Here is a 48,720-nt window from a genome sequence, read left to right on the forward strand (position 1 = left end):
CGGTGGGTGGGGCGGGGGGTGTTTTCCCCGCCCTCCCCCCCCCCCCTGGCCCCCGGGGGGGGGCCCCCCATAACCCCCCCCCCCCCCCCCCTCCGTGTCGGTTCAGGCGCGCTTGCGTTCCGAGGTGGACGACTTGGAGGTGGCCTTCTTCGCCGCGGTTTTGGCCGGGGCCTTCTTCGCAGGCTTCTTCTCGGCGGGTGCGGCCTTCTTCCCGGCGGCGTCGACGCTGCGCTGCAGTGCGGCCACGAGATCGACCACTTCGGCGTCCTCGCCGCTCTTCTCGACCTCGGCGACGGGGATGACCTTCTTGCCGCCGGACTCGATCATCTCGTCGAGCAGTTCACGCAACTGCACCTGGTAGTCGTCGGTGAATTCGGTGGGGTCGAAGTCGTCGGCCATGCTGTCGACGAGCGTTTCGGCCATCGCGAGTTCCTTCGCCTTCGGCTTGTCGACGCCGTCGAGTGAGGAGAACTCGGCGGCGCGTACCTCGTCCGGCCACAGCAGCGTCTGGATCACCAGCACCCCGTCGCGTGAACGCATCGCGGCCAGTCGGGTGCGCTGCCGGAGGGTGAAGTGGACGAGAGCTGTGCGGTCGCTGTTCTCGAGGGCTGTCGCGAGTAGGACATATGCCTTCGGAGAGCTGGAATCCGGTTCGAGGAAGTAACTCTTCTCGAACAGAATGGGGTCGATTTGTTCGGTCGGCACGAACTGCAGAACAGGAATCTCGTGTTTCTCGGCGGCGGGTAACTTCCCGAAATCGTCGTCCGTCAACACCACGCGGACGCCGTCGTCGGAGTCGTAGGCCTTGTCGATATCGGCGTATTGGACGACATTGCCGCATTCGGTGCACACGCGGTTGTATTTGATCCGGCCGCCGTCCTTGGCATGGACCTGGTGAAACTTGATGTCGTGATCCTCGGTTGCCGAATAGACCTTGACCGGCACGTTCACGAGTCCGAACGCTATCGAGCCCTTCCATATCGACCGCATGCGTTCCATGATGGTCTCCTTTTCGCGTTCGCGCGACAGTTCATCGAACTTCCCGGCGAAGCGTCGAACGGAGAATCACACTGCGGATATCGCCGGAGGACGCCCGAAACAGCCGCCCCATTGCCGACAGGGTTCCGCGCGGATTCGAGCGCTCGGACAGATATGCCGCCTGGAGTTGCGGCGGCAGATCGAAGAAATGCTCGAAGAATTCGGGGACGTGTGCTGCATCCAGATTCAGGAGGACGCGGAGGCCGACCGATCGCAGCGACGCGACGGTGCGGGCCTTCCACGGCCACAGACGTGCGTTCGAACCGTCACGAAGATCGCGGGCCAGAACATCTGCGCACAGGAGTGATGCTGCGACGCTGTAGCCCGTTCCCGGGTGCATCAACCCGGCGCGGGCTCCGAAGCGCACCTGATCCGAGCTGTGGGCACGACCGGCCTCGGGTGGTGGCTCGACGGCGAATCGGACTCTCTCGACGTCCGAATGGGACGGCACGGTGACGCCCCGCTGTCGGAGTCGGTCGTGGAGTCTTGTGGCGAGTTCCGAGATCGGGAGTGGGGGGCGACCGACGAGGCAGGTCTCCTCGAGCAGGAACCGGTCCTGCGCGAGCGGGACCCCGTAGAGGAACGACGGCGCGTCCGAGGGTGATGTTCCGTTGTCGCGGCGCCAGTCCATGAACACCGCGTCCTCGCCCGCAAGCGCCTGTGCGGCCGTGTCGGGGTCCACCACGACGCCGTATGCCGTCTGCTGGGCGAGGTCGGGGCTGTCGCCGGTGCCGCGAGAATCGACGACGACGTGCGCCTTCAGCGTCGAGCCGTCGTCCAGTTGGACGGAAGTGGGGGAGAGGTTGACGGCTCTACCTGCGAGAACAGTTCCGCAATCGCTGCCGAGTATTGATTGCAGTGTTGTTGTATTCAAAACACAATACGTGCGATCAATGGTGTGGCGACGTGTCGTCCAGGCTGTCGGGCGAGGAGTTCTCGTCACGACGGCGTCCCGAGGGAGCCAGCCGGGGAGTTCGTCTTCCCATGCCGCGTAAGTCGCGGTCCACGATCTGCGGGGGAGCGGGTCGACCGAGACGACTGTCGAACCGAGAGCCGTGGCCCGGTGGGCGAGGGCGCGTCCGGCCGGCCCGAGGCCCACGATCGCAACATCCCAGATCGCTGGACGAGGAGAAGCTGTCACGCCGCCAGCCTGTCACGGCAGCCGTGTTCTCGGCTGGAACGAGTCTCCATTCCGATATCGGACACGGACGGAACAGCATAATTTCCTGAACTCCCGCGGTCCAGTCCGGACGTCCCGGGGCAGTGGGGGTTCACCATCAACAGTCGCGGTCCCCATGAACTCGGCACGGCGAGCCCAGACCCGCGGGGCGGTGAGGGGAGCGGGGCGCCGCCGTCGGGCCGGCCTGCTGCAGGGGAGCGCGAGAGTTGGGCGAGAGGCAGTTGCACGGGGTGGGGAACCCGAAGGCGCCTGCGACATCTCGAAGGGGTGCCGGCCCGGCTTCCGAGTCCACCAGGTCGCCTGACGATGTAGTGAGTCGGCCCGGGACGGAACTGCATAGTTTCCCGAATCATCACCGTGGTTATTACTCGCTACATCCAACGGACGTCACCACAATTGCCCACCTCACGACCACATCCCTCACGATCCATAAAGCATCTGCGAAGGCCCCGGAGGCTTCGTGCGGGTCGGATACGGCGGCGAACGTTAGCGGGATCACTGGCAGACGTGTTCCGAGTCGCCGGCGGTCGGGTAAAATTGCTGGTTCGTGTGTTCTTTGCGCAGTTTTTCTCATTCAATGCGAGCGTCATTTTCCTAGGAGTCTTGTTGATCACCGCTACCGACCTGGAAGTTCGAGCTGGAGTGCGGACGTTGCTGTCCGCACCCGGGCCGGCTTTGCGGGTACAACCCGGCGACCGCATCGGGCTGGTCGGCCGTAACGGTGCCGGCAAGACGACCACCCTCCGCATCCTCGCGGGGGAGGGGGAGGCATACGCGGGTGCCGTGGTGCGCACCGGCGGTCTGGGGTACCTCCCGCAGGACCCGAAGGAAGGCGACCTCGACGTCCTCGCGAAGGACCGAGTGTTGTCCGCGCGCGGACTCGACTCGCTGCTGCGGGACATGGAGAAGCAGCAGATCCTGATGTCGGAGGTCGTCGACGACGCCGAGCGCGACAAGGCCGTGCGCAAGTACGGCAATCTCGAGGACCGCTTCTCCGCCCTCGGCGGGTACGAGGCGGAGAGCGAAGCGGCACGCATCTGCAACAGCCTCGGCCTTGCCGACCGCATCCTCGGTCAGCAGCTGCACACCCTGTCGGGTGGTCAGCGCCGCCGTGTCGAACTGGCGCGGATCCTGTTCGCCGCGTCGGACGGTAGCGGCGGACGGTCGGACACGACCCTTCTGCTCGACGAGCCCACCAACCACCTCGACGCCGACTCGATCACCTGGCTGCGCGGATTTCTGCAGAGCCACGAGGGTGGCCTGATCGTGATCAGCCACGACGTCGATCTGCTCAACGACGTCGTGAACCGGGTCTGGTTCCTCGACGCCGTGCGCGGCGAGGCCGACGTGTACAACATGAGCTGGAAGAAGTACCTCGACGCCCGTGCGACCGACGAGCAGCGTCGCCGCCGTGAGCGCGCCAATGCGGAGAAGAAGGCCGGTGCGCTGCGCGTTCAGGCCGCGAAGCTCGGTGCGAAGGCCACCAAGGCGGTGGCGGCACAGAACATGGCGAAGCGCGCCGACAAGCTGATGTCGGACCTCGACGCGGAACGTGTGTCCGACAAGGTGGCCCGGATCCGGTTCCCCGAGCCGGCCGCGTGCGGCAAGACTCCGCTGATGGCGGAGAACCTGACCAAGGTTTACGGTTCGCTCGAGATCTTCACCGGAGTGGACCTCGCGATCGACCGTGGGTCACGCGTCGTCGTGCTCGGTCTCAACGGCGCCGGTAAGACGACGCTGCTGCGCATTCTCGGCGGAGTCGAGACGCCGGACGCGGGCGGGCTCGTCCCCGGTCACGGCCTGAAGATCGGCTACTTCGCGCAGGAGCACGACACCCTCGACGACAACGCGTCGGTGTGGGAGAACATTCGCCACGCGGCGCCGGACACGGGGGAGCAGGAGCTGCGTTCGCTGCTCGGTGCGTTCATGTTCACCGGCCCGCAGCTCGAGCAGCCCGCAGGCACCCTGTCCGGTGGTGAGAAGACGCGCCTCGCACTGGCGGGTCTCGTATCGTCCGCGGCGAACGTGCTGCTGCTCGACGAGCCGACGAACAACCTCGACCCCGTCTCCCGCGAGCAGGTGCTGGACGCGCTCCGCAGCTACACCGGGGCCGTCGTGCTGGTGACGCACGACCCGGGCGCGGCCGAGGCACTCGACCCGGAACGGGTCATTCTCCTGCCCGACGGCACGGAGGACCACTGGTCGCAGGACTACCTGGAGCTGATCCAGCTCGCCTGAGCACTGCGCGTAGATATCGCCGTCGCGGGGCTCTACCGTGGAAACCACCGTCGCTCGCCGACTGGAGGAGTTCATGGCTGACATCGGGGTCTTCGCCAAGAGCGCTCGGATCACGGGACCGTCGCGCGCCGATCTACAGGCGGAGCTGAAGGAGCGCTACCAGGCCGGGGCGAGTATTCGCTCCCTTGCCCGGGAAATGGGGAGATCGTACGGATTCGTCCGCAACATCCTCGCAGAGTCCGAGGTGGAGCTCCGCGGACGAGGCGGAGCTCACCGTCGCAAGACCTGACCGGTGTCGGTGGGGGAGTGCGGTGTCAGTCGCGGCGTCGGACGGATTCCTCGACGAGGTCGAGGACGGCCGACAGGTTGTCGCTGGCATGCCCGGAGGCGATGCGCGCGACGAGGCCGTCGAGAACCAGGTCCAGATAGCCGATCAGGACGTCGGTCGGGACGTCGTCGCGGAGGCGGCCCGCGGACTTCTGCCGCGCGAGGCGCGCCATGGTCGCCTCGGTGAGTTCCGCCGACCGTTGTGACCAGCTTCTGCGGAAGTCGGGATCATTCCGCAGCCGTCGAGCGATCTCGAGCCGGGTTCCCAGCCAGTCGAACTGTTCGGGCTGGGCGAGCATGTCCCGCATCACCTGGACGAGGCCCTCGTGGGCGACCACGTCGGCCATTCTGGTCGCGTCCTCGTGGGCGAGCGCCAGGAACAAGCCGTCCTTGTCCTTGAAGTGATGGAAGATCGCCCCGCGTGACAGTCCGGTCACTTCTTCGAGCCGGCGGACGGTGGCACCGTCGTAGCCGTATTCGGCAAAGCAACGGCGGGCGCCGTCCAGGATCTGACTGCGCCGTGCCGCGAGATGGTCTTCACTGACCTTGGGCAAAGTGCCTCCTTCGTCGGCCTGTGAGTGTTTCCGGACCTCGGCAGGTGAAGTCACCGAATGCACGAAGCGCGCACGACCACCTCGATCGGGACAGCGGAGCTCCCCTGAAACTGGTCGTGCGCGCTTCGTGCCTGTCATGGCCGAAAACACTCACAGGTGCGTAGCGCCTGCGGGCAGAGATCACGCACAGGCGCGGTAACGCCTAGCCCTTGATCATGTTGCGGAGCACGTACTGCAGGATGCCGCCGTTGCGGTAGTAGTCGGCCTCGCCGGGCGTGTCGATGCGCACGACCGCGTCGAAGACGACCTTCTCGCCGTTCTCGCGGGTTGCCGTGACCTTGACGGTCTTCGGCGTGACACCCTCGTTGAGCTTCTCGACGCCTTCGATGTCGAAGACCTCGGTGCCGTCCAGCTTCAGCGACGCAGCGGACTCGCCGGCCGGGAACTGCAGCGGCACAACGCCCATGCCGATGAGGTTGGAGCGGTGGATGCGCTCGAACGACTCGGTGATGACGGCCTTGACGCCGAGGAGGCTGGTGCCCTTGGCGGCCCAGTCACGGGACGATCCGGAGCCGTACTCCTTGCCGCCCAGCACGACCAGCGGGATGCCGGCCTCCTGGTAGTTCTGCGACGCGTCGTAGATGAACGCCTGCGGGCCGCCGTCCTGGGTGAAGTCGCGGGTGTAGCCACCGGAGACGTCGTCGAGGAGCTGGTTGCGCAGACGGATGTTCGCGAACGTGCCGCGGATCATCACCTCGTGGTTACCGCGACGCGAGCCGTAGGAGTTGTAGTCCTTGCGGTCGATGCCGTTCGCGTCCAGGTACTGCGACGCGGGCGTTCCGGCCTTGATGTTGCCGGCCGGGGAGATGTGGTCCGTGGTGACCGAGTCGCCGAGCAGCGCGAGGACGCGGGCGCCCTTGATGTCGCTGACCGGGGTCGGCTCCTTCGGCATGCCGTCGAAGTAGGGTGGCTTCCGCACGTAGGTGGAGTTGGCGTCCCACTCGAAGGTCTTACCCTCCGGGGTGGGCAGTCCGCGCCAGCGCTCGTCGCCCTTGAAGACGTCCGCGTAACCCTTGACGTACATCTCCTGGCTGATCGAGGAGTTGATGGTCTCCTGGATCTCCTGCGCGGAGGGCCAGATGTCCTTCAGGAACACGTCGTTGCCGTCGGCGTCCGTGCCGAGGGCGTCGTGTTCGAAGTCGAAGTCCATCGTGCCGGCGAGGGCGTACGCGATGACCAGCGGCGGGGAGGCCAGGTAGTTCATCTTGACGTCGGGGGAGATGCGTCCCTCGAAGTTGCGGTTACCCGACAGCACCGCGGTGGCGGTGAGGTCGTTGTCCTGGATGGCCTGCGAGATCTGCTCGTCCAGCGGGCCGGAGTTGCCGATGCAGGTGGCGCAGCCGTAGCCGACGAGGTAGAAGCCGAGCTTCTCCAGGTACGGCCAGAGACCGGACTTGTTGTAGTAGTCGGTGACGACCTGCGAACCGGGAGCCATGGACGTCTTGACCCACGGCTTGGCGGACAGGCCCTTCTCGACGGCGTTGCGGGCCAGCAGGGCGGCGCCCAGCATGACCGACGGGTTGGACGTGTTGGTGCAGGAGGTGATCGACGCGATCACGACGGCACCGTGGTCGAGGATGAACTCGCCCTTGTCCTCGGACAGAACCTTGACCGGCTTGGTCGGGCGGCCCTCGGCTCCGTTGGCGGCCGACTGCACGTCGACGGCGCCGTCGTCGGCGAACGACAGGGCGGCGGGATCGCTCGCGGGGAACGACTCCTCGACGGCCTCGTCGAGCTGCGAGTGACCCGTGGGGTGGTGCTCCTCCACGTAGTTGTGGATGTCCTTGCGGAACGCGTTCTTCGAGTCCGACAACAGGATTCGGTCCTGCGGGCGCTTCGGGCCCGCGATGGACGGAACCACGTCACCGAGGTCGAGTTCGAGGTACTCGGAGTACTCGGGCTCGTGGTCGGCGTCGTGCCAGAGGCCCTGTTCCTTCGCGTACGCCTCGACGAGGGCGAGCTGCTCCTCGGAGCGGCCGGTCAGGCGGAGGTAGCTGACGGTCTCGGCGTCGATCGGGAAGATCGCGGCGGTGGAACCGAACTCGGGGCTCATGTTGCCGAGCGTCGCGCGGTTGGCCAGCGGAACCTCGGCCACACCCTTGCCGTAGAACTCGACGAACTTGCCGACGACGCCGTGCTTGCGCAGCATGTCGGTGACGGTGAGGACCACGTCGGTGGCGGTGACGCCGGGCTTGATCTCACCGGTCAGCTTGAAACCGACGACGCGCGGGATCAGCATGGAGACGGGCTGGCCGAGCATGGCGGCCTCGGCCTCGATGCCGCCGACGCCCCAGCCCAGCACGCCCAGGCCGTTGACCATCGTGGTGTGCGAGTCGGTGCCGACGCAGGTGTCGGGGTACGCCTGGCCGTTACGGACCATGATCGTCCGGGCCAGGTGCTCGATGTTGACCTGGTGGACGATGCCGGTGCCCGGGGGGACGACCTTGAAGTCGTCGAACGCGCCCTGGCCCCAGCGGAGGAACTGGTAGCGCTCACCGTTGCGGGAGTACTCGATCTCGACGTTGCGCTCGAACGCGTCGGCGCGGCCGGCGACGTCGATGATGACCGAGTGGTCGATGACCATTTCGGCGGGTGCGAGGGGGTTCACCTTATTCGGGTCGCCGCCGAGCGCGGTGACCGCTTCACGCATGGTGGCGAGGTCCACGATGCAGGGGACGCCGGTGAAGTCCTGCATGATCACGCGGGCAGGCGTGAACTGGATCTCGACGTTCGGGTCGGCCGATGGATCCCAGCTCGCGATGGCGCGAACGTGGTCGGCGGTGATGTTCGCGCCGTCCTCGGTGCGAAGCAGGTTCTCGGCGAGAACCTTCAGTGCATAGGGCAATTTTTCGGTGCCGGGCACGGCCGAGAGGCGGAAGATCTCGTAGGAGTTCTCACCGACCTCGAGGGTGCCTTTGGCGCCGAACGAATCAATACTCGTGCTCACGTCAGCTCCACTCGTCTATGAGGGTCGCCGCCGACGGGGCTGTGTCGACGGCTGCAGGCACTGCGGGCACGGCTGATCCGTGTGCGCTGTAGTGCTAGCGATGACGGAATCGGCCCTTACCGCGGTACCTCCGATAGTCTAACAGTACGCTTGTCCTGTGAGAATTCGGGGCGGAATCGAGCGCGTTCCCTCGGCGATTCTCCTCGACCGCGATGCGGGACGCGCGCGGACGGAACGGAACTTCGGGGACTCCTCACGTAGTGTTCACGCGAGGCTTACGTTCCTACAGCAAACCCGGATGAGAGATGCCTGCCCCTATCGCCACCGCACTTCCTGCCAGTGTCATGCTCCCCGCCCATTCGGCCCTCCCATTGTCGACGGACCTTCCGGAAGACATCGACGTCTCCGACGTGGTCGCGGACGTGTCCGACGACGGCGTGTCGGCGCCTGCCGACGAGGCGAGGGAACTCGCCGCCGTGGTCGACCGCGCGGCCGAGCACGGGATCAAGCTGAGCATCGTGGCGCTGGACGAGGATCCCGGCCGCGATTCGCAGCTGCGCGACCTCGCGACCGAGGTCGGGGCGGAAGAGGGTGGCACCGTTCTGGTGCTGAGTCCCAGCTGGGTCGGCACGTACAGCGATTCGATCAGCCGGGTTCTGCTCGAATCGGGTCAGGACCGCACCTACACCGGCGATGCGGTGGTCTCCGCGAATCACTTCGCCGACGAGGTGATCGAGCCGGGCCCCCCGTGGGCCTTGTTCACGGCCGTCATCGTCGCGATCGTCGTGATCGCGTCGGCTGCCACGTTCTTCGCGAAATCGCGCCGGGCGTCCGTATCCCGTGACGACACCGCAGAAAAGGGCGACAGCACGGCAGGGGCCGGCACGTCGAACGAGCGGCAGAAGCCCTGACGCTCTCCCGAATTCCCGGGATAACTCGGCGGCAATTTCCCAATTCACCCCAGCGTGGCCGCTGCCTGCGTCGATGCACGTAAAAGGCGCCGACGATTCACAGTTCGACATTTCCGCTGGTCAAATTACTCATGTGTTATTTGTGACTAAAGTTTCCATAGAGTCCGGAAGTGTCGTACGGTGCATTTGGCGCTCTTGGGGAAGAAGTGTCGCAGGCTGGTGATTGACGTCCAGAGTGACGGCGATCCGGTGTATGTCGGTGTCGCCGAAACGCGGGAAGGTGTGGCTGCCGAAAATTTCTCCCCACGACGAGCACGGCGCGGTGTGCGTGATCGGTGCAGAACCGAGGGAGAGTGTTGTGAAGCGACAAGCACGAGCTGGAGTGGGGCACCGTAGCTTCTCCCGCGGGCACACTCGCACGGCGCGCCTCCTGATCGGACTGGGCATCGTCGGAGCCCTGGTCGGCAGCACGCCCGGCCTGGCCGTAGCGGTGCCACCCCCGCCGCCGAATCCGTCCGACAACGACATCGTGCAGGCCCAGACCCAGGTGTCGGCGGGCCTCGGGCAGGTCAGCGAACTGATCAACCAGGTCGCCACCGCGGATCAGCAGCTCGCTCAGCTCGACAACGAGGTCGCCATCAAGCGCGAGGACGTGAATCGGGCTCTGGTCGATCTGCAGAACGCCCGCAGCGCCGCCGATCTCGCGGCCAGTGTGGTCGGGGCCTCGCAACAGGCGCTGCGCGACGCCGGGGCGCAGATCGAACTCGCGCAGAAGGACTTCGACAAGTACGCCCGGTCGAGCTACACGCAGGGCACCAACGTCTCCTCGATCTCGACGTACCTGGGCGCCCAGGGTCCCGGCGACGTCCTGGATCGCGCGCAGGTTCTGAAACTCCTGGCCACCAGCCAGAATGCGGTGCTCGAAGGTCTGCAGCGGGCACGGACCGCGCAGGCCAACAAGGATTCCTCGGCACGCGAGGCGAAGCAGCAGGCGGACGTGGCCGCCGACCGGGCCGTGTCGAAGAAGTCGCTGGCGGAGCAGGCGATCGCGATCGCCCGGTCGGCGCTGCAGGACCGGGCGGCCGAGAAGGCACAGATCGAGAGCAACCGCGCCGCCGCCCAAGCCCAGCTCGACGCCGCCCGCGGGAACGTCGCGGGGCTGCAGGGGCAACGTGAGGCGTACGCCACGTGGGAGGAGCAGAAACGCGCCGAGGACGCGCAGAAGGCCGCCATCGCCGCCGCCGCCCGGGAGGCCGCGACGCAGGCCGCGGCGCGGGTCGCCGCCAACGAGGCGGCACGACAACGCGCCGCGGAACTCGCCGCGGGGCAGCGCGCGCACACCACGATCGAGGAGGACTCGGAGGACGAGGACTCCGACTCCTCGGCCGACGGCGGAACGACCACGCCCAAGTCCACCCCCAAGTCGAAACCGTCGACCAGCGGTGAGGACCTGACCGGCAGCGAGGCCATCGAGACCGTCATCGACCGGGGACTGTCCCAGATCGGTGTGGAGTACGCGTGGGGCGGCGGCGACGAGAACGGCCCCACCCTCGGCATCCGCGACGGCGGCGTCGCCGACAGTTACGGCGACTTCAACAAGGTCGGTTTCGACTGCTCCGGTCTGATGATCTACGCGTTCGCCGGGATCGGCATCTCCTTGCCGCACTACACCGGGTATCAGTACACCGCGGGCGACCAGGTTCCCTCGGAGGAGATGCAGCGCGGCGACATGATCTTCTGGGGCCCGAACGCCAGCCAGCACGTCGCCCTGTATCTCGGAGACGACCAGATGCTCGAGGCCCCCGAGTCGGGAGACGTCGTCAAGATCTCCCCGGTGCGATGGGATGGCATGACCCCTTACGCTGTCCGTATGGTGTCGTGATCCATGGTGTCGATGAAGTAGTTCGCAGTGCGGATCGTGCTTGGTTGCGGCGGGGGTTGCTTGCACCTGGAATAGTTGAGCAAGTACGTGAACGGGCGGAACGATCTAGGTGAAAGCGGTGGATTCTTGGTGACCTCACGTGATGATGCGGTATCGGAGGGTGCAGCCCGGAAGGAGTCGCCCGCGAAGGACGCTCCCGAAGGTGTGAAGAACGGGGGTGCGGCCAACGGATCGGGTCCCCAGAACGTCACCGCGCCGAATGCCCCCTCACAGAATGCGGGCACGCAGAGCGCGACGACGAAGACGCTCGCGCCCAGTCTCGTCGCCGACGTCCAGACGCTGGAACGCGCGATCTACGAGGTCAAGCGCGTGATCGTCGGGCAGGACCGCCTCGTGGAGCGGATCCTGGTCGGTCTGCTCGCGAAGGGGCACGTGCTGCTCGAGGGTGTGCCGGGTGTCGCGAAGACCCTGGCCGTCGAGACGTTCGCGAAGGTGGTCGGCGGATCCTTCTCGCGTGTCCAGTTCACCCCCGACCTGGTGCCCACCGACCTGATCGGTACGCGCATCTACCGGCAGGGGCGCGAGGAGTTCGACACCGAGCTCGGTCCCGTCGTCGCGAACTTCGTGCTCGCCGACGAGATCAACCGCGCGCCGGCGAAGGTGCAGTCGGCGCTTCTCGAGGTGATGGCCGAGCGGCACGTCTCGATCGGCGGCAAGCGGTACCACATGCCCGACCCGTTCCTGGTGATGGCGACGCAGAACCCGATCGAGAACGAGGGTGTGTACCCGCTGCCGGAGGCGCAGCGCGACCGCTTCCTGTTCAAGATCCTCGTCGACTACCCGACAGTGGAGGAGGAGCGCGAGATCGTCTACCGGATGGGTGTCGATGCGCCGGAACCCCACCAGGTGCTCGATCCCGAGGAGCTCGTCCGCCTGCAGAAAGTCGCGAGCGGTGTCTTCGTGCACCATGCGCTCGTCGACTACGTGGTCCGGGTCATCGCGGCCACGCGCACGCCGGCCGAGTTCGGTCTTCCCGAGGTCGACGGCTGGATCGCGTACGGCGCGTCGCCGCGCGCGACGCTGGGCATCATCTCCTCGGCCCGGGCGCTGGCGTTGCTGCGCGGGCGTGACTACGTGGTGCCGCAGGACGTGCTCGAGGTGATCCCGGACGTGCTGCGGCACCGTCTCGTGCTGTCGTATGACGCTCTCGCCGACGAGGTCAGCCCGGACGACGTCATCTCCCGCGTGCTGCAGACGGTGGGTCTGCCGCAGATCGCCGCACAGCCGACGACGGTCCCGGCCGTGCCCGCCGGTCACCACGGACCGCCCGTCCCGTCCACGTCGGTGCCCGGACCGACGGCGATGAGCCAGCCACGGTGAGTGCGCGTACCGCCGGTGCGCAGAGCTCCGGCCCGCCGCCGTCGTTTCGCTCCGGCGAACTCCGTGATCCCAAACTGTCCGCTGCGCTGCGGACGCTGGAACTGACTGTCCGCCGCCGCCTCGACGGCGTGCTGCACGGCGACCATCTGGGCCTGATCCCGGGACCGGGCTCCGAACCGGGTGATGCGCGCGAGTATCAGCCGGGTGACGACGTGCGTCAGATGGACTGGTCGGTGACCGCCCGGACGACGCACCCGCACGTCCGGCAGTCGGTGGCCGACCGGGAACTCGAGACATGGCTCGTCGTCGATCTGTCGTCGAGCCTCGATTTCGGTACCGCCGGCTGCGAGAAGCGGGACCTCGTGGTGGCTGCTGCCGCCGCCGTCACCCATCTGACCAGCGGCGGCGGGAACCGGATCGGGGCGATCGTCTCGACCGGCGCCCAGACCACCCGGATCCCGGCCCGCGGCGGCCGCATCCACGCGCAGGCGATGCTGCGTCAGATCGCGACCACCCCGCACGCCCCGGACGGGGTGCGGGGCGACCTGCAGGGTGCGGTGGAGTCGTTGCGCCGACCCCAGCGTCGCCGCGGTCTGGCCGTCGTCATCAGTGACTTCCTGGGACCGATCGACTGGGAGCGATCGCTGCGGGCGATCTCGGGACGCCACGACGTACTTGGTGTCGAGGTGCTCGACCCGCGAGATCTGGAATTACCCGACATAGGGGATGTAGTGCTGCACGATCCGGAGTCTGGACGGACCCGCGAGTTCACGACCACACCGCAACTGCGCGCCGACTTCGCGCGGGCCGCGGACGAGCACCGCCTGCAGGTGGAGCAGTCGTTGCGGCGCTGCGGCGCCCCGCTGCTCAGTCTGCGGACCGACCGGGACTGGATCTCGGATGTCGTGCGGTTCGTGTCCGCCCGGAAGCACAGTTACGGCACCGCGACGAACCAGAGGTCCCGCCGGTGAGCCTTTCCCAGTTCACCTCACCGTGGTGGCTGCTCTTCCTCCTGGTCGTCGTGGCATTGGTCGCGGGATACGTGTGGGTGCAGCGTCAGCGGCAGAAGCACACCCTCCGGTTCACCAACTTCGCGCTCCTCGAGAAGGTCGCGCCGTCGCGGCCGGGCCGGGCCCGGCACATTCCGGCGCTGCTGATGGTGCTGGCGCTGGTGTTCTTCAGCGTGGCGCTGGCCGGACCGACGGAGGACAAGCGGGTTCCGCGGAACCGGGCCACCGTGATCCTCGTCATCGACGTCTCGTTGTCGATGAAGGCGACCGACGTGGAACCGACCCGGCTGGCCGCCGCGCAGGACGCCGCGAAGTCGTTCGCCGACGGGCTGACCCCCGGCATCAACCTCGGTCTCGTCGCGTTCGCCGGCACGGCGTCGGTGCTGGTGTCGCCGACCACCAACCGGGAGGCGTCGAAGGTCGCGATCGACAATCTGCAGCTGAGCGAGCGGACCGCCACCGGTGAGGCGATCTTCACGTCGCTGCAGTCGATCGACACGCTGGCCGCGGTGCTCGGCGGCAGCGATCAGGCGCCGCCCGCCCGCATCGTGCTGCTCTCGGACGGCAAGCAGACGGTGCCCGAGAACCCGGACGATCCGCGCGGCGGATTCACCGCGGCCCGGCAGGCGAAGGACAAGGACGTCCCCATCTCGACGATCTCGTTCGGCACGAGCTACGGCAAGGTCGAGATCGAGGACGAACGGATCCCGGTGCCTGTGGACGATCCGTCGCTGCGGGAGATCGCGAATCTCTCCGGGGGCAGCTTCTTCACGGCCTCGAGCCTGGAGGAACTGCGCGACGTGTACGACACCCTCGAGGAGCAGATCGGTTTCGAGACCACCCGCGGCGACGCCAGCCGCCCCTGGCTCGTGCTGGGTGTCCTGTCCGCCACGGCGGGGCTGATCCTCGCGCTGGTCCTGCGTCAACGGCTGCCGTGATCTGCGTTCCGGCGGCGTTCTCGGCATCAGCGCCCTGCTGACCGCGGCCCCGCACTTCCACTTCTGCACATCTGAACAGATAGGTTGATCCCCATGTCTACCCCACAAACTACTGACGCGTCAGTTAGGACGGTGTCCACTCCTCGGTCGGTGCTCGTCACCGGCGGCAACCGCGGGATCGGCCTCGCTGTCGCGCAGCGCCTCGCGGCGGACGGGCACAAGGTCGCGGTCACACACCGCGGTTCGGGTGCGCCCGACGGCCTGTTCGGCGTCCAGTGCGACGTCACCGACTCCGAGTCGGTCGACCGGGCCTTCAAGGAAGTGGAAGCGCACCAGGGTCCCGTCGAGGTTCTCGTCGCGAACGCCGGCATCACCGACGACACGCTGATCATGCGGATGACCGAGGAGCAGTTCACCTCCGTCGTCGACGCCAACCTGACCGGCGCGTTCCGCGTCGCGAAGCGGGCCACGCGGTCGATGCTGCGGGCGCGGTTCGGCCGGTTCGTGTTCCTGGGGTCCGTCGTCGGTCTGGCCGGTGGTCCCGGCCAGGTGAACTACGCGGCGTCGAAGGCCGGTGTGGTCGGCATCGCGCGGTCGCTGACCCGTGAACTCGGTTCCCGTTCCATCACCGCGAACGTGGTGGCCCCGGGATTCATCGACACCGACATGACCGCGGTCCTCGACGACAAGTACAAGGACATGATCACCGGCGCGGTCCCGCTACAGCGGCAGGGCAAGCCCGAGGAGGTCGCCGCAGTGGTGAGCTTCCTGGCCTCCGACGATTCCGCCTACGTCTCCGGCGCGGTGATTCCCGTCGACGGCGGCCTCGGCATGGGCCACTAGCTCTCCCCACTCCCACTTCCCGGACTTTTTCTTCACAGGAGGACACCTCATGGGCGGATTGCTCGAAGGTAAGACCATTCTCGTCACCGGCATCATCACGGACGCGTCCATCGCGTTCCACGTCGCCAAGGTCGCCCAGGAACAGGGCGCCAAGGTGATCATCACCGGATTCGACCGTCTCCGGCTGATCGACCGCATCGCGCAGCGCCTGCCGCAGCCGGTGCCGCCTGCGCTCGAACTCGACGTACAGAACCCGGAGCACCTCGCGAGCCTCGCCGACCGCATCCGGGAGATCGCGCCCGAGGGCGTCGACGGCGTCGTGCACTCCATCGCGTTCGCGCCGCGGTCCTGCCTGGGCAGCCCGTTCTTCGACGCACCGTGGTCCGATGTGGGTGTGGCCTTCGAGGTCTCCGCCTACTCGTACGCGTCGCTGTCGAAGGCGCTGCTGCCGGTGCTGAACGACAACGCGTCGATTGTCGGCATGGACTTCGATCCCGCGCGCGCGGTGCCGTTCTACAACTGGATGGGTGTCGCCAAGGCCACCCTCGAGTCGGTGAACCGGTATGTCGCCAAGGAGGTCGGCGAACGCGGTATCCGCTCCAACCTCGTCGCGGCGGGCCCGATCAAGACCCTCGCCGCCAAGGCGATCGCCGGTACCGCCACCGACGACGCCAAGCAGATGAACGAACTCAACACGGCGTGGGACGAGCGCGCGCCCATCGGCTGGAACGTCGACGACCCGGAGCCGGTCGCGAAGACCGTGTGCACCGTGCTGTCCGACTGGCTGCCCGGCACCACCGCGTCGATCATCTACGTCGACGGTGGCGCCCACGCGATGGCCGGCTAGGGCACTACCCGGGGAGTGCGCCCCGAACGGCAGCACGGAAGATGGGGATCATGATCGCTGCGAATTCGACGGACGGTTCCGGTTCCCGGTTCGATGCCCTTCTCGTGTTGTCGTTCGGGGGTCCGGAGCAGCCCGCCGACGTGCGCCCGTTCCTGGAGAACGTCACCCGGGGCAGGGGGGTGCCGCCCGAACGTCTGGACGCGGTCGCCGAGCACTACCTGCATTTCGGGGGCGTGTCGCCGATCAACGCCCTCAATCGCGACATCATCTCCCACGTCGAATACGAATTGGCAAGCGCCGGAATGGATCTGCCCGTCTATTTCGGTAACCGGAACTGGCATCCGATGGTCGAGGACACCGTCGCCCGGATGGGTACGGACGGGGTGCGGTCCGCCCTCGTGTTCCCGACATCGGCGTGGGGCGGGTACTCGGGCTGCAGGCAGTACCACGAGGACGTCGCCCGGGCGCGGGCCGCGGCCGGGGACGGGGCACCGCACCTGCTGAAGCTGCGGCAGTACTACGACCACCCGCTGCTGATCGGGGCGTTCGCCGACGCCGTCCGCGGGGCCGCGGCGCAGCTTCCCGCCGGGCGACGGGCCGGCGCGCGGCTGGTGTTCACCGCGCATTCCGTGCCGGTGTCCGCGGACGTCAACGCGGGACCGCCCGCGGACGGTGGTCGTCTCTACAGCCGGCAGGTGGCCGAGGCGGCCCGGCTCACCGCCCGCACCGCCGGCTTCGACGACTTCGACCTGGTGTGGCAGTCCCGGTCCGGGCCGCCCCAGGTGCCGTGGCTCGAGCCGGACATCTGCGACCACCTGGACGTCCTCGCCGCCCGCGGTGTGGGCGCGGTGATCGTGTGCCCGGTGGGGTTCGTGTCCGATCACCTGGAGGTGGTGTGGGATCTCGACACCGAGGCGCGGGACAGGGCGGCCGAACTCGGCATCGACTTCGTGCGTGCGGCCACCCCCGGAACGGATCGGCGTTTCGCCGAACTCGTCGTCGCACTGGTGACCGAGCAGCTGGCCGGCACACCCGCCGAGCGGCTCGGGTCCGAGCCGCTGCTCGGTTCGACCCTGGACGGGCAGTCCTGCGCGGTGGACTGCTGTAAGGCCGTGGTCAGGCCGTCAGGCCGTCCCGCGCACACGCATTGACGGCGGCGGTGCGCGCCGAGCGCACCGCCGAACGCAGGGGCCGCAGCAGGTCTTCCAGGGTGGCGGCACCCGACGCGGACACGGTGCGCGCGGGGGCCATCTGCTCGGCGACCGTGAGGATCGCGGCCACCTGATCGGCCGAGTCCAGGATCCGTAGCGCCCGCGGGGCGATCGTCGTCGGATACCGGTGACGGGCGGACTGCGCCAGCGCATCGGCGATCAGGGCGCGCGGGTCGGCGCCGAACCCGGAATCGAGCATGTGCAGTGCCTCGAGTGCGGCCGCGGCGTCGCGCACCGCCTGCCGCATCGTGAACTCGGCCTCGCCCAGTCCGGTGTGGTGGGCGTCGAGGGGAAGCGGCTCGATCGTCGACACCGTCCAGCGCAGCACGTCGGGGCCCTCGACGTGCGGGACGAGCCCCGTTCCGGACCGGCCGGGCGGTCCGACGAGCACACCTTCGCCCGCGCTGATCGCGGCGGACGCGAATTCGGTGCCCGCGGGAAGCCCGCGCACGTCTCCGGGTCCGGGCAGGACCAGCCGGATCTCGGTCTCGGGTTGCGACACGGCGCGGCGCATCGTCTGGAGCAGCGCCGTCACCCCGGCGTCCTGCGGGTCGGGCCACGGCAGCCCGGTGCGACCGGCCGTCACCGGATCCTCCGCGCACGCGAGGTGCATCGGCGCCCACGCGTGGAGGGCGTCGATGACGTCGTCGGGTGCACTGTTCCCGGCGAGCCAGGAACTGGCCCACACGGTGAGAGTGGCGCTGGGTGAAGTCACGATAAACGAGCATATGTCGGCGTGGCGGAGTGTGCGTAACGGCGTCGCTGGCATAGCGTCAGCGCCCGTGAGCGGAGGCGACAGATACGGCGACATCTTTTCCGGACACCCACGCGCGAGGAAGCCCGTGACGCCGACGGTCCCGGCCGAGCGGGACCTGGTGGTCGAGGACGCGGGCACCGGTTTCTGCGGGGCGGTGGTGGGGTTCGAGCGCACCTATGACGGCGATTTCGTGCGGCTCGAGGACGGGGCGCGGCGCACCCGGTTGTTCGCGATGCGGGAGGCGGCGTTCCTGATGGACGGGAAACCGGTCACCCTGGTCCGACCGGCGGCCACGCCCGCCGGTCCGGCGACCACGCGATCGGCGTCGGGATCCACCAAGGTGGAGGGGCTGCGGGCCCGGACGGCGCTGGCGAGCCGGATCTGGGTGGAGGGCGTGCACGACGCCGCCCTCGTGGAGCGGGTGTGGGGGCACGACCTGCGCGTCGAAGGTGTCGTCGTCGAGCATCTCGAGGGTCTCGACAATCTCGGGGAGCGGCTCGCCGAGTTCCGTCCCGGTCCCGGACGGCGCGTCGGCGTGCTCGTCGATCACCTCGTCACCGGGTCCAAGGAAACCCAGCTGACCCAGGGGCTAGGGCCGAACGTGCTCGTGACCGGGCACCCGTTCATCGACGGGTGGGAGGCGGTCCGCCCGTCGGCGGTGGGCATCGAGGCGTGGCCGAAGATCCCGCGCGGTGAGGACTGGAAGACCGGGGTGTGCCGCGAATTGGGGTGGGGGACACCGCGCGACGGCTGGCGCCGGGTCTATTCGGCCGTCGACACGTTCCGGGACCTCGAGGCGCCGCTGATCGGGGCGGTCGAACAGCTGGTCGACTTCGTCACCGTCGGTTCCGGAGATTCTGGTTAGATGGTGTTGTGGCTGCATTGATTTGGCTGGTAGCGGGGGTGCTGCTCGCCGCCGCGGAAGCGTTGACGGGGGACTTCTTCCTCCTCATGCTGGCGGGCGGTGCGCTGGCCACGGCCGGGGTCACCGCGATCACCGACTTTCCGGTCTGGGTCGACGCGGTGATCTTCGGCGTGCTGTCCCTCGCCCTGATCCTCGGGGTGCGGCCGGTGTTGTTGCGTAAGTTCGAGACCCCGCCGCCGACCCCGACCGGAATCGAGGCGCTGACCGGCAAGCAGGCCCTGGTGCTCGAGGAAGTCGCCGAACACGCGGGGCAGATCAAGCTCGGCGGGGATGTCTGGACGGCCCGCCCGCTCGACAGCACGGAAGTGTATCCACCGGGAACGACCGTGACGGTAATGCAAATTGACGGCGCGACCGCCGTCGTATGGAGGGGACCGTAGATGGCAGCGCTCATCGTACTGATCGTGCTCGTGTTGTTCGTCGCCCTGGTGGTGGCCAAATCGGTGGCCTTGGTGCCGCAGGCCGAGGCCGCGGTGATCGAGCGTCTCGGCCGGTACGCGCGGACCGTGTCGGGCCAGTTGACGTTCCTGATCCCCTTCGCGGACCGCATCCGGGCCAAGGTGGATCTGCGCGAACGGGTGGTGTCGTTCCCGCCGCAGCCGGTGATCACCCAGGACAACCTGACGCTGAACATCGACACCGTCGTGTACTTCCAGGTCACCAACCCGCAGGCCGCGGTGTACGAGATCAGCAATTACATCGTCGGCGTCGAGCAGTTGACCACCACCACACTGCGCAACGTCGTCGGCGGCATGACATTGGAGGAGACGCTCACGTCCCGTGACTCCATCAACGGGCAGCTGCGCGGCGTGCTGGACGAGGCCACCGGCCGGTGGGGTCTGCGCGTCGCCCGGGTCGAGCTCAAGAGCATCGATCCGCCGCCGTCGATCCAGGAGTCGATGGAGAAGCAGATGAAGGCGGACCGCGAGAAGCGGGCCACCATCCTCACCGCCGAGGGCCACCGGGAGTCGGCCATCAAGACGGCGGAGGGTGACAAGCAGTCCCGCATCCTCGCCGCGGAGGGCGCGAAGCAGGCGTCGATCCTCACCGCGGAGGGTGAGCGGCAGTCCCGCATCCTGCGGGCGCAGGGTGACCGGGCCGCCAAGTACCTGCAGGCGCAGGGCCAGGCGAAGGCGATCGAAAAGGTGTTCGCCGCAATCAAATCCGGCAAGCCCACCCCCGAACTCCTCGCCTACCAGTACCTGCAGACGCTGCCGCAGATGGCGCAGGGCGACGCGAACAAGGTGTGGCTGGTGCCCAGCGACTTCGGTGACGCCCTCAAGGGTTTCGCGAAGTCCCTCGGCGCCCAGGGGCAGGACGGCGTGTTCCGATATGAGCCGTCCACGACGGACGAGGATCTGCCGAAGCCCGAGGACGATTCGGAGGAGGTCGCCGACTGGTTCGAGACCAAGTCCGACCCGGCGATCGCGCAGGCTGTCCGGGCCGCGGAGGTCGAGGCACGGCGCCCAGTCGACGGGCCGGGACCGCTCGCGAAGTCCGGTGGCGCCGACGAGCAGGCGCTGCATCCGGGTGGTGTGCCGGGGCAGCTGCCGCCGCCCGTCCCCCCGCACGGGGACTGACGGAGTCCGACATCCGACCGCAGGCCCTACCCGGCCGCGGCGTAGCGGCGCAGCAACGGCCGGAGCACGCGGAAGAGCTGTTCGGGTGTGTGGTCGAGGTAGAAGTGATCGCCCGCCATGATTCGCACCTCGGACAGCTGGGTGGTGTGCCGATTCCAGGCGTGGAGATCCCGCTCGCCGACCAGCGGATCGGCGTCCGCGCCGAGTACATGCACCGGGCAGGGGAGCGGTGGGTCTCCGGGATCGCGGTAGCCGGCGCAGAGGCGGAGATCGTTTCGCAGCGCGGGGAGACAGCGGCCTCGCCACGCCGGCCTGGCCAGGAGGTCGGTGGGCAGACCGCCCGTGGCGCGCAGCAACTCGATCAGTGCCGCGTCGTCCAGGTCGTCGACCGGCGGCAGCGGCGAGGGCAGGTGCGGCGCCGAGTACGCGGAGAGCAGCAGCGCCCGGGGGAGCGGATGCCCGGCCGCGCGACGACGGCACGCGAGCCGGTACGCCACCAACGCGCCCATGCTGTGCCCGAAGAAGGCATGCGGCTCCGTGAGGTGGTCGGCGAGCTCGGACTCGAGCTCGGTGACGAGGGACTCGACGTCGGTGAACCCGGCCTCGCCGGCACGGCTCTCCCGGCCGGGCAGTTGCACGGGCCATACAGTCACGTGTGGGCTGAGGGCTTGGTGCCAGTGACGGTACGTCGAGGATCCGCCGCCGGCGTGGGGAAAGCAGATCAGCCGGAGGGGGCCGGGCACGGGGTTACGCCGCCGCGACGAGCTCTGCGAGCTCTTCGGCGAGAGCTGCCACCGTGGACCGGATCTGGTCCTCGGTGTGGCACGAGGTGACGAAGAAGCGCAACCGCGCGAGGTCTTCGGGCACCGCCGGGTAGAGGATGGGGTTCACGTTGATGCCGCGCCGGAGCAGTGCGTTGGACAACGCGAGGGTGCGGAGTGAATCCCCGACGATGCAGGGGATGACCGGGGTGTCCTCGGTGTCCCCGGTATCGATTCCGGCGTCCGTGGCGAGCTGCAGGAAGAGCCGCGAGTTGCGACGCAACCGCTCGAGCGCCTCGGGTTCGGCGCGCATCTGCCGGATCGCGGCCAGGGACGCCGCGGCATTCATCGGCGTCATCCCGACGCTGTAGACGAAGCCGGGCGTCGTGTACTTCAGGAAGCGGATGAGCTCGGCGCTGCCCGCGACGTAGCCGCCGCAGCCGGCCAGGGCCTTCGACATCGTGCCGGACCACAGCTCCACGTCGTCGCGGTCGACGTCGAAGTGCTCGCCGATGCCCCCGCCGGTGGCACCGAGCACCCCGATGCTGTGCGCCTCGTCGATCATCATCAGCGCCTGATGCTTCTTCTTCACCGCGATCATCGCGGGCAGGTCGGGGATGTCGCCGTCCTGGCTGTAGACGCCCTCGATGAGGATGAGGACCCGCCGGTACTGCGAGCGGATCGCGGTGAGGAGGGCGTCCAGCGCGGCGTGGTCGTTGTGCGGGAAGGGGCGCCGGGTGGCGCCGGACAGTGCGCAGCCCTGCAGGATACTGTCGTGCGCGAGACTGTCGTGGATGACCAGGTCACCCTCCCCGAGGAGATGACCGATGACCGTGACGTTGGTGGCGTGTCCGCTGACGAGGGCGATCGCGTCCTCGGTGCCGAGCAGGCCGGCCAGTTCGGCTTCGAGTTCGCGGTGGACCGGCTTCTCCCCGGACAGCAGCCGACTGGCCGAGGAGGAGCTGCCGTAGCGGGCGACCGCGTCCTGCACCGCCGACACGACGGCGGGATGCCCGGACATGCCGAGGTAGTTGTAGCTGGAGAAGTTGACGACCTCCGCGCCCCCGATCGTCGACGTGTCCCGCGTGACGCCGTCGTTGACGAGGAAGTACGGGTTGGTGACACCGAGCCCCTCGGCCGTGTCCAGCCGGGCGGCGAGCGCCTGAACCTCCGGGAACTCCGCGATACGGAACTCGGGTGCCACCGCGGTGCGTAGGACCACCGGTTCCTGCGGGACGGACGGTTCCGGCGGCGCGGCCGTGGGGGACCCGGGTGCGTGGTGCGCGGTCACATGCTCGATCACATCGCCGACAGTGCGGCTCGGTGAGAACCAGTGCGGTTCGACGACGAGACCGGGGAATGCGCGGCTCACCCCGCCGAACAGGTCGGTGATCATGATCGAGTCGAATCCGAGGTCGCCGACGATCGTCTGCGTCGCCTTCAGCGCCGCCGCGGGGAACCCGCTGACCCGGGCGACTTCCGCGCGCACCCTGGTCGCGACGTCGCCGACCGGTGTCGCGGGACCCGGCCCGGCGCCCGGCGTCGCCGCCGGCACGGGGAGGGCTACTGCGGGAACGCCGTTGGCGGCAGCGGCGAGGACGGCGGCCTGTTCCCGGAAGAGCGCGATCAGTTGTTCCATGGTGGTGTCCTCGGGGTCGGGGTCGGGGTCGGGCGTCGTGTGGGCGGGTGCGGGGATCGGCGCGGCCGCGGGTGCGTCGTCGGGTGTCCAGAAGCGGGCGGTGGTCGCGAACTCGTATCCGCGGAGCCGTCGGCGGACCCGGGCACCCGGTTCGTACAGCGCATCCCACGCGGGGTCGAGTCCGTCCCGGTACAGGGCGGCGACGGTGTCGGGGAGTTCGGTGCCGGTGGCGGCCGGACCCGGGCACGGTGCCAGGTGCCGCGCGGGCGAGTCCGGATGGGCGCGGGCGGTGAGCGGCAACAGGATTCGTGCGGGGCCCACCTCGATCAGGTGGGTCGGATCGCAGATCATCGCGGCCGCGGTGGCGTCCGCGAACCGCACGGTCGCCGTGATGTGGTCGGTCCAGTAGGCCGCGTCCATCGGCTCGTCGACGTCGAGCAGCCGCCCCCGTGTGGTCGAGAAGATCGGGATCTCGGGCGGTCGATACGTGCAGTCGGCGGCGACCTCCGCGAACGCGTCCTGCATCGGTGCCATGGCGGGGGAGTGGAAGGCATGCGAGACGGTGAGCCGGCGGACGAGAAGTCCGGCCGCGGTCAGTGCGGCGCCGAGGCGGTCGAGCGCGTCGGCCGCCCCCGACAGCACCACGTCCCGCGGCCCGTTCACCGCCGCCAGCGCGGCCGCGGGCTCGCCGGCGAGCAGGTCGGCGACCTCGTCCGGTTTGGCCCGGACCGCGAGCATCGTGCCGCCCGCGGGCAGTTGCTGCATGAGCCGTCCCCGCGCGACGATCAGCCGGCATGCGTCGTCCAGGCCGAACACTCCGGCGTGCGCTGCGGCCGCGTACTCGCCGACGCTGTGACCGACCAGCCATGCCGGTTCGATGCCCAGCTCGCCGAGCGTCCGGGCGAGCGCGTATTCGGCCGCGAACAGGGCGGGCTGCGCGAACTCCGTCCGATGGATCTCGTCCCCGGCATCGAACAGCATCTCCCGCACCGAGCGGCCCAGATGCGGCGTCATCCGCTCGTCCACGTCGGACAGTGCGCGCCGATAGGCGCCGTGGTGCTCGTGCAGCGCGCGGGACATTCCCGGGTACTGCGCGCCCTGACCGGTGAAGAGCCAGCCGATGCTCACGGGGCGGGCCGCGCCGGACAGCGACTCGAGCAGGTGTTCGTCGTCCGCGACAGCGCGCAGCGCCGCGACGGCCTCGTCCCGGTCGTGCGCGGTGAGCGCGAGGCGGTGGCGCCCGGATGCCTTGACCGTGTTGGTGCTCCAGCACACCCGGCCCAGGTCGGCAGCCGGACGGGCGAGCAGATCGTCGGCCAGGACGGCGGCGTTGCGGGCGAGGCCTTCCCGGTTGTTCGACGACAGGGTGAGCACGCCGCCACCGGCACTCGCCGCGGCGGGGTCGGTGGCGGGCGCGGAGGCCAGCAGCATGTGGGCGTTGGTGCCGCCGAGCCCGAAACTGCTGACGGCCCCGTGCGCGACGCCGCCGGGCAGCGTCATCGGCTCGGACAGGAGGCGGAGGCCGTTGTCCGCCAGGCGGAGTCGCGGGTTCGCGTCCTGCGCGTAGCGGCTGGGCGGCACGACGCGGTGGTGCAGGGACAGGGCCACCTTGATCAGGCCGGCCACGCCGGCCGCTCCCTCCGTGTGGCCGAGATTGCCTTTGATCGATCCGATCGCGCACGGCTGCGGCCGGGTCACCCCGTGGACGTGACCGAGGGCCTTGATCTCGATCATGTCGCCGAGCACCGTTCCGGTGCCGTGCGCCTCGAGGAACGCGACCTGGGCGGGCGTGACACCCGCACGCCGGTAGGCCGTCTCGACGACCTGCTGCTGAGCCCAGCGGTTGGGTGCGGTGATCCCGTTGCTGCGGCCGTCGTTGTTGACGGCGCTGCCCTCGATCACCGCGTAGATCGGCAGGCCCTCGGCCTGCGCGTCCTCGAGCCGGCGCAGCACGAGGACCGCGACACCCTCACCGCGACCGATGCCGTCGGCCGTTCCGCTGAACGGTTTGCACCGGCCGTCCGGCGCGGACAGCCCGGCCTGGGTGTAGAAGACGTTCACCGTCGGGGTCAGAGTGAGGTTGACGCCCCCGGCGAGGGCCTGATCGCAGTCCCCGGACCGCAGCGCCGCGCAGGCCAGATGGATGGCGACGAGGGACGACGAGCAGGCCGTGTCGATCGCCATGCTCGGGCCCTGCAGGTTCAGGTGGTAGGAGACCCGGTTCGCGGTCATGAAATAGCCGTTGCCGCTACCGAGTTGGGGGGTGATACGCGAGACGTCACGCATCTGGAGATTCCACTCGTTGGCCATGACGCCGACGTACACGCCGGTGTTCGACCCGGCCTGCGCCCGCGGGTCCAGGGCGGCGTCCTCGAACGCGCGCCACGCCGCCTGCAGCAGCAGGCGCTGTTGCGGGTCCATCGCCGCGGCCTCGCGGGGCGCGATGCCGAAGAATTCGTGGTCGAACGCGTCCGCGTCGGCGAGGAATCCGCCGCTGCGGTTGTTGACCGAGCCGGGACCACCGGCGGCGGCGTAGACGTCGTCCGCGTTCCATCGCCCGGCGGGGACGTCGGTGATTCCGTCGCCGCCGCCCATCAGCAGCGTCCACAACGCGTCGGCGTCGGGTGCCTGCGGAAAGCGGCAGTCGAGGCCCACGACGGCGACGTCGGTCATGAGGCCTTCCGGTACCGGGCTGCGGCTTCGTCGACGACGAAGACGGCCATCTCGGCGATGGTCGGATAGTCGAACACCACGGTGGGATCGAGTTCGAGGTCCCAGCGGTCCTCGATCTCGCCGCACAGGCTCACCGCGGATACCGATTCGATTCCCAGTTCGGCGAGCGGCAGGTGGGGGTCGACCTCGCGCACCGGTTGTTCGGTGTGGAAGGCCACCCTTCCGGCGAGCCAGTCGATGACGGGTGCGTGGTCGCGCGGGGTGCTCTGTTCGGGGATACGCATGGGTGTTCTCTCCTGGTCGGTGATGGGTGATGGTGATCGGGGTCAGGCGGGCGCTGCGACGGCGGTGGTCCGGAGGCGTTCCACCGCCGGGTCGATCTCCTCGTGCAGCACCGCGTCGACGCGGGACTGCAGGAACGACGCGCGCATCGACCTGCGCTGGACCTTCCCGCTCGTGGTGCGGTGCACCCCGTGCCGGTCGACGAGCACCACGCTCGGCGCGTGGACGTCGAAGTCCCGGGCGACGGCGAGCCGGATCCGGCGTGCGAGGCCGGGCAGCGTCAGGTCGTCGATCAGCGCGGTTTTGACCTCGTGGATCACCAGCAGCCGCTCGTGCTGTCCGGTATCCATCGACAACACCACCCCGGCGGCACCGGTGAGCGCCGGGTGCAGCTCCCGCACTGCCTCCTCGATGTCCTGCGGGTACAGGTTGCGGCCGTTGACGATCAGCAGGTCCTTCAGGCGGCCGGTGACGAAGAGGTGACCGTCGTCGTCGGTCACCCCGAGGTCGCCGGTGCGCAGGTACGGTCCGTCGCCGGCGAGGGTGGCGCGGAACTTTGCCTCGGTCTCGTCGGGCCGGTTCCAGTAGCCGGCGGCGACGCTGCCACCGGAGATCCAGATCTCCCCGACCCGGCCGTGCGGCAGCTCCCGGCCGGTGTGCGGGTCGACGATGCGGATGTCGCACCCGAACGGCCGGCCGCTGCTGACCAGCCGGACACCGCCGACCTTCCGGGTGAGCTCGTGGCGCTCCAACGCGGCTGCATCGACGTCGAGATAGCTTGGGGCGCAGCCCACCTCGCTCGCGGTGGCGAGCAGGGTCACCTCGGCCATCCCGTACGCGGTCAGGAACGCGCCCGCTGGGAAGCCGAAGGGCCCGAGCCGGTCGGTCACGGCGTCGAGGGTGCGTGGCCGGATGGGTTCGGCCCCGTTCAGCGCGACCCGCACCGAGGAGAGATCCAGCCCGGCCAGTTGGTCGTCGGAGATCCGGCGGGCGACGAGGTCGTACGCGAAGTTCGGGCCGAGGGTCATGTCGGCGCGGTACCGGTCGATCAGCTGCAGCCACCGCACCGGCCGCTTGAGGAAGGACATCGGCGACATGAACACGAGATTTCCGCCGAAGTAGATCGGCAGCAGCAGCATCCCGATCAGCCCCATGTCGTGGAAGTGCGGGAGCCACCCGGCGCCGGTCACCGTGTCGTCGGCGCCGTTGGCGAGGGTCATGGCCGCGGCGTTGTGCAGCAGGTTGCCGTGGGTCACCATCACGCCCTTCGGTTCGCTGGTGGAACCGGAGGTGTACTGGAGGAAGGCCAGGGTGTCGCCGTCGAGGTCGGGGAGTCGCCAGTCGTCTGGATCGCCCGGTTCGGTGGTGTCGGTCGCGGCGACGGAGACCGCGGCGGCGAGCCCGGAGTCGCGGATCCAGGTGTCGAGCGGATCGGCGACCGCGGCGGTGGTCAGGACGAGGCGCACGTCGGCGTCCTCGAACATCGAGGCGACGCGCTGCATGCTGCGCACGTCGTGCGGGACGGGTGCGGGGACGGCGACCACCCCGGCGTACAGGCAGCCGAGAAACGCGCGGAGGAAGTCGATTCCGTCGACGTACAGCAGCATCACCGGGTGGTCGGCCCCGGGCCGCGCCGACAGCCACACCGCCAGTGCGCGGGCGTCCCGATCCAGGTCGCGGTAGGTCACTTCCTCGGCGACGAGTTCGCGGCCGACCTCACGGTGGTAGGTGTAGGACCGGTCGTCGCCGTAGATGGCGACCTGGGCGCGGACGTGTGACACGAAATCGGTAGGCACGAATGTTTTCTCCCTCGGACTGGACGAGTACGACTCTCGTCCGCGTCGGGATGGGATCCCACCGCCCTCAGGGCTGGTTCTGCGCACCCCCTGGGGTGAAAGTTCCGCACCGGTGGATGTCGCGGGACTGCTACGTGATGAGGGCGCGTCCCGTTCCGCACACCGCGATCGCCCAGAGCACGCTGGTGAACGTGCCGATGATGAATTGTTCCGATGCGTGCGGTTCGCGGAGTTCGGGGTAGCGGGCCAGTCCCTTGACCGCCAGGACGACGGCGATGCCCTCCGGCCAGGCCGCGAGGATCGAGGCCGCGACGGCGGCACGCTCGAGGAGTCCGATGATCCGTCCGCCGCGCAGCGGCCCGGCGTCGGGAGGGGGGTCGGAACCGGCGTCGGGCTGGCGGCGCGCGATCCGGAACGCGGCGAGCACGAGGGGTGCCCCGCCGGTGGCGGCGGCCGCCACACAGAGGACGAGGGTCGCGGCGAGGGCGAAGCCGGTGACCGGTGTGGTGGTGGAGGCGGCGAGCGCGGCGACGGCCAGGGCGAGTGCGACCACGATCGGCGCCGCCCACTGGGACATCCAGCGGGTGCGGGGCGCTGCGAGCGCCAGCGGTGCGACCGCGGCGACGCCGAGGGCGATGAGTGCGAGGGTCGTCACGTGTCCGCCTTGCGTAGGAGTCGTTCGGCCAGTCGTCGTCCGGCGGTCTCGACGTGCCAGCCGGCGGTGGAGAGTCGTTGGGAGACCGCCTGCTTGCTGATGCCCAGCGCGCGGGCAGCCTCGGTCTGGGTGGAGCCGTGCCGCATCTGCTCGACGGCCTCGCGGCCCTCCTCGGTGCGGCGCGCGACGAGGACCGCGACGAGGGTGAGGGCGGTGTCGGCGTCGGTGGCGCCGCCGGGGTCGGGGCCTTCGACGGCCACCCGGCCGGCGGCGTTCTTGGCGCGTTCGACGGCGACCCGTGCGGACTCGAACGCGGGGCCGCGCCCGGCCCGGGTCTCGGCGGGGAGGGGTTCTTCGACGGGGCCGGCGCCGATGCCGATACTCCAGTGTTCGCGTCCGACGAGGTCGAGTGCGAGGTCGACGACGGTGGCCGGGTCCGCGACCACGGCCTGGACCTCGTCGCCGGCGGTCCGCTGGAACGGGCGGGCGAGGTCACGGCCGGCGAATTCGGTGAGGAGTTGGGCGACGCGGTCGACGTCGCGGCGGCTCCCGCGCTGGTCGACCGTCAACACGAACATGGGTCAAGGTTAGAAACTGGATACCAGGATGTCAAGACTCAAAGCTTGACTTGCGTGGTTCAAGGCTGCGTTATTGACTCGTCCTCGGCGGGGCAGCCGACGGGCACGTCCGGGATCGCGCCGCCGGACCCGTCCAGCGGCCGCCGGGAGTCCACGACCAGCCCGGCGATTCCGAGAACGATGCACGCCGCGGACAGCATGAGAAGTCCCGGCTTCGTCTCCCCGGTGAGGGCGTCGCCGAGAACGACGATGCCGATGGTCCCCGGCAGCACGCCGACCACCGTGGCCAGCACGTACGGGACCAACCGGATCGAGGACACGCCGGCGCAGTAGTTCACCACCGAGAACGGGACGAACGCGATCAGTCGCAGCGACCCGACGGCGAGCCAACCGCGCCGGGCGATCCGCTCGTCCACCCGGCGGATCGTCGGATTGGAGATGCGCTGCCACACCACGTCCCGGCCGACGGCGCGCACCAGGTAGAGGGCAATCACGGCACTCACCGTCGACGCCAGCACCGCGATCGCGATGCCCAGCCACGCACCGAACAGCAGACCGGCACTGAGCGTGAACACCGTGCGCGGGAACGGAAACACCGTCACCACGGCGTGCACGGCGAAGAAGACGAGAGGGAACGCCGGCCCGACCGACCGCGCCCACTCCCGCACCTGCAGCACGGACGGGTGCGGTGCCACCAGCGCAACGACGACCAGCGCGACTGCCAGTACTGCGACGCCGATCACCCTGCGGTCCCCGAGGCGTCTCTTCACAGGGCACCAGGCTACCCGGGTGACCGGTACGGGGCGCCGCGAGCGGGCGGTCAGGACGGGCGGCGGCGTCCGTCACGGTCGGGGTGTGACGACGTCCATCGACAATTCGGCCGTGACCAGGCCGTCGCATGTTCCGCGCCGCTCCCGCACGGTGAATCCGAGGAGATCGTCGAGCAGCACGGCGAGGATGCCGCCGTAGGCGGTGTGGGCGGTGTTCGGGGCGAGCGCACCGATGTCCATGCTCATACGATTGAGTGGTTCGCCGCGGTCGTCGACGTCCCGGGTCGGCGCGCCGAGACCGAACAACCGCTGTGTGGCGGGGCGATCGGTGACCACCGGTTCGTGCGCAATGCTCATGACCTGAGGTTATTCATCGTGTGGTGATCCTCACGATAGGGGGCGCCGAACTGCGGCTAGCATCACAGTCACACAACGTATTGATCGATCGCTCATCAGGGAGAGGAAGCCGACACCGTGTCATTAGCTTCAGAAGCCGAGGAAGCTGCGCGGGCGTACGCCGACTGGCAGCGCTCCGTGGCCGGAGTCCTCGCGAAGTCGCGTCGGATCGACGCCGCGGAACTCGGTCCGGAACCCCAGAAGCTCCTCGAGACCGTCACCTACGACGGTGTCACCGTCGCGCCGCTGTACAGTCCGCGCGACGAGCGTCCGGAGCAGCCCCTACCCGGCACCTTCCCCTACGTGCGTGGCGCGGACGCCACCCGGGACGTCAACGCGGGCTGGCTGGTCAGCGCCCGCTTCGGCGAGAGCGCGGAGGCGGCGGACGTCAACCGCTCCGTCCTCGACTCCCTGGAGAACGGTGTCAGCGCGCTGTGGCTCGCCGTCGGCGGCGACAACCTTCCGGTCCGGTCGCTGGAGACGGCGCTCGACGGGGTGCTCCTCGACCTGGCACCGCTCACCCTCGACGCCGGAACGGACGCACCGCTCGCGGCGCGGGCACTGTTCGCGTTGCTCGACGCGCGTGCTGCGGCGGGTGACGGGGTCACCGACCGCACCGCGGTCCATGTCGACCTCGGGATCGCCCCGCTCACGAGCGCGTTCTCCGGTGCCGCCGACGTGGAACTCGGCGACGCGGTGGCCCTCGCAGCCGAGTCCGCGTCCCGCTCGGAGAGCGTGCGGGCAATCGCCGTGGACGGCACCGCATTTCACAACGCGGGCGCGTCCGACGCCGAGGAACTCGGCGCGGCGATCGCGGCGGGCCTCGAGTACCTGCGAGCCCTCACCGAGAGCGGCCTGACCATCGGCCAGGCGCTCGGGCAGCTCGGCTTCCGGTTCGCGGCCACCGACGACCAGTTCCAGACCATCGCCAAGTTCCGGGCGGCGCGGCTGGTGTGGGCGCGGATCGCCCAGGTGTGCGGCGCCTCCGACTTCGGCGGCGCCCCCCAGCACGCGGTCACCTCGGCCGCGATGATGGCGCAACGCGATCCGTGGGTGAACATGCTCCGCACGACGCTCGCCGCGTTCGGTGCCGGCGTCGGCGGCGCGGACGCCGTCACGGTGCTGCCGTTCGACGCCGCACTGCCCGCCGGGGCGCTGGGTGTGTCGAAGACCTTCGCCGCGCGCATCGCCCGCAACACCCAGCTGCTGCTGCTCGAGGAATCGCATCTCGGCCGGGTGCTCGATCCCGCGTCCGGCTCGTGGTACGTCGAGGACCTCACCCAGCAGGTGGCGGCCAAGGCGTGGGAGTTCTTCCAGCAGATCGAGGCGGCGGGCGGCTACCTCGCCGCACTCGACGCGGGCCTGATCTCCGAACGCATCGCCGCTACCCGCGCCCAACGTGATTCGGACATCGCGCACCGCAAGACCACCGTCACCGGGGTCAACGAGTTCCCGAACCTCGCGGAGGCACCGCTGCCCGCGGGCGCCGCCGAGACCGGTAGCGTCGCCCGGTACGCCGCGGCCTTCGAGGCGCTGCGGGACCGCTCCGACGCCTACCTGGCGGCGCACGGTGCACGACCCGCCGTGTTCCTGGCCCCGCTCGGCCCCGTCGCCGAGCACAACGTGCGGACCACGTTCAGCACGAACCTGCTGGCGTCGGGCGGCATCGAGGCCCGCAACCCCGGTCCCCTCGCCATCGGTGACGGCAGCATCGCCGCCGCTGCGAAGGACTCCGGCGCCGGCATCGCGGTGATCTGCGGTACCGACAAGCGGTACGCCGCCGAAGCCACCGCCGCGGTGGAGGAACTGCGCGCGGCCGGTGTCGGCACCGTGCTGCTCGCCGGCCCGGAGAAGGTCGTCGCCGACGCGGACGGCCCCACCCGGCCCGACGGATTCGTCACTGCCCGTATCGACGCAGTGTCGGTCCTGTCCGGCCTGCTCGACACCATCGAGAGCTCGAGTGACTCCTCGGGCGACACAGGGAGCAAGAAGTGACTACTCGCGAGGTCAAGCACGCGATCGGCAGCTTCGCCGAAGTGCCACTGGAGGATCCGCAGTTTCCGCAGCCGTCCGCCCCGACGCCGGAGCAGACGGACGGGCTGATCGCGTCCGCCGCGGCGGCGAACCACTACAGCCCGGAACAGGTGGTGTGGTCCACCCCCGAGGGCATCGACGTCAAGCCGGTCTTCACCAAGGCCGACCGTGATGCCGCCGAGGCGGAGGGCTACCCGGTGGGCAGTTTCCCGGGCGCAGCACCGTTCGTGCGCGGCCCGTACCCCACCATGTATGTGAACCAGCCGTGGACGATCCGCCAGTACGCGGGCTTCTCCACCGCCGCCGAATCCAACGCCTTCTACCGCCGCAACCTCGCGGCCGGGCAGAAGGGTCTGTCGGTGGCGTTCGACCTGGCGACGCACCGCGGCTACGACTCCGACCACCCGCGGGTGCAGGGTGACGTGGGCATGGCCGGGGTGGCGATCGACTCGATCCTGGACATGCGTCAGCTGTTCGACCACATCCCGCTCGACAGCGTCAGCGTCTCGATGACCATGAACGGTGCGGTGCTGCCGATCCTCGCGCTGTACGTCGTGGCCGCCGAGGAGCAGGGTGTCGCCCCGGAGCAGCTGGCCGGAACCATTCAGAACGACATTCTGAAGGAGTTCATGGTCCGCAACACCTACATCTATCCGCCGAAGCCGTCGATGCGGATCATCTCCGACATCTTCGCGTACACCAGCGCGAAGATGCCGAAGTTCAACTCGATCTCCATCTCCGGCTACCACATCCAGGAGGCCGGGGCCACCGCCGACCTGGAGCTGGCGTACACCCTCGCGGACGGTGTGGAGTACATCCGCGCCGGCCTCGACGCCGGCATGGAGATCGACAAGTTCGCGCCCCGGTTGTCGTTCTTCTGGGCGATCGGCATGAACTTCTTCATGGAGGTCGCGAAGCTGCGGGCGGGTCGCCTGCTGTGGAGCGAACTGGTCGCGAAGTTCGAACCGAAGTCCGCGAAATCGTTGTCGCTGCGCACCCACTCGCAGACGTCGGGCTGGTCGCTGACCGCGCAGGACGTCTACAACAATGTGGCCCGCACGTGCGTCGAGGCGATGGCGGCGACGCAGGGGCACACCCAGTCGCTGCACACCAACGCGCTCGACGAGGCCCTCGCCCTGCCGACGGACTTCTCCGCCCGCATCGCCCGCAACACCCAGCTGCTGCTCCAGCAGGAGTCGGGGACCGTCCGTCCCATCGACCCCTGGGGCGGATCGCACTACGTCGAGTGGCTCACCCACCAGCTGGCCAACCGGGCCCGCGCACACATCGCCGAGGTCGAAGAGGCCGGCGGCATGGCGCAGGCGATCAGCGAGGGCATCCCGAAGCTGCGCATCGAGGAGGCCGCGGCCCGCACGCAGGCCCGCATCGACTCCGGCCGGCAGCCGCTGATCGGCGTCAACAAGTACGTGCCGGACGAGGCCGACGAGATCGAGGTCCTCAAGGTCGAGAACTCGCGGGTCCGCAAGGAGCAGCTCGAGAAGCTGGACCGGCTGCGCGCCGACCGCGACTCGGACGCCGTCGAGGCGGCGCTGGCCGACCTGAGCCGCGCCGCGGCCACCACCGAGGGCGGCATGGAGAACAACCTCCTGGCCCTCGCGATCGACGCGGCCCGCGCGAACGCCACGGTCGGCGAGATCTCCGAGGCGCTCGAGAAGGTGTACGGGCGTCACCAGGCCGAGATCCGGACCATCAGCGGTGTGTACCGGGACGAGGCCGGAAAGGTCGACAACATCAACAAGGCAACGGAACTCGTCGAGAAGTTCGCGGAGGAGGAGGGCCGGCGTCCCCGGGTCCTCATCGCCAAGATGGGGCAGGACGGCCACGACCGCGGGCAGAAGGTGATCGCCACGGCCTTCGCGGACATCGGATTCGACGTGGACGTGGGACCGCTGTTCCAGACCCCGGAAGAGGTCGCCAATCAGGCGGCCGACAACGACGTCCACGTGGTCGGTGTGTCGTCGTTGGCCGCAGGTCACCTCACGCTGGTGCCTGCGCTCCGGGAAGCCCTCGCGGCGGTGGGACGTCCCGACATCATGATCGTGGTCGGTGGCGTCATCCCGCCCGGCGACTTCGCCGAACTGTACGAGGCGGGTGCCGCCGCGATCTTCCCGCCCGGGACGGTCATCGCGGACGCCGCCAGCGGTCTGCTCGAGAAATTGGCCGAGCAGCTCGGCCACGACCTGACGGGCACCCCGGAATAGCATGGGGCGGCCTCCAGTCGACATCGATGCCCTCGCCCGGGCCGTGCGCGCCAACCAGCGCGCCGGCCTGGCGAAGGCCATCACCCTGGTCGAATCCACCCGGACCGACCACCGTGAGGCGGCGCAGCGGCTGCTGCTCGAGCTGCTGCCGGAGTCGGGGAAGGCACACCGGGTCGGGATCACCGGGGTGCCCGGCGTCGGGAAGTCCACGTTCATCGACGCGCTCGGGATGCACCTGATCGGGCAGGGGCACCGGGTGGCGGTCCTGGCCGTCGACCCGTCGTCGACGCGCACGGGCGGGTCGATCCTCGGCGACAAGACGCGGATGGCGCGCCTGACCGTCGAGAAGGACGCCTACATCCGGCCGTCGCCGACGTCGGGCACCCTCGGCGGGGTCGCGAAGGCGACCCGCGAGACGATCGTGCTGCTCGAGGCCGCCGGATTCGACGTGATCCTCGTCGAGACGGTGGGCGTCGGGCAGTCCGAGGTGACGGTCGCGAACATGGTGGACTGCTTCTGCTTCCTCACCCTGGCCCGCACCGGCGACCAGTTGCAGGGCATCAAGAAGGGTGTCCTCGAACTCGCCGACCTCGTCGCCGTGAACAAGGCGGACGGCAAGCACGAGCGGGAGGCGAAGGGCGCCGCCCGGGAACTCGCGGGTGCGTTGCGGCTGATCTACCCGCACGACGCCGTCTGGACGCCGCCGGTGATCACGATGAGCGGGCTCGAGGGTGTCGGTCTCGAGGACTTCTGGAACACCGTCTGCCGGCACCGTGAGGTGCTGACCGCGGCCGGCCAGTTCGAGGAGAACCGGCGCCGCCAGCAGGTGGACTGGACGTGGACGATGGTCAACGACCAGCTGCTGCGCCGGCTCGCGTCCAACACCCGGGTCAAGGCGATCCGCGGCGACGTCGAACAGCGGGTGCGGGACGGTTCCCTGACGGCGGCGCTGGCCGCCGCCGAGATCCTCGACGCGTTCGACGGAACGGACGCGTCAGCCGACTGATTTCGCGAAGCGCCCGACCCGGTCGACGAGATCGTCGAAGAACGCGGCCGGGTCGGTGCTCACGGCGATGTCGACGTTGGGTTCCCGGTTCCAGTGACCCGCCCAGTCGGCGACCGTGGTGCCCCGGGTGAGCCGGCCGTGCAGTTCGACGTCGACGGTGGCCGGACGGGTCCTTGTGATCGCCGGATTCAACGCCACGGCCGCCGCGAACGGGTCGTGCATGTGCGCCAGGAAACCCTGATCGTGCGTGCGGTGAAAGTCCATGTAGAACCGGATGGCGTCGGACAGGTGCCGGATCACCGGGTTGGACGCGGTCGAGCGCACCTGCGGCCCGTCGTCGGGGGAAATGATCTCGGCGGGTGCGCTTCCCGCCGCCTCCGCCAGCCGCCGGACGTGCTCCGGTGTCATCTCGATCGTCTCGGTGACGTCCAGCCCGCACAGGATCGGACGCCTGCCCTCCGGCAGCCCGGAGAACGCGTCGAACACCTCCTTGGCCGCCTCCGGATCCACCGACACGTTCCATTCGCTGGTGGGGGTGGTGTTGCCGGGGTGGTTGAACGCCCCGCCCATCACGACCAGGCGCCGCAGCAACCGGGGCAGTGCAGGTTCCTCGCGGATCGCGAGGGCCAGGTTCGTCAGCGGTCCCGTCACCAGCCCGGTCAGCTCGCCCGGGTGGGCGCGAACCAGGTCGACCCACAGGGTGGTGGCGTCCCGCTCCGACAGCGACCGCCCGGACGGGGGAAGGACGGCGTACCCGATGCCCTGGGGTCCGTGCGTGTCCTCGGTGGTGCGCAGCGGGCAGTCCAGCGGCACCGGGGCGCCGAGCGTCACCTCGATGTCGGGTGCGCCGCACAGGGCGAGCCAGTTCAGGTTGTTCGCCGCGACCTGCTCGACGGGCACATTGCCCGCGGTGCTGGCGATGCCGGCGATCTCGGCCTCCGGGCTGGCCAGCAGGTACAGCAGGGCGAGCGAGTCGTCGATGCCGGTGTCGACGTCCACGATCAGCCGGTGTGCCGGGGCGCTCATGCGACGCGCACCGCGGGACGGTGCCGGACCGGGAAGTTCACCGATCGGGCGATGAAACACTTCTCGTGCGCCCGGGTGTGCAGATCTCCGGCGCGCGCGGCCATCGACTCGTCGGCCACCGTCACGACCGGCGCCAGCACGACCTCGGTGAATTCGCCTGCACCGCCCGGATGTTCGGACATGGTCCCGGTCGGCTCGTCGCGGTAGTCGACCACCACCACGCCGGCCGCTGCGGCCAGCCCCAGGTACCACAGCATGTGGCACTGCGACAGTGAGGCGACCAGCAACTCCTCGGGGTTCCACCGCGTCGGGTCGCCGAGGAACGACGGGTCGGAGCTGCCCTGTACATCGGGTTTCCCGGCCGCCGCGATCACGTGGTCCCGGTCGTAGGCGTCCGGGCCCGACGTTCCCGCGCCGCGGTTGCCGGTCCAGGTGACCGTCAGCGTGTAGTCGTGTGTGCTCACCCGACCATTCTTCACGGCCGCGCGATGAGTTTCGCGGGCGGGCACGGTCTGCTTACGTAGAGCACGACACCGCGACCGAAGGAGACGGACATGGCACGGGACACGGCACCGGACTGGGTCGCAGGGGAGCGGCGCGACCTGGCGTCGATGCTGGCGGGACTGACGCCGGAGCAATGGGACGCGCCGTCGCTGTGCGCGGGGTGGCGCACCCGGGAGGTGATCGCGCACATCACCACGCCGTACCGCCTGTCGACGGCGCGGATCCTGCTGAAGATGGTGAAGGCGCGCGGCGACTTCAACCGGATGTCGGACGCGCAGGCCCGCGAGGACGCACGGACCCTGACCGCCGACGCGCTGCTGCGCACGCTGGAGGAGAACGTCGCGCACCCGTGGAAGCCGCCGGGCGGCGGCTTCGAGGGGGCACTGTCCCACGACGTGATCCATGGTCTCGACGTGTCGGTGGCGCTCGGCTTGGGCAGGCGGGTCCCGGACGACCGCCTCGACCGGGTCCTCGGCGGCGTCGGCCCGAAGCATATTAAGTACTTCGGCACCGACCTGGCAGACGTGCAGTTGACGGCGGACGACCGAGCCTGGACCTTCGGTGCGGGCGCGCCGCTGCGCGGTTCCGCCCAGGACCTGCTCCTCGTGCTGTGCGGACGCCGGTTGCCGCCGGGACATCTGACGGGGGAACCGAGCCCGCGGTTCACGGCGACGGTGTGAGACCGGACCAGGCGGGGGCGTCGCCGCCCCAGGGCCGAGCCGGGAACGGGTAGTCGTCGAACTCGGCCAGGGCGGGCCGGGTGGTCACCAGGTCGCCGTGCGCGGTGAGGCACCGGGGCCCGGGCACCGCGGTCGGCGACGGATCCTCGGATCGGCCGTCGGCGGTCAGCAGCCACGCGCCGGTGCGGGCGAGTGACACGTCGACGGAGCGGCCGCGTCCGTCGACGTGCCCGGCGGCGAGGGCGTCGACGATGCCGGCGGCGAGCAGATAGCCGGTGGCGTGATCGAGTGCCTGCGCGGGAAGCGTGCCCGGGGTGTCGCCGCCCTCGATCGTCGCGATCCCCGACGCCGCCTGGACGATGCTGTCGAAGCCGCGGCGGTGCGCCCAGGGGCCGGAGCCGCCCCACGCGCACACCCGTCCCCGCACCAGACGGTCGGGGGCGTCGTCGAGCAACCCGTCCAGCGCGCCCGGACGATACCCGGTGACGACCACGTCCGCCTCGGCGAGCAGGCTGTCCCACACCGGCCTGCCGCCGGCGGACCGCACATCGAGCAGCGCGGACCGCTTGCCCTGCCCCGTGTCGAGGTGCTGCACGACGATTTCGGGGATCGACGGCGGATCGATCCGCAGCACGTCGGCGCCGAGCAGCGCCAGCGTGCGGGTGGCGACGGGACCGGCGATCACCCGCGTCAGGTCGAGGACCTTCACCCCCGCCAACGGCCCCCGGTCGGATTCCCGGTGGGAGCGGCGGTGCCGTGTCCGGGGACGGGAGCTCTCGGCGTGCACCACGGTGGACACGAGATCTCCGGACGCCGCCGCCGCACCCTGCGGGCTCGCCGCCCACTCCGCCGCGGTCCGCACGCGCACGGCGATGGCCTGCGCCGCGGCACGGTCCTCGACGTCGGCGGCGGACAGGCCCCCGATCCGGGCGGCCACCGCGTCGCGGCCGGCGTCGTCCGAGAGGTCGAGTGCCGCCAGCAGTTTCGCCCGGTGGTGCGGGTAGTTGGCGTGGGTCCGCACCCAGCCGTCCGCGGCCGCGAAGAACCCCGACAGCTCCGCGAAACCGGACACCGGGGCCCCCGACACCCGCAGCAGGCGGTCGCTCGCGAACGCGGCGGCGATCCGCTCGGGATCGAGCCGCCACGGCCGGGGGTCACGGCCGTGCGCGCTGTCGAACCGGTCGACGGCGCCGGTGAGCGCGGCCACCGAACCGGCCGCCAGCGCGAGGACGGGTAGGCGGGCCGCCAGGTAGTCGCCGGGGTCGCCGTAGTCGATGACGGTGGGGATCATCCGAAACTGACCCGGTCCAGCCAGAAGTCGAGCAATGCCGCGTCGCCGAGGATCTCGATGCCGGGGCCGCGGGGGTCGCGCCGCTTGTAGATCACGAGCAGGAGGTCGGTGAGGGGGCCGCGCACGGCGACCGCCGACTTCTCATGCGCCCGGCGCCAGTCGAGGGCGTCGCCGGTGAGGTCGACGACCCATTCCGCCTCCGCCTCGGGTGCGGTGTCGGTGGCGTGGAAGTGAAGGGTGCGGCCGGGGCCGAGCAACTCCCGCATCCACGGGTGGAAGTCGAAATGCATCGGCAGCGCACCGAGCCACATCCACTCGTCGACGGCGTCGACCGCCACGTCCTCGTCGACGGTGAACTCCGCCCCGAGGGCCAGGGTCGCGTCGGACCGGTGGACGAGCGTCTCGTGCGTGAACCGGCGCGCGTAGAACGTCGCCGTGCCGTCGGGCACCGGTTCGGTGCGCACCGCGGCGTCGGGTCCGGCGGACCGCAGGGTGTCCGCGAGGCGCGCGCCGCCGTCGACGAGCCAGGGGACGAGGACGGCCGGGTCCTCGTTCGCGTAGGGGGAGAGGTCGCGGAAGTGCTCGTTGGGCACCGGCTCCGTCGCCTGGGTGCGGACGGTCTCCTCCGCCCAGCGCTGGGCGCCGCCGAGGTGCCGCACCAGCTGCCCGACGTTCCAGCCGGGGCACGAGGGCACCGGCACCGTCATGTCCGCGCCCTCGATGGTGGCGGCCAACAGTGCGGTCTGCGTGACGATCTCGGAACAGTAGCGGTCGAAGCCCGTGCGAGTCATGGGATCACGGTAGCGAGCAACCGGCGGCACCGGTCGCGCAATGCGGCACGAAGCGGTGCGGCGCGGGCGGCCAGCGCGGACTGCTCCCGGACGTACTCGGCGCGGCCGTGCGGGGTCTCGATCGGGATCGGGGTGTACCCGTAGGCGGTCAGGTCGTACGGGCTGGCCCGCATGTCGAGTTCGCGTGCGGCGAGCGCCAGCGCGAAGCAGTCGACGGTCAGGTCCGAGTCGATCATCGGCGCCAGCTTGTAGCAGTACTTGTACAAATCCATGGACGCGTGCAGGCACCCGGGCTGCTCCCGCCCGAGCTGGTCGGCCCGGGTCAACGGCAGACTGTTCCGCGGTTCGGCGGCGGGGGTGAAGAACCGGAACGCGTCGTAGTGGGTGCAGCGCAGCTGCAGCGACTCCACGACGGAGTCGGTGCCGCCCGGCCCGAGCCGCAGCGGGACACTGCCGTGCCGAACCTCGTCGGAGCGGTAAACCATCGCCCACTCGTGCAGGCCGAAGCAGGACAGGTGGGTGGGACGCCCGGCGGTCGCCTCCATCAGTCGTGCGGTGAAGGCGACCGTGTCTGAGCGGCGTTGCAGGAACCCCGGGTCGACGGTGACACCGGCGTCGGTGCGGTGATACCCGCGGAGTTCGGCGTACTCCTCCCCACCGGAGAGGACCGTTCCCCACCCGGGGTGCCAGCGCAGCAGCTGATTCGGCCGAAAGCTGTAATAGGTGAACAGGAAGTCGATCACCGGATGGGTTTCGCCGCGTTCCCGGCGCTCCAGGTGCGGTCCGATCAGCGCGGACACCCTCGCCCGGTGCTGGTCGCGGCGAGGGATCCACTCCGACACGTCCAGAACGTCCATCCGATCAGCTCGCTCGCTGTCCCGGATTGACACCGTTGACCCGGTGGGTGCCGTCGCGGACGGTGCCCACGTATTCCTCGACGAGGTCCTCGAGGGCGACGATGCCGACGATCTGCCCGGACGGGTCCGCCGCCGCCCCCAGGTGGGAGCTGGCGCGCCGCAGACTCGCCAGGGCCTCCGCGAGCGGGGTGGTGGTCGACATGCGCGGCAGCGGCCGGATGTCCGACCGCGGGATCACGGTGTCGGGTCCGGCCTCCTCGTCGAGGATGTCGTCGAGCACGTCCTTGAGGTGCAGGTACCCGACCAGTGAGCCGTCGTCGGCGCGCACCGGGTACCGGGAGTACCCGGTCTCGACGACTGCCTGCTCGATGGCGCCGAGCCGGGTTCCGCCCTCCGACAGGGGGATGGTCCGGGCCTTCTCGAGGGGGATCATCACCTCGCTGACCGTGCGGTCGGTGGTCTCCAGCGCCTGGGTGAGCCGACGGTGCTCCTCCGCGTCGATCAGTCCCTCGGAACGGGATTCGCCGATCATCTCGGACAGTTCCACCGCCGACACGGTGACGTCGAGTTCGTCCTTCGGCTCCACCCGCAGCAACCGCAGCGTCAGGTTGGCGCACAGGTTGTAGAAGGAGATCAGCGGGCGGGCCAGCTTGATGAACAGAAGGTGCACCGGGACCAGCAGCATCGCCGTCCGCTCCGGGCCCGCGAGTGCGATGTTCTTCGGCACCATTTCGCCCAGCAGGATGTGCAGCACCACGACCAGCGCCAGCGAGATCGTGAACGCCATCGGGTGCAGCAGCCCGGCGGGCAGGCCCACCGCGTGGAGCGGCACCTCGAGGAGATGCGCGATCGCCGGTTCGGCGACCTTGCCGAGCAGGATCGAGCAGATGGTGATGCCGAGCTGTGCGGCCGCCAGCATCAGCGACAGGTTCTCGCCCGCCGTGATCACGGTGCGGGCGCGTTTCTTGCCCTGCGACTCCAGGGCCTCGAGCCGGTCGCGGCGGGCCGAGATCAGCGCGAACTCGGCGCCGACGAAGAAGGCGTTGCCCGCCAGCAGCACGAAGGTGAGCAGCACACCGAAGAGGTCACTCATCGTCGTCCTCCTCGGTGTCGGTGTCGCCGGTCTCGTCGGGCTTCGGGGTGAGCAGCACCCGGTCGATGCGCCGGCCGTCCATGTGGGTCACGGTGGCGACCCACCGGCCACCGGGGTCGTGTGCGCCCTCGTGCAGTGGGAGTGCCACCTCGTCGCCTTCGTCGGGAATCCGGCCGAGCTCGGTGAGGACGAGTCCGCCGAGGGTTTCGTACTCACCCTCGGGTGCGGTGTAGCCGGTGGTGTCGGAGACCTCGTCGACGCGGAGGAGCCCGGAGCAGGACCAGCCGTCACCGACCCGCTGGACGTCGATCTCCGATTCGTCGTGTTCGTCGCGGACGTCGCCGACGATCTCCTCGATCAGGTCCTCCATCGTGACCATCCCGGCGGTGCCGCCGTACTCGTCGACGACGAACGCGACCTGCATGCCGTCGGACCGGATCCGCTCCATCAGGGCGTCACCGTCCAGGCTGGAGGGCACCACCGGGACCTTCTGGGCGAGTGAGTTGAGGCGGGCGGTGCGCCGGCGGTGGGCGGGCACCGCGAACGCGTGCTTGATGTGGACGACGCCGACGGCGTCGTCCAGGTCGCCGTCGACGACGGGGAAGCGGGAGAACCCGGTGCGGGCGGCGGTGTCGATCAGGTCGGCGACCGTGTCCGTGGTGGACAGGGTCTCGATCTTCACGCGCGGGGTCATCAGCTCCTCCGCGGTGCGTTCCCCGAACCGCAGCGAACGGTTCACCAGCAGCGCCGTGCCCTTGTCGAGGGCGCCGCGCTGCGCGGACGTCCGCACGAGCGAACCGAGTTCCTGCGGCGACCGCGCCGACCGGAGTTCCTCGGCCGGTTCGATGCCGAGGCGTCGCACCAGCCAGTTCGCGGATCCGTTGAGCCCGTTGATGGCCCATTTGAAGATGAGGGAGAACGCCGCCTGCATGCCGGCCGTCGCACGCGCCGTGGGCAGGGGGTGGGCGATGGCGAGGTTCTTCGGCACGAGTTCACCGAACACCATCGAGAACGACGTAGCGAGGACGAGGGCGATCACCAACGACGTTGCGGCGGAAGCGGATTCGCTGAACCCGATCGCGGACAGCACCGGGGTGATGAACCGCGCGAGAACCGGTTCGGACAGGTAGCCGGTGATCAGCGTGGTGATGGTGATGCCGAGCTGCGCCCCGGACAGCTGGAAGGACAGGGTGCGGTGGGCGTGCTGCACCTGCCGGGCCCGGCGGTCACCGTCGCGGGCGTGCGAGTCGACGGTGCTGCGTTCGAGGGCGGTGAGGGAGAACTCGGCCGCCACGAACAGCGCGGTACCCGCGGTCAGGGCGAGAAAGCCGAGCAGAGCGAGAATGCTGAGCGCGATGTCCATGTGTCATCGCCGCCGAGCTGCGGAACGGGGGTCGCCGGGTTTGTCACCCGGCTCGCTAGAGGAGCCCTCCGAACCGGCGGAATCGGAGTCCGATTCCACGGAGCAGGAGGGGACGACACTCCCGGAGACGGCAGGTGGAGCGCTTGCTTCGTGTGTGGGTGCCGCGGGCACCGGAGTCCTCTCGTTCGGCCTCGACGGCCAGGAAGGGTCCGGCGCCGAGAACTGGTGTGGTTGAGCGACCCATAATACCGGTGGATGTCCGGTTCCGTGGAACAGGACACCCACCGGCACATCAGGATGCGGTTGTCACCAGCCGGCCGGCAGCGGGCGGCCCTCGGCGAACCCGGCGGCGGACTGCACACCGAGCACCGCCCGCTCGTGCAGTTCCGCCAGCGTCCGCGCGCCCGCGTACGTGCACGTGCTGCGCACACCCGAGCAGATGTGGTCGATCAGGTCCTCCACGCCGGGACGTTCCGGGTCCAGGCGCATCCGGGAACTTGAAATACCCTCCTCGAACAGGCCTTTCCTGGCACGGTCGAACGCGGTGTCCGTGGCGGTGCGCGCCGCGACCGCACGCTTGGAGGCCATGCCGAAGCTCTCCTTGTACACATTGCCGGACTGGTCCACCCGCAGGTCGCCGGGCGACTCGTAGGTGCCCGCGAACCACGACCCGATCATCACGTTCGACGCGCCCGCGGCGAGCGCGAGAGCGACGTCGCGGGGGTGACGGACGCCTCCGTCGGCCCACACGTGGGCACCCATCGCGCGGGCCTGCGTGGCGCATTCCTCGACGGCGGAGAACTGCGGCCTGCCCACCCCGGTCATCATCCGCGTGGTGCACATCGCGCCCGGTCCGACACCGACCTTCACGATGTCGGCGCCGGCGTCGATCAGGTCCCGGGTGCCGGCCGCGGACACGACGTTGCCGGCGACCAGCGGAACACCGAGGTCGGCCTTCTTCAGTGCGCCGAGGACGTCGATCATCTTCTGCTGGTGGCCGTGCGCGGTGTCGACGACCAGCAGGTCGGCCCCCGCGTCCACGAGGGCGCGGGCCTTCGCGGCGACGTCGCCGTTGACGCCGACGGCCGCGGCGACCCGCAACTTCCCGTTGCCGTCGACTGCGGGCTGGTAGATGCCGTCCCGGATGGCGCCGGTGCGGGTGAGGACCCCGGCGAGGGTGCCGTCGGGGTGGACGATCACGGCGAGGGAGTCGTGCTTGCCCTCGAGGAGTTCGAACACCTCCCGCGGCGACGCGGAGTCGGGGGCGGTGACGAAGTCGGTGAGCGCCACCGAGCGCAGTCGCGCGAACCGGTCGACGTCCGTGCAGGACGCCTCGGTGACGACACCGACGGGGCGGTCGTTCTCGACGACGACCACGGCGCCGTGCGCCCGCTTCGGCAGCAGCGCCAGGGCGTCGGACACGGCGGCGTCGGGACCGAGCGTGACCGGGGTGTCGGCCACCAGGTGCCTGCTCTTGACGAACGACACGGTCTCCGCGACGGCGGGCGCCGGAAGGTCCTGGGGGAGAACCACCAGGCCGCCGCGGCGGGCGACCGTTTCCGCCATGCGGCGACCCGAGACCGCCGTCATGTTGGCGACGACGATCGGAATGGTGGTGCCCGATCCGTCCGAGGTGGCCAGGTCGACGTCGAATCGCGACGTGACCTCGGTGCGGTTCGGCACCAGGAACACGTCGTCGTACGTCAGGTCATAGGGAGGGCGATGCCCGTCGAGGAACTGCACATGTCAGGACGATACCGGGGAAGTTGCGGCGGTGTCGGATGTCCGCTGGGCCTGCGACCTCGACAGTCCGATCGTGGCGACCAGCATCACCGCGACCGCACAGCCGACCACCACCAGTCCGGGGCCCGCGACCCGCAGCCGCTCGTCGAGGACGGTCATGCCGAGGAAGACGGCGGCGAGTGGTTCGGCGATGGTCAGCGCGGGCAGCGACGCGGACAGCGGCCCCACCTGGAAGCCGCGCTGCTGCAGGTACACCCCGGCCAGGCCGGCGGCGACGAGCGCCCACGCCTGCCAGCTGCTCAGGACCGCCCACAGCCCGCGGGGGACGAGTTCGACGACGTACTTGGTGAACGCGACCGCCACCCCGTACAGGATGCCGCCCGCCCCGCCGAGCAGCAGCGCCCGCCATCCGGGGTCGATCTTCGACATCCCCGCGGCGGCCGCGGCCGCCACCACGGCGAGGAGGATACCGAGCGGCACCACCCATTCGCGGAACGGGGCGTCGATGTTGCCTTCGGTGGGGTCGCCGATCACCAGGAAGATCGCGAGCGCGACGGCCAGCGCGACGGCGAGGGCCCAGGTGGTGCGGCTGAGCCGGTACCCGGAGAACTTCGCCGACAACGGCAACGCGAACAGCAGCGCCGTCACCAGCAGCGGCTGCACCACGAGCACCGATCCGAGCGCCAACGCCACCGCCTGCATCGCGTAACCGCCGCCGTCTCCGACGAAGCCGGCCCACCAGCGGGGACTGCGCAGCAGGGTGGTCATCAACCCGGCGTCCTCGGGGACCGCGGACGCCGCACTCTGCTGAGCGACCGACGCGCACGCGAACAGCAGCGCCGCGATCAGGGCGCACACGATCGACGCGAACGGCAGGGACATGCCTCTCAGTGTGCCCCGCGGTTGCGGTGTCCGTGCGGAGTTGACGCAGGTCCGGGTTTCCGACCGCGTCGGGCCCCGGCCCGCGGTGCTCCGCCGTCCCCGGGGCGGCCGTGGCGGGCCGGGCGACCCCCGGTGTCGTGCGCCTGCCTGCCCTTCTTCGGGGTGTCCTGCGCCGGTGCCCGGGTGTCGGGCGCGGGGACCGCCTTCCCGGTGGGGCGGCGGGCGCCGGTGATCTCGCCCAGCACCGTGTCGCCGGGCCGCACCCACACGCCGTCCACCTCGATCCCGGCCTTACGGGTCAGCTTCTCCACCTCGGCGCGTTCGTCCTCGGTGACGAGGGTGACCACGACGCCGGACTCGCCGGCGCGGGCGGTGCGTCCCGCGCGGTGCAGGTAGTCCTTGGGGTCGGCCGGGGGATCGACGTGGACGACGAGCGAGATGTCGTCGACGTGGATGCCCCGCGCCGCCACGTCGGTGGCGACCAGGACCGGGGTGGTGCCGTCGGCGAACGATGCGAGGGTGCGGGTGCGGTTGTTCTGCGCCTTGCCGCCGTGTAGGGCGCCCGCGGAGATGCCCGCCTCGTGGAGTTGCTGCGCGAGCCGGTCCACCCCGTACTTGGTGCGCACGAACATGAGGGTGCGTCCCGCGCGTGAACCGATATGTGCCACAACGGATCTCTTGTCGGCCCTGTCGACGAACAGCAGGTGGTGGCGCATGGTGCTCACCGACGCGGTGACCGGCGCCGTCGAGTGGGTGACCGGGTCTCGCAGGTACCGCCGGACGAGGGTGTCGACCTCCCCGTCGAGCGTCGCCGAGAACAGCAGCCGCTGACCGTCCGCCGGGGTCTTGTCGAGGATCTTCGTGACCTGCGGCATGAACCCCAGTTCGGCCATGTGGTCGGCCTCGTCGAGCGCCAGCACCGTCACGTCGTCCAGCGACACCGACCCCTGCGCCATGTGGTCGGCGAGGCGCCCCGGCGTCGCGATCAGCAAGTCGACGCCCCGCGACAGGATCTCGACCTGACGTTTGATGGGAATCCCGCCGACGACGTTCGCCACCCGCAACCCCACGGACAGGGCCGGTTCGTCCAGCGCGCGCTCGATCTGCAACGCCAGTTCACGGGTGGGCACCAGGACGATGCCGCGCGGGAAGCCCCGCCTGCTCGCGGCGCCCTTGAGCCGCACCAGCATCGGCAGTCCGAAGGCGAGGGTCTTCCCGGAGCCGGTCGGCGCGCGGCCCAGGACGTCGCGGCCCGCGAGGACGTCGGGAATGGTGGCCGCCTGGATCGGGAACGGCGCCCCGATGCCGCTGCGGTCGAGGGCGTGGGTCATCACCGCGGGGAGACCGAGCGCGAGGAACGTCTCACCCACCGGTGCGGGTGAGGAGAACTCGTCGTCGGGCATATCGAGAAGGCTACCGCCTCCCACGCGGGGCCTCCGACGCCTCGGCCGTGACGTACACGGGGTACGTCACGGCCGGGGGCGGGGCAGTCGGCGAAGCTCAGGCCTGCACTTCGCTGCGGTCACCGCTCCAGAGCGTGTGGAACTTGCCCTCGGCGTCGACCCGCTCGTAGGTGTGGGCGCCGAAGAAGTCACGCTGCCCCTGCGTCAGGGCCGCGGGCAGCCGCTCCGCGCGCAGGGCGTCGTAGTAGGACAGCGACGACGCGAACGCCGGCACCGGGATCCCGAGCAGCGTGGCGGTGGAGACCACCCGGCGCCAGCTGTCGATGGCCGTCTCGATGGCGTCCCGGAAGTACGGGGCCAGGATGAGGCTCGGCAGCTTCGGGTTCTCGTCGTACGCGTCCTTGATGCGGTTGAGGAACCGGGCGCGGATGATGCAGCCGCCACGCCAGATGGTCGCGAGGTCGGCGGGGTGCAGGTCCCAGTCGTATTCGGCGCTGCCCGCCGCGATCTGGTCGAATCCCTGCGCGTAGGCCACGACCTTCGACGCGTACAGGGCCTGCCGGATGTCCTCGGTGAACTGGGCGGCATCGGTGGGCTTGTCGGCGAGTACGCCGGACGCCAGCCCGACCGCGGCCTTGCGCTGCTCGCGGGACCCGGACAGGGCGCGGGCGAAGACGGCCTCGGCGATCCCGGTGACGGGGACACCGAGGTCGAGCGCGGACTTGACGGTCCAGCGGCCGGTGCCCTTCTGCTCGGCGGCGTCGACGATCACGTCGACGAGCGGCTTACCGGTCTTGGTGTCCTTCTGCCGCAGCACCTCCGCGGTGATCTCGACGAGGTAGCTTTCGAGGTCGCCGCCGTTCCATTCGGTGAACACGTCGGCGATCTTGCCGGCGTCGTACCCCAGGGCGGAGCCGAGCAGGTTGTACGCCTCGCCGATGAGCTGCATGTCGGCGTACTCGATGCCGTTGTGCACCATCTTCACGAAGTGACCGGACCCGTCGGGGCCGATGTGCGTGCAGCAGGGGGTGCCGTCGACCTGCGCGGCGATCGACTCGAGCAGCGGTCCGAGGGCCGCGTAGGACTCCTTCGGTCCGCCCGGCATGATCGACGGACCGTTGAGCGCGCCCTCCTCGCCACCGGAGATGCCGGCGCCGACGAAGTGCAGGCCACGCTCCCGGAGGGAGGCCTCACGGCGGATCGTGTCCGTGTACAGGGCGTTGCCGCCGTCGATGATGATGTCACCGGGCTCCATCGCCGCGGCGAGTTCCTCGATGACGGCGTCGGTGGGGTCGCCGGCCTTGACCATGATCAGCACGCGGCGCGGCTTCTGCAGCGCGCCCACGAACTCCTCGATCGTCTCGGTGCGGACGAAGTCGCCCTCGCTGCCGTGCTCCTCGATGAGGGTGTCGGTCTTGGCGATGCTGCGGTTGTGCAGTGCGACCGTGTGACCGTGCCGGGCGAAGTTGCGGGCGATGTTCGAGCCCATGACGGCCAGTCCCGTGACGCCGATCTGGGCGCGGGCACCCTCAGTGTTGTCGATAGTCATGGATACAGCATTCCCTCTCGCTCGGCGGTAGTGAAATCGGCGGCTACGAAAACCTCGACCGCCTAAGCCAAACATACGAAGGCCGGCCGTCGCACGTG

41 protein-coding genes are annotated in these 48,720 nt (G+C 69.6%); 17 read left to right on the plus strand and 24 right to left on the minus strand.

The window, feature by feature from the left end:
• Positions 1–102: 102 nt before the first annotated feature.
• A complete protein-coding gene (locus ACFWAY_RS38610) occupies positions 103–999 on the minus strand; it encodes a Ku protein (RefSeq protein ID WP_378452687.1) in 897 nt (298 codons plus the stop codon).
• A 31-nt stretch (positions 1,000–1,030) separates the two neighbouring features.
• On the minus strand, positions 1,031–2,179 hold the full coding sequence (locus ACFWAY_RS38615; protein ID WP_378514258.1) for a lycopene cyclase family protein: 1,149 nt from the start codon (positions 2,177–2,179) through the stop codon (positions 1,031–1,033).
• A 645-nt stretch (positions 2,180–2,824) separates the two neighbouring features.
• Between ACFWAY_RS38615 and ACFWAY_RS38620 the strand changes: the two genes are divergently transcribed.
• On the plus strand, positions 2,825–4,456 hold the full coding sequence (locus tag ACFWAY_RS38620; protein WP_378514259.1) for an ABC-F family ATP-binding cassette domain-containing protein: 1,632 nt from the start codon (positions 2,825–2,827) through the stop codon (positions 4,454–4,456).
• A gap of 73 nt (positions 4,457–4,529) precedes the next feature.
• Entirely contained in the window at positions 4,530–4,745 is a 216-nt protein-coding gene (locus ACFWAY_RS38625; RefSeq protein WP_005255033.1) for a helix-turn-helix domain-containing protein, read from the plus strand.
• Positions 4,746–4,770: 25 nt separating this feature from the next.
• On the opposite strand, the gene ACFWAY_RS38630 is transcribed toward ACFWAY_RS38625, so the two are convergent.
• On the minus strand, positions 4,771–5,337 hold the full coding sequence (locus tag ACFWAY_RS38630) for a TetR/AcrR family transcriptional regulator (protein WP_378452690.1): 567 nt from the start codon (positions 5,335–5,337) through the stop codon (positions 4,771–4,773).
• A 202-nt stretch (positions 5,338–5,539) separates the two neighbouring features.
• Positions 5,540–8,344 (minus strand): aconitate hydratase AcnA, encoded by a 2,805-nt coding sequence (gene acnA, locus ACFWAY_RS38635; RefSeq protein WP_378452691.1) that lies wholly within the window; start codon positions 8,342–8,344, stop codon positions 5,540–5,542.
• A gap of 305 nt (positions 8,345–8,649) precedes the next feature.
• Between acnA and ACFWAY_RS38640 the strand changes: the two genes are divergently transcribed.
• The 8 genes from ACFWAY_RS38640 (at position 8,650) to ACFWAY_RS38675 (ending at position 17,306) form a co-directional block, all read left to right on the plus strand.
• A complete protein-coding gene (locus ACFWAY_RS38640) occupies positions 8,650–9,255 on the plus strand; it encodes a DUF6676 family protein (RefSeq protein WP_378514260.1) in 606 nt (201 codons plus the stop codon).
• 382 nt (positions 9,256–9,637) lie between these two features.
• A complete protein-coding gene (locus tag ACFWAY_RS38645; RefSeq protein WP_378514281.1) occupies positions 9,638–11,137 on the plus strand; it encodes an NlpC/P60 family protein in 1,500 nt (499 codons plus the stop codon).
• A gap of 204 nt (positions 11,138–11,341) precedes the next feature.
• Positions 11,342–12,517: an AAA family ATPase gene (locus tag ACFWAY_RS38650; protein ID WP_378514282.1), complete on the plus strand. Its 1,176-nt coding sequence runs from the start codon at positions 11,342–11,344 to the stop codon at positions 12,515–12,517.
• Positions 12,514–13,488 carry a DUF58 domain-containing protein gene (locus tag ACFWAY_RS38655; RefSeq protein ID WP_011598892.1) on the plus strand — a complete coding sequence of 325 codons (975 nt, stop codon included), beginning with the start codon at positions 12,514–12,516 and terminating at the stop codon, positions 13,486–13,488. The genes ACFWAY_RS38650 and ACFWAY_RS38655 overlap by 4 nt, the downstream gene beginning before the upstream one ends.
• Positions 13,485–14,465, plus strand: coding sequence for a VWA domain-containing protein (locus ACFWAY_RS38660; RefSeq protein ID WP_009480477.1), 981 nt, complete (start codon positions 13,485–13,487; stop codon positions 14,463–14,465). Before ACFWAY_RS38655 ends, ACFWAY_RS38660 begins: the two co-directional genes overlap by 4 nt.
• 93 nt (positions 14,466–14,558) lie before the next feature.
• On the plus strand, positions 14,559–15,308 hold the full coding sequence (fabG1, locus tag ACFWAY_RS38665) for a 3-oxoacyl-ACP reductase FabG1 (protein ID WP_378452694.1): 750 nt from the start codon (positions 14,559–14,561) through the stop codon (positions 15,306–15,308).
• A gap of 49 nt (positions 15,309–15,357) precedes the next feature.
• Positions 15,358–16,155: an NADH-dependent enoyl-ACP reductase InhA gene (inhA, locus tag ACFWAY_RS38670; protein ID WP_005241845.1), complete on the plus strand. Its 798-nt coding sequence runs from the start codon at positions 15,358–15,360 to the stop codon at positions 16,153–16,155.
• Between the two features lie 41 nt (positions 16,156–16,196).
• The gene (locus tag ACFWAY_RS38675) at positions 16,197–17,306 is read left to right on the plus strand and encodes a ferrochelatase (RefSeq protein ID WP_378514261.1); all 1,110 of its coding nucleotides are present in this window, start codon (positions 16,197–16,199) and stop codon (positions 17,304–17,306) included.
• Here the strand turns inward: ACFWAY_RS38675 and ACFWAY_RS38680 are convergent.
• A complete protein-coding gene (locus ACFWAY_RS38680; protein WP_378452696.1) occupies positions 17,272–18,081 on the minus strand; it encodes a hypothetical protein in 810 nt (269 codons plus the stop codon). The two genes, ACFWAY_RS38675 and ACFWAY_RS38680, sit on opposite strands and share 35 nt — an antisense overlap.
• Positions 18,082–18,148: 67 nt before the next feature.
• Here ACFWAY_RS38680 and ACFWAY_RS38685 point away from each other — a divergent pair, with 67 nt between their 5' ends.
• The 3 genes from ACFWAY_RS38685 to ACFWAY_RS38695 are packed head-to-tail and all read left to right on the plus strand — an operon-like array spanning position 18,149 to position 20,628.
• Positions 18,149–18,988 carry a DUF3097 domain-containing protein gene (locus ACFWAY_RS38685; RefSeq protein ID WP_378514262.1) on the plus strand — a complete coding sequence of 280 codons (840 nt, stop codon included), beginning with the start codon at positions 18,149–18,151 and terminating at the stop codon, positions 18,986–18,988.
• Between the two features lie 8 nt (positions 18,989–18,996).
• Positions 18,997–19,428 carry an NfeD family protein gene (locus ACFWAY_RS38690; RefSeq protein ID WP_005241863.1) on the plus strand — a complete coding sequence of 144 codons (432 nt, stop codon included), beginning with the start codon at positions 18,997–18,999 and terminating at the stop codon, positions 19,426–19,428.
• Complete coding sequence (locus ACFWAY_RS38695; protein WP_378514263.1) at positions 19,429–20,628, plus strand: SPFH domain-containing protein; 1,200 nt, start codon at positions 19,429–19,431, stop codon at positions 20,626–20,628.
• A gap of 26 nt (positions 20,629–20,654) precedes the next feature.
• Here the strand turns inward: ACFWAY_RS38695 and ACFWAY_RS38700 are convergent, their stop codons facing one another.
• From ACFWAY_RS38700 to ACFWAY_RS38735, 8 genes are all read right to left on the minus strand, one after another.
• A complete protein-coding gene (locus ACFWAY_RS38700; protein ID WP_378514264.1) occupies positions 20,655–21,371 on the minus strand; it encodes a thioesterase II family protein in 717 nt (238 codons plus the stop codon).
• A 4-nt stretch (positions 21,372–21,375) separates the two neighbouring features.
• Positions 21,376–25,701 (minus strand): type I polyketide synthase, encoded by a 4,326-nt coding sequence (locus ACFWAY_RS38705; RefSeq protein WP_378514265.1) that lies wholly within the window; start codon positions 25,699–25,701, stop codon positions 21,376–21,378.
• Positions 25,698–25,985, minus strand: a complete 288-nt coding sequence (locus ACFWAY_RS38710; protein ID WP_378514266.1) for an acyl carrier protein — start codon at positions 25,983–25,985, stop codon at positions 25,698–25,700. Before ACFWAY_RS38710 ends, ACFWAY_RS38705 begins: the two co-directional genes overlap by 4 nt.
• 42 nt (positions 25,986–26,027) lie before the next feature.
• A complete protein-coding gene (locus ACFWAY_RS38715; protein WP_378514267.1) occupies positions 26,028–27,779 on the minus strand; it encodes a fatty acyl-AMP ligase in 1,752 nt (583 codons plus the stop codon).
• Between the two features lie 130 nt (positions 27,780–27,909).
• Positions 27,910–28,434 (minus strand): hypothetical protein, encoded by a 525-nt coding sequence (locus ACFWAY_RS38720; RefSeq protein ID WP_378452703.1) that lies wholly within the window; start codon positions 28,432–28,434, stop codon positions 27,910–27,912.
• Positions 28,431–29,012 carry a hypothetical protein gene (locus ACFWAY_RS38725; RefSeq protein WP_378514268.1) on the minus strand — a complete coding sequence of 194 codons (582 nt, stop codon included), beginning with the start codon at positions 29,010–29,012 and terminating at the stop codon, positions 28,431–28,433. Before ACFWAY_RS38725 ends, ACFWAY_RS38720 begins: the two co-directional genes overlap by 4 nt.
• Before the next feature lie 59 nt (positions 29,013–29,071).
• Positions 29,072–29,782, minus strand: coding sequence for a TVP38/TMEM64 family protein (locus tag ACFWAY_RS38730; protein WP_378514269.1), 711 nt, complete (start codon positions 29,780–29,782; stop codon positions 29,072–29,074).
• A 72-nt stretch (positions 29,783–29,854) separates the two neighbouring features.
• Complete coding sequence (locus ACFWAY_RS38735; protein WP_378514270.1) at positions 29,855–30,139, minus strand: hypothetical protein; 285 nt, start codon at positions 30,137–30,139, stop codon at positions 29,855–29,857.
• Positions 30,140–30,256: 117 nt separating this feature from the next.
• Here ACFWAY_RS38735 and mutA point away from each other — a divergent pair, with 117 nt between their 5' ends.
• Genes mutA through meaB form a run of 3 tightly spaced genes read left to right on the plus strand, consistent with a single transcriptional unit; the run spans position 30,257 to position 35,440 of the window.
• The gene (gene mutA, locus ACFWAY_RS38740; RefSeq protein ID WP_378514271.1) at positions 30,257–32,173 is read left to right on the plus strand and encodes a methylmalonyl-CoA mutase small subunit; all 1,917 of its coding nucleotides are present in this window, start codon (positions 30,257–30,259) and stop codon (positions 32,171–32,173) included.
• Entirely contained in the window at positions 32,170–34,434 is a 2,265-nt protein-coding gene (gene scpA / locus ACFWAY_RS38745; RefSeq protein WP_378452708.1) for a methylmalonyl-CoA mutase, read from the plus strand. The genes mutA and scpA overlap by 4 nt, the downstream gene beginning before the upstream one ends.
• 1 nt (position 34,435) lies before the next feature.
• A complete protein-coding gene (meaB, locus tag ACFWAY_RS38750; protein WP_378452709.1) occupies positions 34,436–35,440 on the plus strand; it encodes a methylmalonyl Co-A mutase-associated GTPase MeaB in 1,005 nt (334 codons plus the stop codon).
• On the opposite strand, the gene ACFWAY_RS38755 is transcribed toward meaB, so the two are convergent.
• Together ACFWAY_RS38755 and ACFWAY_RS38760 are read right to left on the minus strand one after the other, a co-directional pair.
• The gene (locus tag ACFWAY_RS38755) at positions 35,429–36,466 is read right to left on the minus strand and encodes a nucleoside hydrolase (RefSeq protein ID WP_378514272.1); all 1,038 of its coding nucleotides are present in this window, start codon (positions 36,464–36,466) and stop codon (positions 35,429–35,431) included. The two genes, meaB and ACFWAY_RS38755, sit on opposite strands and share 12 nt — an antisense overlap.
• Positions 36,463–36,930 carry an OsmC family protein gene (locus tag ACFWAY_RS38760; RefSeq protein WP_378514273.1) on the minus strand — a complete coding sequence of 156 codons (468 nt, stop codon included), beginning with the start codon at positions 36,928–36,930 and terminating at the stop codon, positions 36,463–36,465. Before ACFWAY_RS38760 ends, ACFWAY_RS38755 begins: the two co-directional genes overlap by 4 nt.
• Before the next feature lie 90 nt (positions 36,931–37,020).
• On the opposite strand from ACFWAY_RS38760, the gene ACFWAY_RS38765 reads away from it, so the two are divergent.
• Entirely contained in the window at positions 37,021–37,650 is a 630-nt protein-coding gene (locus ACFWAY_RS38765; protein WP_378514274.1) for a maleylpyruvate isomerase family mycothiol-dependent enzyme, read from the plus strand.
• Here the strand turns inward: ACFWAY_RS38765 and ACFWAY_RS38770 are convergent.
• The 9 genes from ACFWAY_RS38770 to gndA all read right to left on the minus strand — a co-directional run bounded on the left by ACFWAY_RS38770 (position 37,634) and on the right by gndA (position 48,622).
• The gene (locus tag ACFWAY_RS38770) at positions 37,634–38,941 is read right to left on the minus strand and encodes a CoA transferase (RefSeq protein ID WP_378514275.1); all 1,308 of its coding nucleotides are present in this window, start codon (positions 38,939–38,941) and stop codon (positions 37,634–37,636) included. The genes ACFWAY_RS38765 and ACFWAY_RS38770 overlap by 17 nt on opposite strands.
• Positions 38,938–39,732, minus strand: coding sequence for a maleylpyruvate isomerase family mycothiol-dependent enzyme (locus tag ACFWAY_RS38775; protein WP_378514276.1), 795 nt, complete (start codon positions 39,730–39,732; stop codon positions 38,938–38,940). The genes ACFWAY_RS38770 and ACFWAY_RS38775 overlap by 4 nt, the downstream gene beginning before the upstream one ends.
• Positions 39,729–40,589 carry a 3-methyladenine DNA glycosylase gene (locus tag ACFWAY_RS38780; protein ID WP_378514277.1) on the minus strand — a complete coding sequence of 287 codons (861 nt, stop codon included), beginning with the start codon at positions 40,587–40,589 and terminating at the stop codon, positions 39,729–39,731. Before ACFWAY_RS38780 ends, ACFWAY_RS38775 begins: the two co-directional genes overlap by 4 nt.
• Before the next feature lie 4 nt (positions 40,590–40,593).
• Positions 40,594–41,682 carry a hemolysin family protein gene (locus ACFWAY_RS38785; protein ID WP_378514278.1) on the minus strand — a complete coding sequence of 363 codons (1,089 nt, stop codon included), beginning with the start codon at positions 41,680–41,682 and terminating at the stop codon, positions 40,594–40,596.
• Positions 41,675–43,045 (minus strand): hemolysin family protein, encoded by a 1,371-nt coding sequence (locus tag ACFWAY_RS38790; protein ID WP_378514279.1) that lies wholly within the window; start codon positions 43,043–43,045, stop codon positions 41,675–41,677. The genes ACFWAY_RS38785 and ACFWAY_RS38790 overlap by 8 nt, the downstream gene beginning before the upstream one ends.
• Before the next feature lie 306 nt (positions 43,046–43,351).
• The gene (locus ACFWAY_RS38795) at positions 43,352–44,788 is read right to left on the minus strand and encodes a GuaB1 family IMP dehydrogenase-related protein (protein ID WP_378452718.1); all 1,437 of its coding nucleotides are present in this window, start codon (positions 44,786–44,788) and stop codon (positions 43,352–43,354) included.
• Positions 44,789–44,791: 3 nt separating this feature from the next.
• Entirely contained in the window at positions 44,792–45,670 is an 879-nt protein-coding gene (locus tag ACFWAY_RS38800) for a DMT family transporter (RefSeq protein WP_378452719.1), read from the minus strand.
• Between the two features lie 5 nt (positions 45,671–45,675).
• Complete coding sequence (locus ACFWAY_RS38805) at positions 45,676–47,073, minus strand: DEAD/DEAH box helicase (RefSeq protein WP_378514280.1); 1,398 nt, start codon at positions 47,071–47,073, stop codon at positions 45,676–45,678.
• A gap of 97 nt (positions 47,074–47,170) precedes the next feature.
• Entirely contained in the window at positions 47,171–48,622 is a 1,452-nt protein-coding gene (gene gndA, locus ACFWAY_RS38810) for an NADP-dependent phosphogluconate dehydrogenase (RefSeq protein ID WP_378452721.1), read from the minus strand.
• Positions 48,623–48,720: the final 98 nt, after the last annotated feature.

The organism is Rhodococcus sp. NPDC059968 (genome assembly GCF_042738615.1).
In the GTDB taxonomy this organism is placed as follows: domain Bacteria; phylum Actinomycetota; class Actinomycetes; order Mycobacteriales; family Mycobacteriaceae; genus Rhodococcus_F.

Bases quoted from the DNA above. Each gene is read 5' to 3' on its own strand.
- ACFWAY_RS38785 (WP_378514278.1), bottom strand. From the start codon at position 41,682: ATGAGTGACCTCTTCGGTGTGCTGCTCACCTTCGTGCTGCTGGCGGGC.
- ACFWAY_RS38710 (WP_378514266.1), bottom strand. From the start codon at position 25,985: ATGCGTATCCCCGAACAGAGCACCCCGCGCGACCACGCACCCGTCATC.
- meaB (WP_378452709.1), top strand. From the start codon at position 34,436: ATGGGGCGGCCTCCAGTCGACATCGATGCCCTCGCCCGGGCCGTGCGC.
- ACFWAY_RS38770 (WP_378514275.1), bottom strand. From the start codon at position 38,941: ATGATCCCCACCGTCATCGACTACGGCGACCCCGGCGACTACCTGGCG.
- ACFWAY_RS38675 (WP_378514261.1), top strand. From the start codon at position 16,197: ATGGGGATCATGATCGCTGCGAATTCGACGGACGGTTCCGGTTCCCGG.
- ACFWAY_RS38805 (WP_378514280.1), bottom strand. From the start codon at position 47,073: ATGCCCGACGACGAGTTCTCCTCACCCGCACCGGTGGGTGAGACGTTC.
- ACFWAY_RS38765 (WP_378514274.1), top strand. From the start codon at position 37,021: ATGGCACGGGACACGGCACCGGACTGGGTCGCAGGGGAGCGGCGCGAC.
- ACFWAY_RS38640 (WP_378514260.1), top strand. From the start codon at position 8,650: ATGCCTGCCCCTATCGCCACCGCACTTCCTGCCAGTGTCATGCTCCCC.
- ACFWAY_RS38610 (WP_378452687.1), bottom strand. From the start codon at position 999: ATGGAACGCATGCGGTCGATATGGAAGGGCTCGATAGCGTTCGGACTC.
- inhA (WP_005241845.1), top strand. From the start codon at position 15,358: ATGGGCGGATTGCTCGAAGGTAAGACCATTCTCGTCACCGGCATCATC.
- ACFWAY_RS38790 (WP_378514279.1), bottom strand. From the start codon at position 43,045: ATGGACATCGCGCTCAGCATTCTCGCTCTGCTCGGCTTTCTCGCCCTG.
- ACFWAY_RS38800 (WP_378452719.1), bottom strand. From the start codon at position 45,670: ATGTCCCTGCCGTTCGCGTCGATCGTGTGCGCCCTGATCGCGGCGCTG.
- ACFWAY_RS38780 (WP_378514277.1), bottom strand. From the start codon at position 40,589: ATGGACGTTCTGGACGTGTCGGAGTGGATCCCTCGCCGCGACCAGCAC.
- ACFWAY_RS38725 (WP_378514268.1), bottom strand. From the start codon at position 29,012: ATGTTCGTGTTGACGGTCGACCAGCGCGGGAGCCGCCGCGACGTCGAC.
- ACFWAY_RS38755 (WP_378514272.1), bottom strand. From the start codon at position 36,466: ATGAGCGCCCCGGCACACCGGCTGATCGTGGACGTCGACACCGGCATC.
- fabG1 (WP_378452694.1), top strand. From the start codon at position 14,559: ATGTCTACCCCACAAACTACTGACGCGTCAGTTAGGACGGTGTCCACT.
- ACFWAY_RS38705 (WP_378514265.1), bottom strand. From the start codon at position 25,701: ATGACCGACGTCGCCGTCGTGGGCCTCGACTGCCGCTTTCCGCAGGCA.
- ACFWAY_RS38625 (WP_005255033.1), top strand. From the start codon at position 4,530: ATGGCTGACATCGGGGTCTTCGCCAAGAGCGCTCGGATCACGGGACCG.
- gndA (WP_378452721.1), bottom strand. From the start codon at position 48,622: ATGACTATCGACAACACTGAGGGTGCCCGCGCCCAGATCGGCGTCACG.
- ACFWAY_RS38695 (WP_378514263.1), top strand. From the start codon at position 19,429: ATGGCAGCGCTCATCGTACTGATCGTGCTCGTGTTGTTCGTCGCCCTG.
- ACFWAY_RS38735 (WP_378514270.1), bottom strand. From the start codon at position 30,139: ATGAGCATTGCGCACGAACCGGTGGTCACCGATCGCCCCGCCACACAG.
- ACFWAY_RS38775 (WP_378514276.1), bottom strand. From the start codon at position 39,732: ATGACTCGCACGGGCTTCGACCGCTACTGTTCCGAGATCGTCACGCAG.